The organism is Acidovorax sp. (assembly GCF_046339755.1).
Lineage (GTDB): Bacteria > Pseudomonadota > Gammaproteobacteria > Burkholderiales > Burkholderiaceae_C > Acidovorax.
Map to the genome: position 1 here is coordinate 1 of NZ_JBKDTZ010000135.1, position 49,700 is coordinate 49,700.

At 67.8% G+C, this 49,700-nt stretch carries 47 protein-coding genes and 1 pseudogene; 22 read left to right on the forward strand and 26 right to left on the reverse strand.

The genetic code is table 11. The features are described 5' to 3' along the window. The 4 genes and pseudogenes from ACK59X_RS10865 to ACK59X_RS10880 all read left to right on the forward strand — a co-directional run. Window positions 1–232 (forward strand): annotated as a pseudogene (locus ACK59X_RS10865) (MBL fold metallo-hydrolase); the annotation flags it as partial. 22 nt (window positions 233–254) lie between these two features. Then, window positions 255–1,943, forward strand: coding sequence for an FAD-dependent oxidoreductase (locus ACK59X_RS10870; protein ID WP_409957279.1), 1,689 nt, complete (start codon window positions 255–257; stop codon window positions 1,941–1,943). Window positions 1,944–1,959: 16 nt separating this feature from the next. Further along, window positions 1,960–2,211: a DUF2783 domain-containing protein gene (locus ACK59X_RS10875; protein ID WP_409957281.1), complete on the forward strand. Its 252-nt coding sequence runs from the start codon at window positions 1,960–1,962 to the stop codon at window positions 2,209–2,211. 113 nt (window positions 2,212–2,324) lie between these two features. Then, the gene (locus tag ACK59X_RS10880) at window positions 2,325–3,293 is read left to right on the forward strand and encodes a Bug family tripartite tricarboxylate transporter substrate binding protein (protein WP_409957283.1); all 969 of its coding nucleotides are present in this window, start codon (window positions 2,325–2,327) and stop codon (window positions 3,291–3,293) included. A 9-nt stretch (window positions 3,294–3,302) separates the two neighbouring features. Here ACK59X_RS10880 and ACK59X_RS10885 read toward each other — a convergent pair whose 3' ends face one another. From ACK59X_RS10885 to ACK59X_RS10895, 3 genes are read right to left on the reverse strand one after another with little or no spacing between them, the layout of a single operon-like run. After that, the gene (locus tag ACK59X_RS10885) at window positions 3,303–3,860 is read right to left on the reverse strand and encodes a DUF2062 domain-containing protein (RefSeq protein ID WP_409957285.1); all 558 of its coding nucleotides are present in this window, start codon (window positions 3,858–3,860) and stop codon (window positions 3,303–3,305) included. A 13-nt stretch (window positions 3,861–3,873) separates the two neighbouring features. Next, window positions 3,874–4,038 carry a hypothetical protein gene (locus ACK59X_RS10890; RefSeq protein ID WP_409957287.1) on the reverse strand — a complete coding sequence of 55 codons (165 nt, stop codon included), beginning with the start codon at window positions 4,036–4,038 and terminating at the stop codon, window positions 3,874–3,876. A gap of 15 nt (window positions 4,039–4,053) precedes the next feature. Next, window positions 4,054–5,040 carry a TerC family protein gene (locus ACK59X_RS10895; RefSeq protein WP_409957289.1) on the reverse strand — a complete coding sequence of 329 codons (987 nt, stop codon included), beginning with the start codon at window positions 5,038–5,040 and terminating at the stop codon, window positions 4,054–4,056. Between the two features lie 259 nt (window positions 5,041–5,299). Between ACK59X_RS10895 and ACK59X_RS10900 the strand changes: the two genes are divergently transcribed. Further along, complete coding sequence (locus ACK59X_RS10900; RefSeq protein ID WP_409957291.1) at window positions 5,300–6,205, forward strand: LysR family transcriptional regulator; 906 nt, start codon at window positions 5,300–5,302, stop codon at window positions 6,203–6,205. Window positions 6,206–6,210: 5 nt separating this feature from the next. On the opposite strand, the gene ACK59X_RS10905 is transcribed toward ACK59X_RS10900, so the two are convergent. The 14 genes from ACK59X_RS10905 to ACK59X_RS10970 form a co-directional block, all read right to left on the reverse strand. Beyond that, on the reverse strand, window positions 6,211–7,374 hold the full coding sequence (locus tag ACK59X_RS10905; RefSeq protein WP_409957293.1) for an ABC transporter substrate-binding protein: 1,164 nt from the start codon (window positions 7,372–7,374) through the stop codon (window positions 6,211–6,213). A gap of 120 nt (window positions 7,375–7,494) precedes the next feature. Next, a complete protein-coding gene (locus ACK59X_RS10910) occupies window positions 7,495–8,244 on the reverse strand; it encodes an ABC transporter ATP-binding protein (RefSeq protein WP_409957295.1) in 750 nt (249 codons plus the stop codon). After that, window positions 8,241–10,151 (reverse strand): ABC transporter permease subunit, encoded by a 1,911-nt coding sequence (locus tag ACK59X_RS10915; protein WP_409957297.1) that lies wholly within the window; start codon window positions 10,149–10,151, stop codon window positions 8,241–8,243. Before ACK59X_RS10915 ends, ACK59X_RS10910 begins: the two co-directional genes overlap by 4 nt. Next, entirely contained in the window at window positions 10,148–11,176 is a 1,029-nt protein-coding gene (locus ACK59X_RS10920) for a branched-chain amino acid ABC transporter permease (protein WP_409957299.1), read from the reverse strand. Before ACK59X_RS10920 ends, ACK59X_RS10915 begins: the two co-directional genes overlap by 4 nt. A 111-nt stretch (window positions 11,177–11,287) precedes the next feature. Beyond that, window positions 11,288–12,445 (reverse strand): ABC transporter substrate-binding protein, encoded by a 1,158-nt coding sequence (locus ACK59X_RS10925; RefSeq protein ID WP_409957300.1) that lies wholly within the window; start codon window positions 12,443–12,445, stop codon window positions 11,288–11,290. A 116-nt stretch (window positions 12,446–12,561) separates the two neighbouring features. Further along, on the reverse strand, window positions 12,562–13,191 hold the full coding sequence (locus tag ACK59X_RS10930) for a TetR/AcrR family transcriptional regulator (RefSeq protein ID WP_409957301.1): 630 nt from the start codon (window positions 13,189–13,191) through the stop codon (window positions 12,562–12,564). Window positions 13,192–13,328: 137 nt separating this feature from the next. Continuing rightward, window positions 13,329–14,414 carry a 1,2-phenylacetyl-CoA epoxidase subunit PaaE gene (gene paaE / locus ACK59X_RS10935; protein ID WP_409957303.1) on the reverse strand — a complete coding sequence of 362 codons (1,086 nt, stop codon included), beginning with the start codon at window positions 14,412–14,414 and terminating at the stop codon, window positions 13,329–13,331. A gap of 25 nt (window positions 14,415–14,439) precedes the next feature. Further along, window positions 14,440–14,964 (reverse strand): 1,2-phenylacetyl-CoA epoxidase subunit PaaD, encoded by a 525-nt coding sequence (gene paaD / locus ACK59X_RS10940; protein ID WP_409957305.1) that lies wholly within the window; start codon window positions 14,962–14,964, stop codon window positions 14,440–14,442. 14 nt (window positions 14,965–14,978) lie between these two features. Then, on the reverse strand, window positions 14,979–15,755 hold the full coding sequence (paaC, locus tag ACK59X_RS10945; protein ID WP_409957307.1) for a 1,2-phenylacetyl-CoA epoxidase subunit PaaC: 777 nt from the start codon (window positions 15,753–15,755) through the stop codon (window positions 14,979–14,981). A gap of 11 nt (window positions 15,756–15,766) precedes the next feature. After that, window positions 15,767–16,096 (reverse strand): 1,2-phenylacetyl-CoA epoxidase subunit PaaB, encoded by a 330-nt coding sequence (gene paaB, locus ACK59X_RS10950; RefSeq protein ID WP_186457925.1) that lies wholly within the window; start codon window positions 16,094–16,096, stop codon window positions 15,767–15,769. Between the two features lie 25 nt (window positions 16,097–16,121). Further along, window positions 16,122–17,129, reverse strand: coding sequence for a 1,2-phenylacetyl-CoA epoxidase subunit PaaA (gene paaA, locus ACK59X_RS10955; RefSeq protein WP_409957309.1), 1,008 nt, complete (start codon window positions 17,127–17,129; stop codon window positions 16,122–16,124). Window positions 17,130–17,162: 33 nt separating this feature from the next. Continuing rightward, entirely contained in the window at window positions 17,163–18,470 is a 1,308-nt protein-coding gene (gene paaK / locus ACK59X_RS10960; RefSeq protein WP_409957311.1) for a phenylacetate--CoA ligase PaaK, read from the reverse strand. 27 nt (window positions 18,471–18,497) lie between these two features. Next, window positions 18,498–18,965 carry a hydroxyphenylacetyl-CoA thioesterase PaaI gene (gene paaI, locus ACK59X_RS10965; RefSeq protein WP_409957313.1) on the reverse strand — a complete coding sequence of 156 codons (468 nt, stop codon included), beginning with the start codon at window positions 18,963–18,965 and terminating at the stop codon, window positions 18,498–18,500. A gap of 13 nt (window positions 18,966–18,978) precedes the next feature. Continuing rightward, window positions 18,979–19,782, reverse strand: coding sequence for an enoyl-CoA hydratase-related protein (locus tag ACK59X_RS10970; protein ID WP_409957315.1), 804 nt, complete (start codon window positions 19,780–19,782; stop codon window positions 18,979–18,981). Window positions 19,783–19,925: 143 nt separating this feature from the next. Between ACK59X_RS10970 and paaN the strand changes: the two genes are divergently transcribed. Then, on the forward strand, window positions 19,926–21,599 hold the full coding sequence (gene paaN / locus ACK59X_RS10975) for a phenylacetic acid degradation protein PaaN (protein ID WP_409957316.1): 1,674 nt from the start codon (window positions 19,926–19,928) through the stop codon (window positions 21,597–21,599). Between the two features lie 6 nt (window positions 21,600–21,605). On the opposite strand, the gene ACK59X_RS10980 is transcribed toward paaN, so the two are convergent. Then, complete coding sequence (locus ACK59X_RS10980) at window positions 21,606–22,937, reverse strand: sulfatase (protein WP_409957318.1); 1,332 nt, start codon at window positions 22,935–22,937, stop codon at window positions 21,606–21,608. Between the two features lie 10 nt (window positions 22,938–22,947). Next, entirely contained in the window at window positions 22,948–23,901 is a 954-nt protein-coding gene (locus ACK59X_RS10985; RefSeq protein ID WP_409957319.1) for a tripartite tricarboxylate transporter substrate-binding protein, read from the reverse strand. A 100-nt stretch (window positions 23,902–24,001) separates the two neighbouring features. Here ACK59X_RS10985 and ACK59X_RS10990 point away from each other — a divergent pair, with 100 nt between their 5' ends. From ACK59X_RS10990 to hemE, 4 genes are all read left to right on the forward strand, one after another. Next, window positions 24,002–24,544: a MarR family winged helix-turn-helix transcriptional regulator gene (locus ACK59X_RS10990; protein ID WP_409957362.1), complete on the forward strand. Its 543-nt coding sequence runs from the start codon at window positions 24,002–24,004 to the stop codon at window positions 24,542–24,544. A 143-nt stretch (window positions 24,545–24,687) separates the two neighbouring features. Continuing rightward, the gene (locus ACK59X_RS10995; RefSeq protein ID WP_409957321.1) at window positions 24,688–26,268 is read left to right on the forward strand and encodes an MFS transporter; all 1,581 of its coding nucleotides are present in this window, start codon (window positions 24,688–24,690) and stop codon (window positions 26,266–26,268) included. 113 nt (window positions 26,269–26,381) lie between these two features. After that, window positions 26,382–27,134, forward strand: coding sequence for a class I SAM-dependent methyltransferase (locus ACK59X_RS11000; RefSeq protein ID WP_409957323.1), 753 nt, complete (start codon window positions 26,382–26,384; stop codon window positions 27,132–27,134). Between the two features lie 50 nt (window positions 27,135–27,184). Next, window positions 27,185–28,300: a uroporphyrinogen decarboxylase gene (gene hemE, locus ACK59X_RS11005; protein WP_409957324.1), complete on the forward strand. Its 1,116-nt coding sequence runs from the start codon at window positions 27,185–27,187 to the stop codon at window positions 28,298–28,300. A gap of 466 nt (window positions 28,301–28,766) precedes the next feature. Here the strand turns inward: hemE and ACK59X_RS11010 are convergent, their stop codons facing one another. Next, complete coding sequence (locus tag ACK59X_RS11010) at window positions 28,767–29,243, reverse strand: hypothetical protein (protein ID WP_409957326.1); 477 nt, start codon at window positions 29,241–29,243, stop codon at window positions 28,767–28,769. A 572-nt stretch (window positions 29,244–29,815) separates the two neighbouring features. Here ACK59X_RS11010 and priA point away from each other — a divergent pair. The 11 genes from priA (at window position 29,816) to gspD (ending at window position 42,981) form a co-directional block, all read left to right on the forward strand. Then, a complete protein-coding gene (gene priA, locus ACK59X_RS11015; protein ID WP_409957363.1) occupies window positions 29,816–31,930 on the forward strand; it encodes a primosomal protein N' in 2,115 nt (704 codons plus the stop codon). A gap of 497 nt (window positions 31,931–32,427) precedes the next feature. Then, the gene (locus ACK59X_RS11020; RefSeq protein ID WP_409957328.1) at window positions 32,428–34,026 is read left to right on the forward strand and encodes a GspE/PulE family protein; all 1,599 of its coding nucleotides are present in this window, start codon (window positions 32,428–32,430) and stop codon (window positions 34,024–34,026) included. Continuing rightward, on the forward strand, window positions 34,023–35,231 hold the full coding sequence (locus ACK59X_RS11025) for a type II secretion system F family protein (RefSeq protein ID WP_409957330.1): 1,209 nt from the start codon (window positions 34,023–34,025) through the stop codon (window positions 35,229–35,231). Before ACK59X_RS11020 ends, ACK59X_RS11025 begins: the two co-directional genes overlap by 4 nt. A gap of 32 nt (window positions 35,232–35,263) precedes the next feature. After that, entirely contained in the window at window positions 35,264–35,722 is a 459-nt protein-coding gene (gene gspG / locus ACK59X_RS11030; RefSeq protein ID WP_409957332.1) for a type II secretion system major pseudopilin GspG, read from the forward strand. A 38-nt stretch (window positions 35,723–35,760) separates the two neighbouring features. Continuing rightward, on the forward strand, window positions 35,761–36,237 hold the full coding sequence (locus tag ACK59X_RS11035; RefSeq protein WP_409957333.1) for a prepilin-type N-terminal cleavage/methylation domain-containing protein: 477 nt from the start codon (window positions 35,761–35,763) through the stop codon (window positions 36,235–36,237). Further along, a complete protein-coding gene (locus ACK59X_RS11040) occupies window positions 36,215–36,745 on the forward strand; it encodes a prepilin-type N-terminal cleavage/methylation domain-containing protein (RefSeq protein WP_409957335.1) in 531 nt (176 codons plus the stop codon). Before ACK59X_RS11035 ends, ACK59X_RS11040 begins: the two co-directional genes overlap by 23 nt. Beyond that, a complete protein-coding gene (locus tag ACK59X_RS11045) occupies window positions 36,742–37,389 on the forward strand; it encodes a type II secretion system protein J (protein WP_409957337.1) in 648 nt (215 codons plus the stop codon). The genes ACK59X_RS11040 and ACK59X_RS11045 overlap by 4 nt, the downstream gene beginning before the upstream one ends. Then, window positions 37,386–38,414 (forward strand): hypothetical protein, encoded by a 1,029-nt coding sequence (locus ACK59X_RS11050; protein WP_409957339.1) that lies wholly within the window; start codon window positions 37,386–37,388, stop codon window positions 38,412–38,414. Before ACK59X_RS11045 ends, ACK59X_RS11050 begins: the two co-directional genes overlap by 4 nt. Before the next feature lie 79 nt (window positions 38,415–38,493). Further along, window positions 38,494–39,843, forward strand: a complete 1,350-nt coding sequence (locus ACK59X_RS11055) for a hypothetical protein (protein ID WP_409957341.1) — start codon at window positions 38,494–38,496, stop codon at window positions 39,841–39,843. After that, a complete protein-coding gene (locus ACK59X_RS11060; protein ID WP_409957343.1) occupies window positions 39,840–40,454 on the forward strand; it encodes a hypothetical protein in 615 nt (204 codons plus the stop codon). Before ACK59X_RS11055 ends, ACK59X_RS11060 begins: the two co-directional genes overlap by 4 nt. A 31-nt stretch (window positions 40,455–40,485) precedes the next feature. Continuing rightward, window positions 40,486–42,981 (forward strand): type II secretion system secretin GspD, encoded by a 2,496-nt coding sequence (gspD, locus tag ACK59X_RS11065; protein ID WP_409957345.1) that lies wholly within the window; start codon window positions 40,486–40,488, stop codon window positions 42,979–42,981. A 58-nt stretch (window positions 42,982–43,039) separates the two neighbouring features. Here the strand turns inward: gspD and ACK59X_RS11070 are convergent, their stop codons facing one another. The 6 genes from ACK59X_RS11070 to ACK59X_RS11095 all read right to left on the reverse strand — a co-directional run bounded on the left by ACK59X_RS11070 (window position 43,040) and on the right by ACK59X_RS11095 (window position 47,848). Then, window positions 43,040–43,993, reverse strand: a complete 954-nt coding sequence (locus ACK59X_RS11070; protein ID WP_409957347.1) for an AEC family transporter — start codon at window positions 43,991–43,993, stop codon at window positions 43,040–43,042. A 94-nt stretch (window positions 43,994–44,087) separates the two neighbouring features. Further along, a complete protein-coding gene (locus ACK59X_RS11075) occupies window positions 44,088–45,356 on the reverse strand; it encodes an ABC transporter substrate-binding protein (RefSeq protein WP_409957349.1) in 1,269 nt (422 codons plus the stop codon). A 105-nt stretch (window positions 45,357–45,461) separates the two neighbouring features. After that, complete coding sequence (locus ACK59X_RS11080; RefSeq protein ID WP_409957351.1) at window positions 45,462–45,821, reverse strand: hypothetical protein; 360 nt, start codon at window positions 45,819–45,821, stop codon at window positions 45,462–45,464. A 104-nt stretch (window positions 45,822–45,925) separates the two neighbouring features. Then, entirely contained in the window at window positions 45,926–46,327 is a 402-nt protein-coding gene (locus ACK59X_RS11085) for a roadblock/LC7 domain-containing protein (RefSeq protein ID WP_409957353.1), read from the reverse strand. Beyond that, on the reverse strand, window positions 46,324–46,878 hold the full coding sequence (locus ACK59X_RS11090) for a GTP-binding protein (protein ID WP_409957355.1): 555 nt from the start codon (window positions 46,876–46,878) through the stop codon (window positions 46,324–46,326). Before ACK59X_RS11090 ends, ACK59X_RS11085 begins: the two co-directional genes overlap by 4 nt. Window positions 46,879–47,041: 163 nt before the next feature. Continuing rightward, window positions 47,042–47,848: a hypothetical protein gene (locus tag ACK59X_RS11095; RefSeq protein WP_409957357.1), complete on the reverse strand. Its 807-nt coding sequence runs from the start codon at window positions 47,846–47,848 to the stop codon at window positions 47,042–47,044. 235 nt (window positions 47,849–48,083) lie between these two features. Here ACK59X_RS11095 and ACK59X_RS11100 point away from each other — a divergent pair. Beyond that, on the forward strand, window positions 48,084–49,700 hold a 1,617-nt coding region (locus ACK59X_RS11100; protein WP_409957359.1), incomplete at its 3' end, for a UvrD-helicase domain-containing protein.

Consider the following 49,700-nt stretch of genomic DNA (forward strand, 5'->3'; position numbering starts at 1 on the left):
CAGCGACCTGTACGAGAGCGTGAAGGAAAGCGCCGCCAAGGGCGAGGACCTGCGCAAGGTCTACGAGGCAACCTTTGCGAAGCTGCAACCCAAGTACGGGCACTGGGTGATCTTCAACCACTGCATGCCGTTCGACGTGACACGGGCCTACGACGAGGCCACGCAGTACCCGGACCCGCGCATCTGGACGGCCGAGCGCGATGTGCAGATGTGGAAAGCCCTGGAAGGCTGAGACCGGAGCGGAGGAGACAAGAATGACAACCGCCACGACGACAGCACCACCCGCCTTCGACGGTACCGGCGCCCAGGTGCAGGCCATCGAGTTTGCCTACCAGCGCTCTCCTGACCAGGATGCGGCCCACCCTGTGCAGCACCCCGTCGTGGTGGTGGGCGCGGGCCCCGTGGGCCTGTCGCTGGCCATCGACCTGGCCCAGCGCGGCCAGCGCGTGGTGGTGCTGGACAACGACTGCAAGCTTTCCACCGGCTCGCGTGCCATCTGCTTTGCCAAGCGCACCCTGGAGATCTGGGACCGCCTGGGCGTGGGCCAGCGCATGGTGGACAAAGGCGTGTCATGGAACGTGGGCAAGGTGTTCTTCCACGACGCCCCGCTGTACGAGTTCAACCTGCTGCCCGAAGAGGGGCACGAGCGCCCGGCCTTCATCAACCTGCAGCAGTACTACGCCGAGGCCTACCTGGTGGAGCGGGCGCTGCAATTGCCGAACATCGAGCTGCGCTGGCGCAACAAGGTGGCGGGCATTGCGCCCCGTGACGATGGCGCATTGCTGACCATCGAGACCCCTGAGGGCGAGTACCGGATTGACGCGCAGTGGGTCGCCGCCTGCGACGGCTCGCGCTCGCCCCTGCGCCAGATGATGGGGCTGGAGAGCAAGGGCCGCATCTTCCAGGACCGCTTTCTGATCGCCGACGTGAAGATGGCGGGCAGCACGGACTTTCCGACCGAGCGCTGGTTCTGGTTCGACCCGCCCTTCCACCCCAACCAGAGCGTGCTGCTGCACCGCCAGCCCGACAACGTCTGGCGCATCGACTTCCAGCTGGGCTGGAACGCCGACCCCGAGGAAGAAAAAAAGCCCGAGAACATCCTGCCGCGCGTGCGCGCGCTGCTGGGGCCGGATGCGCAGTTCGAGCTCGAATGGGCCAGCGTCTACACCTTTGCCTGCCTGCGCATGGACCGCTTCGTGCACGGCCGCGTGGTCTTCGCCGGCGACAGCGCGCATGGCGTCTCGCCCTTCGGCGCGCGCGGCGCCAACAGCGGCGTGCAGGACGCCGAGAACCTGGCCTGGAAGCTCGACTGGGTGCTGCGCGGCCGCGCCGGCCAGGAATTGCTGGCCACCTATGGCCCCGAGCGCGAGTATGCGGCCGACGAGAACATTGCCAACTCGACCCGCGCCACCGACTTCATCACGCCCAAGAGCGAGATCAGCCGCCTGTTCCGCGATGCCGCGCTGCAGCTGGCGCGCGAGCACCCGTTTGCGCGCCGCATCGTCAACAGCGGGCGCCTGGCGGTGCCGGCCACGCGGCATGGCTCGGCGCTCAACACACCCGACGCCGATGCCTTTGCCGGCACCCAGGTGCCCGGCGCCGTGCTGCTCGATGCACCGGTGCTACAGGGCGGCCAGGGCACCTGGCTGCTGCGCACGCTGGGGCCGGACTTTACGCTGCTGGTGTTCCGCCCCGCGCCGGCCTGGGCAGCGGCCCTGCCCCAAGTAAAGCTGCTGCAGGTGGGCAGCGACCTGGTCGACGCGCAGGGCCTGCTCACGCAGCGCCTGGACGCGCGGCCCGGCACGGCCTACCTGGTGCGGCCCGACCAGCATGTGTGCGCGCGCTGGCGCAGCCTGGATGAAACCGCCGTGCGCGCTGCGCTGGCGAAAGCAACCGCCGGCCGCCAGCCCGTAGTCGCCACCGCCAACCTCGCAACCGCCTGACGAAGGAGCCCTGAGCATGCTCGACACCCAGCCCCACCTGCAGGCCTGCGACGACTTCTACGAGTCCCTGATCGCCAGCCACAATGGTCTCACCCCGCCCGAGAGCCATGCGATGAACGCCCGCCTCATCCTGCTGCTGGCCAACCACATCGGCGACCAGGCCACGCTGCTGCAGGCACTGCAGTTTGCACGCGGCAGCCAGGCGCCCGCCGGCAACGCGGGCCTCGCGCCCGTGACGCCGGTCGCCCCGGTGCACGCCGCGGCCTGACACCCCAGCACCATTCTTGAACCATCCGCCGTGCAAGTCCCGCAAAGACGGGACCTGCGGCGCCGCTGTGCCTCTTTGCAACCCCGACACCCTCAAAACCGGAGACAAATCCCATGCTGCGCAAACACTTCCTCGCCACCCTTGCGGGCCTGGCCCTCACGCCCTTTGCCCTGAACGCGCACGCCCAGGACGCCAAACCGCTCGAATGGGTGGTCGGCTATGCGGCGGGTGGCGGCTCGGACATCGTGGCGCGCACCATCGCCGAATCCATGGGCGCGAGCCTGGGCCGCCCGGTCATCATCAACAACAAGCCCGGCGCGGGCACCAACATCGCGGCCGACTATGCAGCGCGCCACAAGGACTTCGGCAACCTGGTCTTCTCGGCCGACTTCGCCACGCTGGCGGCCAACCCCTTTCTGTTCAGCAAACTGAGCTACAACGCCGAGAAGGACTTCCAGCCCGTGGGCCTGCTGGTGCGCTTTCCGATGTTCCTGGTGGTCTCCAACAACGTGCCCGCCAAAAACCTCAAGGAGTTCACGGCCTGGGCCAAGGGCCAGGCGAACGGCGTGAACTGGGCATCGGCCGGCCCGGGCAGCCCGCACCACCTGGTGGGCGAGCTGTTCCGCGAGCAGAGCGGCCTGTCGCTCACCCATGTGCCCTACCGCGGCGCGGCGCCGGCCATCCAGGACGTGATCGGCGGCCAGGTGCCGGCGATGTGGATCGACAGCGCCACGGTCTACCCCTTCCTGGCCACGAACAAGGTGCGCGCCATCGGCGTGGCCAGCCCGCAGCGCGTGGCGACCATGCCCGATGTGCCCACCCTTCAGGAGCAGGGCTTGCAGGGATTCGAGGGATATGCCTGGCAGGGGCTGGTCGCCCCCACGGGCACCTCGACCGAGACCGTGGCCCAGTTCAGCAAGGCACTGCAGACGGCCCTGGCCGACACGCGCACCCGCGCACGGCTGCAGGCCCTGGGCGTGGAGCCCTTGCCCGGCACCCCGGCCCAGATGGGCAGCTATGCGAAGGCCGAGCGAGAAAAATGGGGCCGCGTGATCACCAAACTGGGCGTCAAGCTCGACTGATCCGCCTGCTTACGGCGTGCGCTGGGCCCGCGCACGCTGCAGGCGGCGCCCACGCTGCAGCACGGGGGCCAGCCACAGGGCCTGCACCGCCGCATAGCCCAGCGCCGCGAGCACCAGGCCCAGCACGGGCAGCCCGACCAACAGCGGCGTACCCAGCGCCTGCATCCACTCGGCCAGGGCCTGCACGCTCAAGGCGCCGGCCGGGCCATCGGCATTGAAGGGCGGCAGCGATTGCTCGCCCGGCAGCACCGCCGAGCCCACCTGGAAGGCCAGCACGTAGAGCGGCACGGTGGTCAGGGGGTTGGTGTAGAAAGTGGTGACCGCACCGGCCACCACATTGCCGCGCAGCCAGGCGCAAGCGCCGACCGCCCCCACCAGTTGCAGCGGGCCGGGACTCAGCCCGCAGAACAGGCCCGCCGCCACGCCGCGTGCCAGCGGTTCGCGCTGGAAGCGGAACAGCGCATGCCGCTCCATCCAGGGCACGGCGCCGGCCAGCGCCGTGCGGCCCAGCAGGTCGCGCACGCTGGGCTCCAGGTGGCGCAGCTTGCGGCGCAGGGTGTTCAGCATCTGCACCCGCCGCTTACCAGGTGAAGGCAGCTGCGGTGGCCACGCCCCACAGCGTGGCCAGGGCCGTGAGCAGGCCCACGTCGCGCCGCTCGTTGCCCAGGCACCAGGCCAGCAGGGCCGTGCCGCCCAGGGCCACGAGCATGGTGAGCATCACCGACTCGATCAATCCCAGTTCCATGGAAATGTCCTTTCATCAGGGCTTGGGGGGCAGGGGCGTGGCTTCCTGCCCATGTGCCTTGCCCGCCGAGCTGCGCAGGGACAGGATGATGGAGCCTGCGATCAGGCCCGCAGTGACCAGAAGGGCATAGCCGATCGGGATCTTCACCAGGTCGATGAGCAGCATCTTGCTGCCGATGAACACCAGCACCAGGGCCAGGCCATAGGCCAGCAGGTGGAAGCGGTCGGCCAGGTCGGCCAGCAGGAAGTACAGCGCACGCAGGCCCAGGATGGCGAAGATATTGGCCGTGAGCACGATGAACGGGTCGCTGGTGATCGCGAAGATGGCCGGGATGCTGTCCACCGCGAAGATGATGTCCGTGGTGCCGATCAGGATCAGGACCACGAACAGCGGCGTGTAATGCTTGACGCCGTTGATGGTGGTGGTCAGCTTCTCGCCGTCGAACACGTCGGCGATGCGGATGCGCTTGCGCAAAAAGCGCAGCACCGGGTTGGTAGCGATGTCGGGCTCTTGGCCGGCGGCGAACCACATCTTGGCACCGGTGAACACCAGGAAGGCGCCGAACACGTAGAGCAGCCAGTGGAACGAGGCCAGCAGCCAGGCGCCTGCCAGGATCAGCAGGGTGCGCAGCACGATGGCGCCGATGATGCCGATGATGAGCGCGCGCTTCTGGTGCTGGGCCGGTACCGCGAAGTAGCTGAACAGCATCAGGAACACGAAGATGTTGTCGATGGACAGGCTTTTCTCCACCAGGTAGCCGGTGATGAACTGCATCGACACGGTGTTGGCCACCTCGCGGCCCTGGCTGCCGTCCAGGTACCACCACAGGCCGGCCACGAACACAAAGGCCAGGCTGAACCACAGGGCGCTCCACTTCAGGGCCTCTTTGGTCGTGACCTTGTGCGCGCCCTGGCGCTCCATGACCAAGAGGTCGATGCCGATGGCAACGACCACGAAGACGGCAAAGCCCGCCCACATCCACCAGGTTCCAATGGTTTCCATGATGTTGTTCTCCTTCTTCGCGCAGCGGCGTCAGCGCCGCGAACGCGGCAGGGGTGGCAGGCCCGGGATCGGGGTGGTGGGGGCAATGCGGACGGCGGTGGGGTGCATGAGGGGACTCCTGAGAAATTCAAGGCAAGCCCGCACTGTAGGGATGTCCTTTCATCTTTAAAACCTGCCTTTTCGATACCATTCATCTGGTTTTTACGAACCAAAAACCTTTTTACGGATACCCCTTCTCACCGTTGGGACAACCCAGACCATGAGCCAGAGCTTCAACTACCGCCACCTCTACTACTTCTGGGTGGTCGCCAAGGAGGGCGGCATCGCGCGCGCCGCCGAGCGGCTGGACATGGCCGTGCAGACCATCAGCGCGCAGGTGCGCCTGCTCGAGCAGGCACTGGGCACCAGCCTGCTGCGCACCGAGGGGCGCAGCCTGGTGCTCACCGAGGCCGGCGTGGCGGCATTGCACGAGGCCGACCAGATCTTTGCCCTGGGCGAGCAGCTGACCCACCGCGTGCGCGAGGCCGCCAGCGGCAAGACGCTGCGGCTGAACCTGGGCATCTCGGACGGCATCGCCAAATTGGCCATGCACCGGCTGCTCACGCCCGTGCTCGACGAGCCGCACCTGCGCCTGCTGTGCCATGAAGGGGAGTTCCAGCCGCTGCTGGGCGAGCTCGCGCTGCACAAGCTCGACGCGGTGCTGGCCGACCGCGCCGCACCGCCCAACCCGGCCCTCAAGACCACCAGCCAGCTGCTGGGCACGAGTGCCGTGGCCTGGTACGCCCCGCCCGTGTGGGGCGAGGCCGCGGCGCAGCAGTTTCCGCAGAGCCTGGCCGTGGTGCCCGTGCTGCTGCCCACCGAGCATGCGGCCATGCGCGCGCGCATCGACCACTGGCTGGAGCGCGAACGCATCCGCCCGCGCATCGCGGGCGAGTTCGAGGACAGTGCCCTGCTCAGCACCTTTGCCGCCACGGGCATGGGCGTGATGCCGGCGCCGGAGTCGGTGGGCGGGCACCTTGCGCGCACGCACGGCCTGGTGCACGTGGGCACCACACCCGACGTGCAGGAGCAGTTCCACCTGATCTACAACGCGCGCAAGGTCATGCACCCGCTGCTCACGCGGCTGCTGGAATCCTCCGAGGGCGGCGCGCTGCTGAACTCCTGAGAAGCCTACTTCGTGAAACGGCCGTCGCGGCCCATCATCAGCAGGTCGACGAACTTGCCCGAGCTGTGCTGGCCGGGCCCCAGCTCCACCGGGTAGCCGCCCAGGTTCACGCTCTTCATCGACTCCATGGCCTGCACCAGGCCGGCGCGCGTGGGCTTGGCGCCGGCGCGCTGCAGCGCCTCGACCAGGAAGCGGGCGGAGATGAAGCCCTCCATCTGGCTGAAGGTGTACTCGGTGATGCCCTTGGCCTTGGCCAGGGTCTGGAACTCGCGCGAGATCGGCATGCTCTGGTTCCAGGGCGAAGGGACCACCTGCGAGACCACCACGCCGCGTGCGCGCTCGCCCAGCGCCTTGACGAGCTGGGCGTTGCTGATCACCGAGAGCATGTAGAAGGTGGAGCGGTGGCCCGCGTTGAGGTAGGCATCGACGAAATCCACGCTGGGCTTGCCGGCGCTGATCACGATGATGGCCTGCGGCGACTCCTTGGCAACGGCGGCGACCGCATCGGCCATCTTCGAGCCATCGACCTCCAGCGGGGCCTTGGCCACCAGGTTCACCTTGTGGACCTGCACGGACTTCTCGACCGAGGCCAGGCCGCCCGTGCCGAAGGGGTTGTTCAAGTAGACCGCGGCGATGCGCGAGATGCCTACCGAGGCCAGTTGCTTGACCGTGGCGTCAAGCTCTGCCGCGTAGCCGGCCTTGATGTTGAACACGTAGCGGCTGCCGGGCTGGCGCAGGCCGTCCGAGCCGGTGAAGGGCGCGATGAAGGGCACGCCGCGCTCCTCGGCGATGGGCAGCGCGGCCAGCGCGGGCGGGGTGCCGGCGTACTGGAACAGCGCGAGCACCTTGTCCTCGTCGATCAGCTTCTTCGTGTTCTCGGCGGCCTTCTTGGGGTCGTAGGCATCGTCGATGGCGACCACGCGGATCTTGCGCCCGCGCACACCGCCCGCGGCGTTGACGTGGTCGAAGTACAGGGCCGCGCCCTGGCGCACCTCGGTGGTGAGCGCAGCCAGTGGGCCGCTCAGTTGGCAGGACTGGCCGATCACGATCTCACTGTCGGTCACGCCTGCGCTGTCCTGCGCGAAGGCCGGGCCGCCGGCCAGGCCCAGGGCCGCGCCCCAGCGCAGGAAATCCCTGCGCAAAAAACGGGGTGGAACGCCTGCATCCATGTCTTGTCTCCTGTCGTCTTTATGCTTTTTCACAACGCAAAAACCCTTCCGGTGCCTGCGACGGCTGTGGAAGGGTGGAGAGGAGATCGCCGCTGCGTTACACGGCGGTCCTCGGGTGTGTCAGTGGGCCTCGGCCGCTGCGTGCGCAGCCCCTCCCATGCCCAGGTAGGTGTCGATGATGCGGCGGTCGTTGAGCAGGTCCTGCGCGGCCCCGGTCAGCGCCACGGCGCCCATCTCGAGCACATAGGCCCGGTCGGCCACGCGCAGCGCGGCGCGCGCGTTCTGCTCCACCAGCAGCACCGACACGCCGTGCTGGCGCAGCGAGGAGACGACCTGCAGCACCTCGCGCACGATCAGCGGCGCCAGGCCCAACGAAGGCTCGTCGAGCATCAACAGGCGCGGACGCGCCATCAGCGCGCGGCCGATGGCCAGCATCTGGCGCTCGCCGCCCGAGAGCGTGGAGGCCAGTTGCGCGCGGCGCTCGCGCAGGCGCGGAAAGATGCCGAAGACCTCTTCCATGCGCTGGGCCTGGTCGCGCTGGCCCTTGCGCCAGCGCGAGAAGCCGCCGAGCAGCAGGTTGTCTTCCACCGACATCTCGCCGAAGAGTTCGCGCTTTTCGGGCACCAGGGCCACACCGCGCGCCACCATGGCGTCCCCGCTGGGACGGGCGATGCGCGCGCCGGCCAGGGTGATGGAACCGGTGGCAGGCAAGAGGCCCATGGCCGCGCACAGCAGCGTGGTCTTGCCGGCGCCGTTGGGGCCGATCACGGTGACGATCTCCCCCTCGTTCACGTCGAGGCGGACCTGGTGCACGGCCTCCACGGGGCCGTAGGACACGGACAGGTCCTGCAGTTGCAGCAAGGCGGTCATGCGGTGGCTCCTTCGGGTGCAGCGGCAGGCAGGTCGTCGTCGGCGCCGCCCAGGTAGGCGTCGAGCACGCGCTGGTTGCTCTGCACCTGTGCGGGTGTGCCCTCGGCGATCACGGTGCCGAACTCCAGCACGGTGATGCGGTCGGCCAGGTTCATCACGAATTCCATGTCGTGCTCCACCACCAGGATGCCCAGGCCCTCGGCGCGCAGCTGGCGCAGCAGGTCGGCCAGGGCCTTCTTTTCCAGGTGGCGCAGGCCGGCGGCCGGCTCGTCGAGCAGCAGGATGGCCGGCTGGCCGGCCAGGGCGCGCGCGATCTCGACGATGCGCTGCTGGCCCAGGGCCAGCGAGGCAGCGGGGGTGTCGGCATGCGCGCCCAGGCCGCAGCGCTCGATCTGGCGGCGGGCTTCGGCCAGCAGGGCGGCTTCTTCGGCGCGGTCCAGGCGCAGCATGGAGGCGATCCAGCCGCGGTGGGCGCGCTGGTGCGCGCCCAGGGCGACGTTCTCGACCACGCTGCGCTGGCCCAAGAGGCGCACATGCTGGAAGGTGCGCGCCATGCCCAGCCTGGCAAAGGCGCGCGAGGGGCGGCGCAGCATGGCCTGGTCCATCAGGCGCACCTCGCCCTCGGTCGCATCGTCCACGCCCGAGATCATGTTGAAGAAGGTGCTCTTGCCCGCGCCGTTGGGGCCGATCAGGGCATGCACCTCGCCGGCCTTCACGTCCATGGAGACGTTGTTGTTGGCGACCAGGCCGCCGAAGCGCTTGGTCACATTGCGCGCCTGCAGCAGCACGGTGCCTGCCGCCGGCAGCGTGCGCTGGACGAGCGGCGCCGCCTCGCGCACGGCGCGCGGCGCCTCGCGGCGCAGCCAGCGCTCGCCCAGGCGCTGCAGCGTGGGCCACAGGCCGTCGGCAAAGCGCTGCAGCACGAAGACCATGAGCAGGCCGAAGACGATGACCTCGAAGTTGCCGCTGGTGCCCAGCAGCGAGGGCAGTACGTCCTGCAGCTTCTCCTTGAGCAAGGCGATCAGCGTGGCGCCCAGCACCGCGCCCCAGAGGTGGCCGGCACCGCCGACCACGGCCATGAACAGGTACTCGATGCCGATGTTGAGGTTGAAAGGCGTGGGGCTGACGAAGCGCTGCAGGTGCGCATACAGCCAACCCGAAATGGCGGCGAGCAGGGCCGCCAGCACGAAGAGCTTGATGCGGTAGTGCGCCGTGTCCACGCCCATGGACTCGGCCATCACCCGCCCACCCTTGAGCGCGCGGATGGCGCGGCCCTCGCGCGAATCGAGCAGGTTGTGCAGCAGCCACAGGGCCACCAGCAGCACGGCCCATATGAGCACGCCGATGGCGCGCGGCGAGGCCAGCGAGAAGCCCGCCACGACCAGCGGCGGAATGCCGGTGATGCCGGTCTGCCCGCCCAGGAACTCCATGTTGCCGAACAGGTAGTACAGCGACAGGCCCCAGGCGATGGTGCACAGCGGCAGGTAGTGGCCCGAGAGCTTGAGCGTGACCGAGCCCAGGCCCCAGGCCACGGCGAAGGTGATCAGAAGGCCCAGCACCAGGCCCACCCAGGGCATGCCCGCCATGCCCACCACGCCCGAGAGTGCCTGCACCGAGGCCGGTGCGGTGCAGATCCAGGCCGTGGCATAGGCGCCGACGCCCACGAAGGCGGCCTGGCCGAAGGAGGTCATGCCGCCCACGCCGGTGAGCATGACCAGGCCGGCCGCGACGATGGCGTACAGGCCGATGTAGCTGAGCGTGACCACGGTGAAGTCGGGCAGCCAGCCCCAGCACAGGGCCAGCAGCGCGACGGCGGCCAGCGTGAGCTGGGTGCGCGTGGCGATACCGCGCGAAGCAGTGGCTACCGGTGCGCCGGCGGCCAGGTCGGTTTTGTAGGGCGCGCTCATTCCTCATCCTCCACATGGCGGCTGTTGAGCGAACGCCACCACAGCACGGGGACGATCAGGGTGAACACGAGAACCTCCTTGTAGGCACTGGCCCAGAACGATGCGAAGGCCTCCAGCTGGCCCACGATGAGCGCGCCGAGCAGCGCCATGGGGTAGCTGCCCAGGCCGCCGACGATGGCCGCGACGAAGCCCTTGAGGCCGATCAGGAACCCCGTGTCGTAGTACACGGTGGTGAGCGGGGCGATCAAGAGGCCCGAGACTGCGCCGATCAGCGCGGCCAGGGCAAAGCTCACGTCGCCCGAGAGTTCGGTGGGAATGCCCATGAGGCGCGCACCTACGCGGTTGAGGGCCGTGGCGCGCAGCGCCTTGCCCACCATGGAGCGGCCGAAGAACAAAAACAGCAGCATCACCAGCGCCAGCGTGACGCCCAGCACCACGAGCGACTGGCCCGAGATGGGGATGCCGCCAAGGTCGAAGCGCGCCTCCGAGAACGGCGGCGTGCGCTGTCCCTCGGCACCGAAGAACAACAGGCCCAGGCCCACGAGCACGCCATGCAGCGCCACCGAGACGATGAGCAGCATCAGCACCGTGGCATCGGCGAGCGGGCGGTAGGCCAGGCGGTACAGCAACGGCCCCATGGGCGTGATCAGGATCAGCGTGGTGAGCGCCTGCATGCCCAGCGAAGTGGGGCGTAGGCCGATGATCAGCCCCGCGGCAATGAGCGGCAGCACCAGGCACCAGACCACGGTGGCGGGCCAGTTCACGGGGCTGCCGCGCTGGTAGCGCACTGCTTCCACCGCCAGCACCACGACGGCCATGCCCAGCAGCAGCCACAGCGTGCCGGGAATGCGCCCGCCCTGCATCATGGCCATGGTCAGCGCCCCGAAGGCCACGAACTCGCCCTGGGGGATGAAGATCACCCGGGTCACGGAAAAAACCAGCACCAGCGCCAGCGCCATCAGTCCATAGATGGCGCCATTGACAATGCCGTCCTGCCCCAAGAGCAGGGCGATCTGCATATCCATATTCAGCTTTCTGTCTATTGAAGGCAGGCATGCCGCAGGGCTGCGCAGGCAGCGGGCGCTTCATACGCCCGCCGCCCCCGCACCTGCGGCATCAGACCTCGCTGCGCTCGGTCAGGGCTGGTACTTCCAGGTGCCGTTTTCGATCTTGACCATCACGCGTGCGCGCTGGTCCAGGCCCAGGTGGTCGTTCTCGGACATGTTGAAGATGCCGTGGGCGCCGGGCACTTCCTTGATCTGCTCGAGCGCATCGCGCAGGGCCGTGCGGAATTCCACGGTGCCGGGCTTGGCCTTCTTCAGGGCCACGGGCACGGCGGCGGCCATCAGCACGCCCGAATCCCAGCCATGGGCGCCGAAGGTGGAGACGCTGTCCTTGCCGTTGGCGGCTTCATAGGCCGTGACGTAGGCCATGGCGGATTTCTTCACGGGGTGCGAGGCGGGCAGCTGCGCGGCCACGAGCACCGGACCGGATGGCAGGAAGGTGCCTTCCACATCCTTGCCGCCCACGCGCAGGAAGTCGGCATTGGCCACGCCGTGGGTCTGGTAGACCTTGCCCGTGAAACCGCGCTCCTTGAGCGCCTTCTGCGGCAGCGCGGCCGGTGTGCCGGAGCCGGCGATCAGCACCGCGTCGGGCTTGGCCGAGATCATCTTCAGCGTCTGGCCGGTCACCGAGGTGTCGGTGCGCGCGTAGCGCTCGTTGGCGACGATCTGGATCTTCTTGATGGCGGCGGCCTTGGTGAACTCCTGGTACCAGCCTTCGCCGTACGCGTCCGAGAAGCCGATGAAGGCCACGCTCTTGACGCCCGCATTGGCCATGTGGTCCACGATGGCCAGGGACATCATGATGTCGTTCTGCGGGGTCTTGAAGACCCACTTCTTCTTGGCGTCCATGGGCTCGACGATGCGCGCCGAGGCGGCCATGGAGATCATGGGCGTCTGGGCTTCGGCCACCACGTCGATCATGGCCAGCGAGTTGGGCGTGGTGCTCGATCCCAGGATGATGTCGACCTTGCTTTCGCTGATGAGCTTGCGCGTGTTGCTCACGGCGGTGGTCGTGTCCGAGGCGTCGTCGAGCACGATGTAGTTGACCTTCTGGCCGCCGATGGTGCGCGGCATCAGGGCCACGGTGTTCTTCTCGGGAATGCCGAGCGAGGCGGCCGGGCCGGTGGCCGAGACCGTGACGCCGACGGTGATGTCGGCCAGGGCGGCGCCGCAGGCCATGGCGGCGGCAACGGCCACCAGCGCGAGGGGGGCAAAACGGGATTTCTTCATGCGGTTGTCTCCTGTGGAAAAGAAAGGATGGTGGTGCCAGCGCTGAGGAACCATTCAGCGCTGGTCCGGCTCTTGTCGGCCGGTATCGGGTATGCGGTAAAGCTGCGCCGCCATTGTCATGGACGCGCAGGCCTTTGGGCCAGTTCAATGGGCATTTGCACGGCAGGAAATCCACCAAAGAACAGATCCGCAACGATCGGAGCCATGGTCTCGTAGTCGAGTTCCCCGTCGGGCCGGAGCCAGGTGAACATCCAGTTGATCATGCCGAACAGCAGCATGGTCAGGGCCTTGGTCAGGCCGGCCGCATCGGTGTCGGGGCGCAGTTGCGCCAGTGCCTGGGCGAACACGGCCACCACGGCGCGCTCCTTGCCCAGAATGCGTTCGCTGTCTTCGGGCTGCAGGAAGCGCACGTCCTCGGTCAGCACCCGGTGGGCGTGCTGGGCCTCGGCGTATTCCTCGACGAAGCGGTGGATCAGCTCGCGCAGCCGGGCCTCGGGTGCGAGCTGCTGGCCCTCGACCTCCTCCACCAGCGCCTGCAGGCGCGAGACATGGCCATCGGCAATGTGCACGAGCAGGTTGTATTTGTCGCGAAAGTAGTGGTAGAGCGTGGGCTTGGACAGGCCGCAGGCCTCGGCCACCTCGTTCATCGACGTCGCGGGATAGCCCCGGCGCGCGAACAGTTCGGCGGCATGGCGCAGGATCATCTCGCGCTGGTCGTCGTAGCCGGGGGATCGTCCTCGGGCCATGGATGGAATTCCTTTGTTGCATGCAGAAGTGAAGGGCCGCCATCTTGCCGCATGCCGGCGCGCCGAAGGCACACACGCGCTGCTTTTCCCACGGAACAGAATGCCGTGTACAGCGGTGGATGCCTGGGTCGCTTGCATCAGCGCTCGTCGAAGGACAGCACCACGTGCTCGGACAGCGGCCGGCACTGGCAGGTGAGCACGAAGCCGGCGGCCACCTCGCTCTTGTCGAGCGCGAAGTTGCGCTCCATGCGCACCTCGCCCTCCACGCACTTGGCGCGGCAGGTGCCGCACACGCCCGAGGTGCACGAGAACGGCACCTCCAGCCCGGCGGCCGAGGCGGCATCGAGGATGCTGGCCTGCTCGCCCGAGAACGGGAACTCGCGCCGCAGGCCATCGCGCACGATGGCGATGCGGGAGGCCTTGGCGTCGCCCGGCAGCGCCTCGTGCACCACTGCGCCCACCTGCCCGCCGGCCGGCAAGGCCACGCCGAAGCGCTCCACGTGGATGCGCTCGGCCGGCACGCCGCCTGCCAGCAGCGCGGCCTCGGCCTCGTCGTTCATCTGGAAGGGGCCGCAGATGAAGGCCTCGTCGATCTTCTGCGCGGGGATCAGCGCACCCAGGAATTCGGCCAGCTTCTCGCGGTTGACGAAGCCCATGTTCAGCGGTGCGTCGGTCTGCTCGGCCGAGAACACGTGGTGCAGCACCAGGCGCGTGAGGTAGCGGTTCTTGAGGTCTTCGATCTCCTCCTTGAACATGGTGGACTGCAGCGTGCGGTTGCCGTAGATCAGCGTGAAGCGGCTACCGGGCTCGCGCGCGAGCACCGTCTTCATGATGGACAGGATGGGCGTGATGCCGCTGCCGCCCGCGATGCCCAGGTAGTGGCGCTGCGCCTGGGGCTTGATGGGCACGAAGAAGCGGCCCTGCGGCGCCATGACCTGCAGGGTATCGCCCACCCGAAGCTGCGCATTGATCCAGTTGGAGAACACACCGCCGTTGACCTTGCGCACACCCACGCGCAGCTCGGCGTCGTCCACGCCGGCGCAGATGGAGTACGAGCGGCGCAGGTCCTGGCCGCCGATGTCGGTGCGCAGGGTGAGGTACTGGCCCTGGGTGAAGCCGAAGACCTCGCGCAGCTCGGGTGGCACGTCGAAGGAGACGATCACGGCCTCGGCCGTATCGGGCTCGATGGCGCGCACGCGCAGGGGATGGAAGATGACGCTCATGTCGGTGTCTTGTGGTGGGCGGCCGTCACAGCGGCTTGAAATGTTCGAACGGCTCGCGGCAGGCCATGCAGCGGTACAGCGCCTTGCAGGCCGTGGAGCCGAAGGCCGAGAGCCGCTCGGTCTGCAGGCTGCCGCAGCGCGGGCAGGCCAGGGCCGGTGCGGCCGCAGCGCGCGGCATGAAGCGCAGCGGCACCTCGGTGCCCGGCGGCAGCGGGCCGGGCGGCGCGATGCCGTAGGCCAGCAGGCGGGCACGGCCGCGCTCGGTGATCCACTCGGTAGTCCAGGCCGGGGCGCGCTGCAAGGTGGCGTGGGCCGGGCCCAGGCCGGCGGCCTCGATGGCGGCGAGCACGTCGTGCTCGATGGCCTCGGTGGCCGGGCAGCCCGAATAGGTGGGGGTAAGCACGATCTCCAGGCCATCGCCCGCCAGGCGCACGTCGCGCACGATACCCAGGTCGCACACGGAGACCGCGGGCACCTCGGGGTCGGGCACGCCGTCGAGCACCGCCCACGCGCGGGCGATGCGCGCGTCGGCAGTTTCAGCGGGAGCCATGGCCTCGGCCATCATCACCACACCCCACCTGGGAAGCTGCGATGCAGGTACTGCATCTCGGTCAGGATGAAGCCCATGTGCTCGCTGTGCACGCCCTGCTTGCCGGTACTGAGGAAGGCAGACTCCTTGGGCGTGGCCAGGCTGGCCGCAGCCAGGATCTGCGCCATCTCGCCGCTCCAGGCGTCCTGGAGGTCGGCCCAGCGCGGGCCCAGGCCGGTGGCGTGGGCGGCTTCGTCCACCGCATCGGCGGCGAACAGCTCGGGCGTGTAGCGCCACAGGGCCTTCAAGGCCGCTTCGGTGCGGCGGCGCGATTCGGCCGTGCCGTCACCCAGGCGCACCACCCAGTCGGCCGCGTGCTGCTGGTGGTAGCGCGCTTCCTTGACGGCCTTGCCCGCGATGGCGGCCAGCTCCGTGTCGCTGGAGCTGAGCAGGCGTTCCCACAGCTGCTTGAGCAGGGTGGCCACCATGGCGTTGCGCACCATGGTGAAGGCGAAGTCGCCGCGCGGCAGCTCCACCAGGGTCACATTGCGGTAGTCGCGCTCATCGCGCAGAAAGGCCAATTGGTCCTCGTCGTGGCCGCGGCCTTCGAGCTGGCCGGCCCGGGTGAGCACGGCGCGCGCCTGGCCCACGAGGTCGAGCGCCATGTTGGACAGGGCGATGTCTTCTTCGAGAACGGGGCCGTGGCCGCACCATTCACCCAGGCGCTGGGCCAGGATGAGGCAGGTGTCGCCGATGCGCAGCAGGTATTGCACGGCCGGGTCGTGGCTGGTATGGATGCTGGTGGCTTGCATGGCGGCGGCGCTCACATGTGGTCCACGGACTCGGGCAGCACGTAGAAGGTGGGGTGGCGGTAGACCTTGTCCTGCGCGGGGTCGAAGTACATGGACTTTTCGCCCGGGTCGCTGGCCACGATCTGGTCGGAGCGCACGACCCAGACGCTGGTGCCTTCCTGGCGGCGGGTGTAGACGTCGCGCGCCAGCTGGATGGCCATGCGCGGATCGGCCGCGTGCAGGCTGCCGCAGTGCTTGTGGTCCAGGCCGGCCTTGCTGCGCACGAAGACTTCCCACAGCGGCCATTCGGTGGCCATGGCGGGATCGGCGGCGGGGGTGGAGGGAGAGGATGGGGTCGTCATGGGGAAATCTCGGATCTCAAGGAAATCAGGCGGCGGCGCGCACCGGGGCGTGCTTGGCGGCATGGGCCAGGGCGGCTTCGCGCACCCAGGCGCCTTCTTCCCAGGCCTTGACGCGGGCGCCCAGGCGCTCTTCGTTGCAGGGGCCGTCGCCACCGATCACGCGCCAGAACTCGGCCCAGTCGATGGCACCGTAGTCGTGCGCCTGGCGCTCCTCGTTCCACTTCAAATCAGGGTCGGGCAGGGTCACGCCGAGCACGCGGGCCTGCTCGACCGTGGCGTCGATGAACTTCTGGCGCAGCGTGTCGTTGGAGACGCGCTTGATGCCCCAGCGCATGGACTGCGCGGAATTGGGCGACTGGTCGTCGGGCGGGCCGAACATCATGATGGAAGGCCACCACCAGCGGTTGACCGCGTCCTGCACCATGGCGCGCTGGGCGTCGGTGCCCTGCTGCATCATGGTGAGCAGTGCGTCGTAGCCCTGGCGCTGGTGGAAGCTCTCTTCGCGGCAGATGCGCACCATGGCGCGCGCGTAGGGCGCGTACGAGCAGCGGCAGATCGGCACCTGGTTCATGATGGCCGCGCCATCGACCAGCCAGCCGATGGTGCCCATGTCGGCCCAGGTCAGCGTGGGGTAGTTGAAGATGGAGCTGTACTTGGCGCGCCCGGTGTGCAGGGCATCCAGCATCTGGTCGCGCGAGGTGCCCAGCGTCTCGGCCGCGGCATACAGGTACAGGCCGTGGCCGCCCTCGTCCTGCACCTTGGCCAGCAGGATGGCCTTGCGCTTGAGCGTGGGCGCGCGCGTGATCCAGTTGCCCTCGGGCAGCATGCCGACGATCTCCGAGTGCGCGTGCTGGCTGATCTGGCGCAGCAAGGTCTTGCGGTAGTGCTCGGGCATCCAGTCCTTCGCGTCGATGAATTCGCCCGCGTCGATGCGCGCGTCGAAGGCCTCCTGGCGCTGCATCTCCTCTGCGCTGCGCAGGGCCTTGCCGTCGCCGGCTTCCTTGCCCATGGTGTCCATGGCCTGGGTGTACATGGTTTACTTCCTTTCGTGCGGGTGTGCGCGGCTTCAGCGCGCGCGCTGGTCGATCACGCGGCGGGCCTTGCCCACCAGCGTGCGTTCGATGGAGTCGGTGGCCAGCACTTCGACCTGGCAGGTGATGCCCACCAGGGTCTTGATGCGGTGCTGCACCCAGCCGGTGAGTTCGTGGCGCTCGCCGTCGGCCACGCCGGGCTGCAGCTCGCAGCGCACGGTCACCTGGTCGAGGTTGCCGTCGCGCGCCACCAGGATCTGGTACTGGCCCGAGAGCTTCTGGTTCTGCAGCACGATCTCTTCGATCTGCGTGGGGAACACGTTGACGCCGCGAATGATGAGCATGTCGTCCGAGCGGCCCACGATCTTGCCCATGCGGCGGAAGGCGCGCGAGGTGGGCGGCAGCAGGCGCGTGAGGTCGCGCGTGCGGTAGCGGATGATGGGCAGCGCCTCCTTGCTCAGCGAGGTGAAGACGAGCTCGCCCTCTTCGCCGTCGGGCAGGACCTCGCCCGTCTCGGGGTCGATGATCTCGGGGTAGAAATGGTCTTCCCAGACCACCGGGCCGTCCTTGCTCTCGATGCACTCGCTGGCCACGCCCGGGCCCATCACTTCGGACAGGCCATAGATGTCCACCGCGTCGATGCCGGCCTTGGTCTCGATCTCGCGGCGCATGGCCTCGGTCCAGGGCTCGGCCCCGAAGATGCCGACCTGGAGCGAGCTCTCGCGCGGGTCCATTCCCTGGCGCACGAACTCCTCGTTGATGACCTGCATGTACGACGGCGTCACCATGATGATGCTGGGCCCGAAGTCGCGGATCAGCTGCACCTGCTTTTCGGTCTGGCCGCCGGACATGGGAATCACCGTGCAACCCGCGCGCTCGGCACCGTAGTGCGCGCCCAGGCCGCCCGTGAACAGGCCGTAGCCGTAGGCCACGTGGATCAGATCGCCCGCGCGGCCGCCGGCCGCGCGGATGGAGCGCGCCACCAGGTCGGCCCAGGTGTCGATGTCCTTGAGGCTGTAGCCCACCACCGTGGGCTTGCCCGTGGTGCCCGAGGAGGCGTGGATGCGCGCCACCTTTTCGCGCGGCACGGCGAACATGCCGAAAGGGTAGTTCTCGCGCAGGTCCTTCTTGACCGTGAAGGGGAACTTCGAGAGGTCGGACAGCTGTTTCAGGTCTCCCGGATGTACGCCCTTGGCGTCGAAGGCCTTCTTGTAATGCGGCACGTTGTCGTAGGCGTGCTGCAGCGTCCAGCGCAGGCGCTGCAGCTGCAGGGCCTGGACCTCGTCGCGGCTGGCGGTTTCGATGGGCTCCAGGTCGCCTGGGGCGGGGTGGCGCACGGCCATGGATGTCTCCTGTAATGGTGTGTGGGGTCAGCGGCCGGCGTCATCGGCAAGCGGCACGGTGTGCTTGCCCTTCATGCAGTACGAGCGACCGCGGAACACGGCGATGGCCTCGCCGCGCTGGTTGTGCACGTTCACGTCGTACACGCCGGTGCGGCCGGCGAGCGAGACCTCGGTGGCCACGGCGGTGAGGCGGTCGCCCTCGCGCGCAGGCGCCAGGAAGTCGATGGACAGGCCGGAGGCCACGGTCATGTCGTTGCGCGCATTGCACGAGAAGGCGAACGCCGAATCGGCCAGCGTGGTGATGAAGCCGCCGTGGCAGATGTCGAAGCCGTTGAGCATGTCGGCGCGCACGGTCATCTCGAGCGTGGCCTGCCCTGGTGCGATGGCGGTGATGGCGATGCCCAGGCCCTGCGTGGCGCGGTCGTTGGCGAGCATGCCGGTGCGCACGTGCTCGGCGATGGCCTGGGGGTCCATGGAAGCGATGGTGGAGTCCATTGGGATGCGGGGTTCAGCGGTCTTTGAAGACGGGGGCGCGCTTGCCGATGAAGGCCTCGACCCCCTCGCGGTAGTCGGCGGAGGCGCCCAGCGTGCGCTGCAAAGTCGCCTCCTGCGCCAGGGCCTGGCCGTAGTCCATCTGCGCGGCGGCGTCCATGGCGTTGCGCGTGGCGACCAGGGCCTTGACGGGCATGGCGGCCAGGCGCTGGGCCAGGGCCTGGGCTTCGTCCTGCAGGGCTGCGTCGTCCACGCAGCGCCAGATGAGGCCCAGGCGCTCGGCGTCGGCTGCGGGCAGCTTGTCGCCCAGCAGCGCCAGGCCCAGGGCCTGGGCGCGGCCCACCAGGCGCGGCAGCAGCCAGGTGCCGCCGGTGTCGGGCACGAGGCCGATCTTGGTGAAGGCCTGGATGAAGCTGGCCGAGCGCGCGGCCAGCACCAGGTCGCACGAGAGCGCCAGGTTGGCACCCGCGCCTGCGGCGACGCCATTGACGGCGGCCAGCACCGGGATGGGCATGCTGCGGATGCGCAGGCACAGGGGGCCGTAGAGCTTGTCGATCACGCCGCCCAGGTCCTTGGTTGCGGCGCCGGGCGTGAGGTCGGGCGCCACGGCCGGGTCGGCCAGGTCCTGGCCGGCGCAGAAGGCCCGGCCCGTGCCTGTGAGTACCACGCAGCGCACGTCGGCGTTGGCGGCGGCGGCTTCGAGCGCGGCCAGCAGCTGGGCATGCAACTCGGCCGTGAAGCTGTTGAGCGCTGCGGGCCGGTTGAGCGCCAGCGTTTGCACGGCGCCCGACTGCGTCACAAGGACCAGGGGTTCAGACATGGATGCTCCTGCCTATCGAGGTGGGGAAAACCTGTTTTGATTGATCGCAAACATTATTGACCGACCGTTCGGTAGAGAATAAACTTTCCCGAATCCTGATGCAAGTCAAACCCATCAGGGCAAACCCTAGCGGAGACAAATTGATGACCCTGTTCGCAACCCACCGTGCCCTCCTGGAGGGAGCCCTCGACGCCCTGGCCACCCGTGGCCACTGGACGCCCTTCCCCGAATCGCCCTCGCCCAAGGTCTATGGCGAGACCGGACAGGCCGACGGCCAGGCGGCCGTGAATGCCCTCTTGGGCAAGGACTTTGCCCTGCAGCAGCCCGGCGAGCAGGGCCGGCTGGCGACCGAGCGCTCGCCCTATGGCGTGGCGCTGGATGTGCGCTACCCCGACTGCGATGTGCAGGCCCTGGTGGAAGCCGCCCAGGCGGCCGAGCCCGCCTGGCAGGCGCTGGGCGCACAGGGCCGCGTGGGCGTGCTGCTGGAGGCGCTCATGCGCATCCACCGCCGCAGCCACGAGATCGCGCACGCCGTGATGCTGACGACCGGCCAGGGCCCGATGATGGCGTTCCAGGCCGGCGGCCCGCACGCACAGGACCGCGCGCTCGAAGCCATCGCCTACGCCTGGAAAGCCATGGCCGACATGCCCGGTGAAGCGCTGTGGGACAAGCCCCAGGGCAAGAACCCCGCGCTGGTGATGCGCAAGCACTACGAGATCGTGGGCCGCGGCATCGCGCTGGTGGTGGGCTGCGCCACCTTCCCCACCTGGAACACCTACCCCGGCCTGTTCGCCGCGCTGGCCACGGGCAACCCGGTCATCGTCAAACCCCACCCCAACGCCGTGCTGCCGGCCGCGATCTCGGTGAACATCCTGCGCGAGGTGCTGGCCGAGCAGGGGCTGGACCCGAACACCGTGACCCTGGCGCTGAGCCCCCGGCCCGAAAGCACGCAGGCCCTGGCCACGCACAGCGCGGTGGCCAGCATCGATTTCACGGGGAGCAACCAGTTCGGCCGCTGGCTCATCGACAACGCCCGCCAGGCGCGCGTGTATGCCGAGATGGCCGGCGTGAACACGGTGATCATCGAATCCACCGACCAGTACGCGGCGCTGATGCGCAACCTGGCGTTCACGCTGTCGCTGTACAGCGGCCAGATGTGCACCACCACGCAGAACATCCTGGTGCCGCGCGACGGCATTGCCACCGACGAAGGGCACAAGAGCTTCGAGCAGGTGGGCGCGGACCTCGCCGCCGCGGTGACCGAGCTGGCCTCGAACCCGCGCGTGGCCACCTCGGTGCTGGGCGCCGTGGGCTCGCCCGAGACCGTGGCGCGCATGCAGCAGGCCGCGGGCAAGGGCCGCCTGGTGCTGGCCTCGCGCGCCCTGCCCCACCCCGAGTTCGCCAACGCGCAGATCCACACGCCTGTGATCGTGGCGCTGGAGCAGGCCGACAGCGCCATCTATGGCGAGGAATGCTTCGGCCCCGTGTCCTACCTGGTGGCGACCGATTCGGCCGCCGCCAGCCTGCAGGTGGCCGAGGCCACGCTGCGCGCGCACGGCGCGCTGACGCTGGGCGTGTATTCCACCGACCGCGCCTACATCGACGCCGCCATCACCCTGGGCCGGCGCACGCGCGTGGCCTTGTCGATCAACCTCACACAGGGCGTGTTCGTGAACCAGTCGGCCTCGTTCTCGGACTACCACGCCACGGGCGGCAACCCGGCCGCCAATGCCAGCTACACCAACCTGGCCTTCGTGGCCGACCGCTTCGTGATCGTGCAGCGGCGCGAGCACGTGGCCGCGCCGGCTGCACAGTAGAGCGGACTATCGCTGTGGCATGTCCTTGATTGAATAACCAAGGCTTACCGTGGCGTCTTCGGGGATGGCCGGCATGGTGGCGTTCCACGCCTCCCATGCCGCGCGCATGGACGCCAGGCGCTCCGGGTCCACCTGGGCGCGGTTGGCGCGTTCGCGCTCGTCGTCGGCCAGATTGAAAAGGTAGTCGTTGCCGTCCACGCGCAGGTACTTCCACTCGCCCAGGCGCATGGCGCGCTGGCCGCGGTGGTTCATGCGCCAGAACAGGGGGCGCTCGCACTCCCACTCCGCATTGCGCAGCAGCGGCATCAGCGAGACGCCGTCCAGCTGGTAGTCCACATCAGCCTGCACACCCGCCGCGTCGAGCATCGTGGCGGACCAGTCCATGGTCATGCAACTGTGCGCGCTTTCGCCGCCCGGGGCGATCACCGCGGGCCAGTGGGCGATCCACGGCACGCGGATGCCGCCCTCGGTCAGGTCCATCTTGCCGCCCACCAGGGGCCAGTTGTCCGAGAAGCGCTCGCCGCCGTTGTCGCTGGTGAAGACCACCAGCGTGTCGCGGTCCACGCCGTGGCGGGCAAGCGCCTCCATGATGCGGCCGATGCCTTCGTCCATGTGGTGGATCATGCGGCGGTAGGTCTCGATGTTGCCGCCGTGCAGATGGAATAGGTTGTTCTTCACCTCCTCGGCCAGGGCCGCATCGTCGCGCGTCTCCCAGGGCCAGTGGGGAGCCGTGTAGTGCAGGCTCAGGAAGAAGGGCGTGCCGGCCTGGGCGCCGGGGGCCATGCGCTCCACGAAGTCGAGCGCATGCTCGGTGATCAGGTCGGTGAGGTAGCCGTCCTCCTGCTTTTCGGCCTCTCCCAGGTACAGGTCGTGGTGGCCGGCGGAACTGCAGTGCGTGAAGTAGTCCACCCCGCCCGACATGGGGCCGAAAAACTCCTCGTAGCCCGACTGCAGCGGCCCGAAGGCCGGCGGGTAGCCCAGGTGCCATTTGCCCATGAGCGCCGTGCGGTAGCCGCCGGCGCGCAGCAGCGAGGGCAGCGTGGGGTGCGAGGGCGGCAAGCCCAGCGTGCTGCTGCCCCGGCTCTTGCTGTTGATGGGTTCTTCGGCCGCGCCGCGCAGGCGGTACTGGTAGCGCGCCGTCATCAGCCCGAAGCGGGTGGGCGAGCACACGGGCGAGTTCGAATAGCCCTGGGTGAGCTTGAGGCCCTGCGCGGCCAGGCCGTCGAGCACAGGCGAGACCGGGCCGAAGGCGGCCTCGCGCCCGCCGTAGCAGCCCAGGTCGGCGTAGCCCAGGTCGTCGGCGACGATGAAGATGATGTTGGGGCGTGGATGGCTCATCGAAGGCACCTCAGGGTTTGAAGCCCGAACGCTGCACCACGGGCGCCCACTGGGCACGGTAGGCCTTGAGCATGGCCTCGGTCTGGGCCATGGTGGCGGCCACGGGCTCCATCTTGGCGGCCTCGAACTTGCGGCGGGTGTCGGGATCCTTCATCACTTCGTGGATCAGGCCGGCCAGGCGCTCGGCCTGGGCCTTGGGCATGCTCATGGGCGCGAAGAAGGTGTTCCAGCCCGTGGCGGCCAGGTCCAGGCCGCCTTCCTTGAAGGTGGGGATCTTGGCATCGAGCGGGCTGCGCCTGGCGCCGGACACGGCGAGGATGCGGATCTTGCCCGCCTCGTGCTGGGGCAGCAGGGTGTCGAAGGTGTCGAAGGCCACGGGCACCTGGCCGACGATCAGGTCGTTGAGCAGCTGGGCCGAGCCGCGGTAGCCGACCACCTCGGCGTTGACCTTGGCGGCATCGCCGACCATGAGGCCGAAAAAGTGCGGCAGGCTGCCCGTGGCGGGCACGCCGAAGTTGGCCTTGTCGAGGTTGGCGCGCAGCCAGGCGATCAGGTGGGGCAGTTCGCGCACCGGCACAGCGGCGGAGACGGCCACGCCGAACTCGTAGCTGTTGACGTGGCTCACGGGGCGGAAGTCGCGCTCTGCGTCATAGCCGGCGTCGGGGAACACCAGCGGCGCGACCAGCATCACGGCCGGGTTGGCCAGCAGCAGCGCGGGCTGGTTGGCCGGGGCGCTCTTGACGGCCTGGGCCGAGAGGCGGCCGCCGGCGCCGGTGCGGTTTTCCACGATCACGGGCGAGCCTAGCTTGGCCTGCAGCTTGTCGGCCACGATGCGGGCCACGCGGTCGCTGGAGCCGCCGGGCGCATAGCCGACGATGATGCGCAGCGGCGCCTCCTGGGCCTGGGCCAGCGTGGCCGAGAGCGCCAGCACGGCGGTGATCACGGTGGCGAGGGGTTTCCACATGGCGATGCTCCCGAATGGATGAAGGAATGAATGGATATCGATAGAAGGAATGGCGCACTGTAGAAGGGCCACAATCGATTGATCTAAACAATCCTTGCCCGTGTTTACCCTGATGCCCGCACCCGACGATGACCCGCTGCGGCTGGCCGACCCCGAGGCCGCCCGGCACCTGCTGATGTACCGGCTCAACCGCCTGCTGGCCGTGGCCGGCAGCCTGGTGGTGCGGCTGTGCGAGGGCGGCTACGGCATCACCCGGCGCGAATGGGGCCTGCTGATGTGGCTGGCCGAGCGCCCCGGCATGCCACCGGCCGAGCTGGCCGAGCGCCTGGGGCTGGACCGGGCGCGCACCTCGCGCGCAGTCACCTCGCTGCTGGGCAAGAAGCTCATCACGCGCGAGGCCATGCCCGGGGACCGGCGCCAGGTGCAGCTCATGCTCACCCCGGCTGGCCAAGTGGTGCACGACGCCCTGTTCCCGCAGATCAAGGCGCTCAACCAGGCCCTGCTGACCGGGCTGGATGCCCAGGCGCTCGACACGCTGGACGCCAGCCTGGCCCACATGCAGCGCCAGGCCGAGGCGCTGGTGGCCACCCGCACCGACGTGCCGCGCACTTACCGGCTGCGCGGCGGGCGCCACCCGGAGTAGCAGCCACCCCACACGCCATTGGCCGCCGTACAGGAAAAACGGACTTTGGCGTACCGCAAGCTGGCCGGTGCCGCTATCCTGTGGCGGCAGGGCGCTGTGCGCGCCCTTTCTTCCCATCGACACGATACGCCCCCACGCCACCCATGTCCTCCGCCAACTCGCTCTGGAGCCCTTTGCGCCAACCTGCATTCCGGGGCCTGTGGATCTGCGGCGGGGTGTTCTTCATCGGCAGCGGCATGCAGACCATGGCGGCCGCCTGGCTGATGGTGGAGCTGTCGGGTTCGTCCTTCCTCGCCGCCCTGGTGCAGACGGCCGTGTTCATGCCCATGTTTTTGCTGGCGCTGCCGGCCGGTGTGCTGGCCGACACCACGGACCGGCGCCGGCTCATCTCCGGGGCGTTGATCGCGCAGATCGCCGCCTGCAGCCTGCTCGCGCTGCTGGTGCTGCTTGGCAAGGGCGGGCCGGCCTCGGTGCTGTTCCTGGTGTTCGTGTGCGGCTGCTGCACGGCGGTGCTCACGCCGGCCTGGAATTCCTCGGTCATCGACCCGGTGCCGCGCGACGAGTGGCCGCAGGCCATCACCGCGGTGAGCATCGCCTACAACGCCGCGCGCGCCGTGGGCCCCACCTTGGCCGGTCTGGTGTTCGCGCAACTCGGGGCGGGCTGGGTGTTCGCCATCGCGGCGGTCACCACCCTGGTGATGTGGGAGTCCATCCGCCGCTGGCCGCCGCGCCCGCATGCGCCCACCCGGCTGCCGGCTGAGCGCCTGTGGGGCGGCACCCTGAGCGGGCTGCGCTTTGCCTGGCATTCGCCCATGATCCTGGCGCAGCTGGTGCGGGTGACGGCCTTCAGCGCCGCCGGCTCGGCCCTGTGGGCGCTGCTGCCGGTGATCGCCCAGCGCCAGCTGGGCGCGGGGGCCCAGGGTTTCGGCCTGCTCATGGGCTGCCTGGGCACGGGCGCCGTGGCCGTGGGCCTGGTCATCGGCAAGCTGCGCGCGCGCTTCGGGCTGGAAGTCATCGTCAACGTGGCCTGCGAGGTGTTCGCGGGCGCCATGCTGGTGGCCGCGTTCTCGCGCAACGCCATCGTGGTCTACCTGGCGATGATGCTTGGCGGCGCGGCCTGGATGTCGGCCATGTCCACCTTCAACACCGCCACGCAGGCCAGCGCGCCGCCCTGGGTGCGCTCGCGCGCGGTGGCCATGCACATGGTGACCGCGCTGGGCGCTTTCGCCATGGGTTCGGCCATCTGGGGTGCGGCCTCGGACATCGTGGGACTGGCGCCTACCCTGGTGGCCGCAGCTGCCTGCATGGGGGTCGGCCTGCTGCTCGCGCGCCCCATGCCGCTGCGCATGGGTGCCCTGCATGAGGTGACCCAGGCCACGCCCTGGGACGAGCTGTTCATCGAGGCCGAGCCCCTGCCCGAGGCCGGCCCGGTGGCCGTGGAGGTGAGCTACCGCATCGCAGAAGGCTCGGATACCGCCTTCCTGGACACCATCAGCCGCATGAAGGCGCCGCGCCGGCGCGATGGCGCGACCTTCTGGCGCGTGTACAAGGACCTGGGCGACCCCACACGCTATGTGGAGCGCTTCATCGTCGAGTCCTGGGCCGACTACCTGCACCAGCGCGCGCGTGCCACCATGGCCGACCAGGCGCTGGAGACCGAGGTGCGCGCCTTCCTGGCGCCCGGCGAGGTGGTGCGCATGTCGCATTACATTGCGGAGCGCTGACCGCATACGGATGCCGGCGCCGGCAGGATGCGCCGGTCGGGGACAATGCCCGGCAACCCGGCAGGTAGCCCCTGGCCGCTTTTTTTCCAACCTTCTCTGTGAATCACCTTGCCATGAACCTCTACGATGCCCTGCCCAAGGAGTCCCTGAACACCGTCGGACTCCATGAGGACCTGGAACAGTTCAAACAGGTCGGCCGCATTGTCAAGGAGCAGTTGCTCGCCCATTGCGCACTCGCACCCGAGAGCGCGGTGCTGGACATCGGCAGCGGCATCGGCCGCATTGCCATTGCCCTGACCGAGGTGCTGTCCAGCCATGGGCTGTACCGCGGGTTCGACATCACCCCCGATGCCATCGCCTGGTGCGAGCACGAGATCACGTCCCGCCATCCGCAGTTCCAGTTCGCGCTGTCGGACGTGTTCAACAGCTCCTACAACCCCGATGGGCAACTGAAGCCTGAAAGCTATGCGTTCCCCTACGAAGAGGGTGTTTTCGACGTGGCCATCGCCACCTCGGTGTTCACCCACCTGCCCTACCGGGAAATGCGCAACTATGTGAAAGAGATGCACCGCGTGCTCAAGCCGGGCGGCAAGGCGCTGGCCACCTTCTTCCTGCTGGATGCCAGCGCGCGCGCGCACATTGCAAGGGGCCAATCGACGCTGAACTTCGTCCACGCCCTGGAGGGATGCCAGGTCATCGACCCGGCGATCCCCGAAAAGGCCGTGGCCTTCGACCATGCCGAGATGCTGGCTATCCTGCAGCAACAGGGCTTGCACGTAGACCGCCTGCAGCTGGGAGGCTGGTCCGGCCGGGCCATCGAGGGGCCAGACTTCTACCAGGACCTGTTCATCCTGACCAAGGCCTGAGCAGCAAGCCCCTCCGCATGGGCCCGCCGCAGCCCTGCGACAATCGGGGCATGAGCTTCGCCCCCCTCTCCAACGACACCTTCCTGCGCGCCTGCCGCCGCCAGGCCACCGACTACACGCCCCTGTGGCTGATGCGCCAGGCGGGCCGCTACCTGCCCGAATACAAGGCCACGCGCGCACAGGCCGGCAGCTTCATGGGCCTGGCCACCAATGTGGACTATGCGACCGAGGTCACGCTGCAGCCCCTGGAACGGTTTCCGCTGGACGCGGCCATCCTGTTTTCCGACATCCTCACCGTGCCCGACGCCATGGGCCTGGGCCTGTCGTTCGCCGAGGGCGAGGGCCCGCGCTTTGCCAGGGTCGTCCGCGATGAAGCTGCGGTGGCCGAACTGGCCGTGCCCGACATGGACAAGCTGCGCTACGTGTTCGACGCCGTGGCCAGCATCCGCAAGGCATTGAATGGCCGGGTGCCGCTGATCGGCTTTTCGGGCAGCCCCTGGACGCTGGCCTGCTACATGGTCGAAGGCAAGGGCAGCGACGACTACCGCCTGGTCAAGAGCCTCATGTATGCGCGCCCGGACCTGATGCACCGCATCCTGACGACCAATGCCGACGCCGTGGCCGCCTACCTGAACGCCCAGATCGATGCGGGCGCCCAGGCGGTGATGGTTTTCGACAGCTGGGGCGGCGTGCTGGCGGACGGCGCCTTCCAGGAATTCAGCCTGGCCTACACGGCCCGGGTGCTGGCGCAGCTCAAGCGCACCGGCGTGGATGGCAGCGATGTGCCGCGCCTGGTCTTCACCAAGGGCGGTGCCCTGTGGCTGGAAGACATGAAGCCGCTGGACTGCGAGGTGCTGGGCCTGGACTGGACGGCCAACCTGGGCCGTGCCCGCGCCCTCGTGGGCGGTGCGGCCGGCGGCCCGGGCAAGGCCCTGCAAGGCAACATCGACCCGAATGTGCTGTTTGCACCGCCCGAGCAGATCGCCACCCAAGCGCGCCGGGTGCTGGACAGCTTTGGCACGCCGCACACCGACCACAGCACCACCGGGCCCACGCACATCTTCAACCTGGGCCATGGCATCAGCCAGTTCACCCCGCCCGAGCATGTGGCGGCGCTGGTGGAAACCGTGCACAGCCATTCGCGTGCGCTTCGCCAGAAGGGCTGACCAAGAACGTGTTTACGATTTTTTCGAGGCCGCGAAAGGATCGTAAACACGTTCTAAGACCCGGGGCGCTGAAAATCGCCTGGGTTGTGCACACAAACGGTGCATCGTTAAAAAATCCAAAAGAGCCGTCTTCGCGACGGCTCTTTTTTTGCGCGAACGCGCAAGTGCTTGATTCATATGGCCATCCCGCAGTTGCCCTTTTGCTGGGCAACACACCCAAAAGCACGAATTGGCGGGGCCCGGCGGCCGGCATGGTGTGGATATCAACAAAGTTATCCACAGAAATTCTGGGTTTGTGAAAAATCCGTGACAAATCAACCACTTGCAGCCTGAACTACAGAAAATGCTGGATGTCGTCCTACGCCACGGGATCGAAACGGCGGCAACGCGCCCCTTGACGAACCAGGCCCACTGCACTTATGCACACAAAACGTCGCGCGCCGCAGCAAATAGACCTCCTCCATTCCTAGCACGAGAAAGTGCTCCGAAATCCTTCAGATGATTGATTCATATAGATTTTTTGGCATTGCTCTTTTGGCAGGCATTGTGTCGGGCCCCAGTATCCATGCGGCCTGCGGCACTCTCGCGACAGGATGTCAACAAAGTTATCCACATAAATTGTGGGATAGCAGGGGAAACCCGGATCACCATGGTTGCTGCTGATCATCCAGGCACCCGCCCGGTGGGGCGCACCGCGCATCGCCCAAAAGGCCTGCATGTGCTCGCCTGGAAACATGAACCAGGGGTCGACGGGCGCGAAGAAGGCATTTGCCGGGCCGGGAATAGCCTGGGTTGTGCACACCGGCACGGCATCCATGAAAAATTCAATCGCGCAAAGCCTGCTGCCGAACTTTTTCCGCTCCAATCTGCAAGTGGTTGATTTGTATAGGCATTCGAAGCTTGCACTTTTGGCGGGCAACCTAGCGGAAGCACGGTTTTTCAAGGCTTGGCGGGCCGCAAGCAAGGGATATCAACAAAGTTATCCACAGAATTCGTGGACTTCCCAAGAAAACCTTGACGAATCAAGCACTTGCAGCCCACATCGCAGAAATCAGTGCAAATCGCCTCGCGCAAGCTGGCACAAAAGGCGCGGGCAATGTCCTCTTGACGAACGCTGCCAACTCCACTTATGCACACAAACCGTGATGCGGCGCAGCAAAAAAACCGCTCGGACAGCTAGCACAAAAATCCCGCCCGAAAATCGTCAGATGGTTGATTCATATGGATTTTTTGCGCCTGCTGGATTTACAGGCACTCTGTCCAGGCCCAGCATCCATGCGGCCTGCACGGCGGTGAGGACAGGATGTCAACAAAGTTATCCACAAAAATGTGGGATGACTTGGAAAACGCAGCCCCATCAGCCACTTAGCGCCAAAACCACCACGGCACATGAAGTAAGGCTCGCAACCGGCGCCACAGGCCGCCGCGGCCAGCCCGGCACGGCGCCGCGCTGGAGGATTCGCGTACGATCCCCGCTCGCCCCAGTCGCCGCGCCTCCCTGATCGCCTGACCTTGCTGCCAGCCCCCTCCACCATTGTCCAAGTTGCCCTGCAGACGCCATCGCACAGCGGCGTGGGGGATCTGCTGAGCTACACGAGCGCCGAGCCCCTGCCCCCCGGAACGCTGGTGCGCGTGCCCTTGGGCACGCGCGAAGTGCTGGGGGTGGTCTGGGACCCCGACGAAGCCACCGGCGAGCTGCCCGAAGGCGCCACCATGCGGGCCATTGCCGGGGTGCTGGCCGGTGTGGCCCCGCTCGATGCGCCCTGGCGCCGCCTGGTGAGTTTCGCCGCCCGCTACTACCAGCGGGCCCGGGGCGAGGTGGCGCTGGCCGCCCTGCCGCCCCAGCTGCGCGACCTGGGCCCGGAACAGCTGGCCCGGCGCCTGCGCCGCCCGGCCGCGCCCGCTGGCGACACCGGGCAGGCCATTGCCACCGTCGCGCTGACGCCCGAGCAGGAGCACGCGCGCGCGCAGATCGCCGCCGAAAAAGGCCCGTTCGTGCTGTTCGGCAGCACGGGCAGCGGCAAGACCGAGGTCTACCTGCGCTGCGTCCAGGAGGTGCTGGACGCCGACCCGAACGCCCAGGCCCTGGTGATGGTGCCCGAGATCAACCTCACGCCGCAGCTCGAAGAGCGCTTCATCCACCGTTTTGGCCCGCGGGCCGTCGTATCGCTGCACAGCGGCATGACCAACCCGCAGCGCCTCAAGAGCTGGCTGGCGGCCCACAGCGGCGCCGCGCGCATCGTGCTGGGCACGCGCATGGCGGTGTTCGCCAGCCTGCCGGGCCTGCGCATGATCGTGGTGGACGAAGAGCACGACCCCAGCTACAAGCAGCAGGAGGGCGCCCGCTACTCGGCGCGCGATCTGGCCGTGTGGCGCGGGCGCGAGCAGGGCGCCAAGGTGCTGCTGGGCTCGGCCACCCCGTCGCTGGAGAGCTGGCACGCCAGCCGCCCCCCCACCCCGGAGGACCCCGAGGGCGGCCGCTACCTGCGCCTGCACATGCCCAGCCGCATCGGCGCCGGGCAATTGCCGCGCGTGCGGCGGGTGGACATGAACCAGCAGCCCAAGCGCGCGGTGTTCACCGCCCCGCTGCTGGCCGCCATCACCGAGCGAGTGCAGCGCGGCGAGCAGTGCATGGTGCTGCTCAACCGCCGCGGCTACGCCCCGGTGCTGCACTGCGCCGACTGCGGCTGGAAGAGCGACTGCCCCCATTGCAGCGCCCACCAGGTGTTCCACAAGACCGACCGCACCCTGCGCTGCCACCACTGCGGCTACACCGTGCGCGTGCCGCGCCATTGCCCGACCTGCGGCAGCCCCGACATCCTGTCCATGGGCCGAGGCACGGAGCAACTGGAAGAGCAGTTGGCCGACCTGCTGTCGGAGGTGCTGCGGCCCGATGGCGCGCCTGCGCGCATCGCGCGCATCGACGCGGACACCACCAAGGCCAAGGGCGCGCTCGAAGCCCAACTGGCCCAGGTGCACTCGGGCGAGGTGGATGTGCTGGTGGGCACGCAGATGATCGCCAAGGGCCACGACTTTCGCCGCATCACCCTGGTGGCGGCCGTGCAGCCCGACGGCGCGCTGTTCTCCAGCGACTTCCGCGCGGCCGAACGGCTGTTCGCCCTGCTGATGCAGGCCGGGGGGCGGGCCGGGCGCGACGCGGCCTACGTGACGGCCCAGGGTGGCGCCCCCTGCGAGATGTGGGTACAGACTTACCACCCGCAGCACGCGGTGTTCGAGGCGCTGCGCCGCCACGACTACCCGGCCTTCGCGGCCCAGCAACTGACCGAGCGCCAGGAGGCGGGCATGCCCCCCTTCGCCTACCAGGCCCTGGTGCGGGCGGACGCGCGCACCCAGGAGGTGGCCCAGGGCTTCCTCACCGCCGCCAGTGCTGCCGCCCGGGAGCACGGCCTGCCAGGGCTCCCCCGTGTGACCCTGTACCCGCCCGTGCCGCTCGCCATCCAGCGGGTGGCGAATGTGGAGCGCGCCCAGATGCTGCTGGAGAGCGGCAGCCGTGCCGCGCTGCAGCGCTTTCTGGCGGCATGGCATCCCGTTCTGCATGCCGAACGCAGCGATCCCGCCCACAGGGGCCTGATCCGCTGGCTGGTGGATGTGGACCCTCTGGCGATCTAGGGCGTGTCATCACTCATTTCACCCCCGCGAAAGCCTGCGGCGCGGTGCAGTGCAAGGCGGCCCTGAGTGCCGTGTAGCACGGCTACACAAGCAAAGGGCAACGCCGCAATGCGCCGCGCTGCAGGCTTTCCCTTCGGGCTGGCCACGGCATGCGGCGTCTGCTTTGTCGCACGGCTTGCCAATAGCCCGCTATTGGCTGCACCGCGCTTCGCGCATCCATCCGCATGCCGGGGCCAGCGCGGGGGTGAAATGAATGATGACACGCCCTAGCCCCATTAACACGCACTGATCTTTGTTACGCGAGCCCGCACAAGCCCACCCATGCAGGGGGTGCCCCGGGAAATGCGAACAAACTACAATGCCGGGTGGTGCCAGAACACCCCCGGCCTGAGGCTGCAGGGGTTGATCAGCGCCCAACCTGCAGGCCATGGGCCGCCGGCAATCCCCTTTTTACACCCCGAGCCCCCCGTGCCGAACCGGCCATTCCCACAGCAACTATGAGCAGTCTCCCCATCGGCACCGATGACGCCGGCAACCAGGAAGCCGAGCTTCTGGCCCAGTTCGCGCGCAACCTCAAGGTGCCGCTGCTCAACACCATGACGCATGCGCTGCAGGACGTGTCGCCCATCGAGGGCCTGTCGCCGGCGTTTCTGCGCAGCAACTCGCTGCTGCCTTTTTCGGTGACCGACGAGGCGGTGCACATCGCCTCCAGCGTGCCCGTGCAGCTGGCCGCGCTCGATGCCCTGAAGCAATTCTTCACCGTGCCTACACGCCTGCACCTGGCGCCGCGCATGTGGATCCATTCGGGCCTGGACCAGGTCTACCGCCCCGAGAACGCCAACCTGGCCGCCTTCGACGACGAGAACGCCTCGGGCTCCGAGAACCCGGACGACGACCTCGAAACCCTCAAGGCCCTGGCCGAGGATGCGCCCGTGGTGCGCCTGGTGCAGTCGCTGCTGCTGCGCGCGGTGGACAGCCGCGCTTCCGACCTGCACCTGGAGGTCAGCCAGCAGAAGTTCCGCGTGCGCTACCGCATCGACGGCGTGCTGTTCGACGCCGAATCGCCGCCGCGGCGCATGTACATGGCGTCCATCTCGCACCTGAAGCTGCGCGCCAAGATGAACATCGCCGAGCGCCGCCTGCCGCAGGACGGCCGCATGAAGATGGAAGTGGGCGGCCGCCAGATCGACATGCGCGTCTCCACCGTGCCCACGGTGTACGGCGAGAGCATGGTCATCCGCCTTTTGGACCAGGGCCCCGGCATGATGGGCATGGACTCGCTCGGCCTGAACGCCGAGGCACTGGCCATGCTGGAGGCGGCCATCGTGCAGCCGCACGGCATGATCCTCGTGACCGTCCCCACCGGCAGCGGCAAGACCAGCACGCTGTACGCCTCGCTGGGCCAGGTGAACCTGCCGGGCAACAAGATCATCACGGTGGAAGACCCGGTCGAATACCAGATCGACGGCATCAACCAGATCCAGGTCAAGTCGCAGATCGACCTGACCTTTGCGAGCGCCCTGCGCTCCATCGTGCGGCAGGACCCGGACATCATCATGGTCGGTGAAATCCGCGACCGCGAGACGGCCGAGATCTCCATCCAGTCCGCCCTCACGGGCCACCTGGTGTTCTCGACCCTGCACACCAACGATTCGTTCGGCGCGCCGCACCGGCTCATGGAGATGGGGGTGGAGAGCTACCTCATCGCCTCCTCGGTGGTGCTGATCGTGGCGCAGCGCCTGGTGCGCGTGATCTGCCCGCACTGCAAGGACAGCACCACGCCGACCTCGGCCGACCTGCTGTTCCTGGCCGAAGAAGGCGTCGAGGCCCACCAGGTGACCGAGCTGTTCCACGGCAAGGGCTGCCACCACTGCGGCCAGTCGGGCTACATCGGCCGCACGGGCATCTATGAAATGCTGCCCATGACCACGGCGATCAAGGAAGCCATCATCCAGAAGATGCCGGCCGAAGGCGTGCGCCGCAAGGCCATCGAGCAGGGTGTGCGCACCATGCGGGCCGACGGCATCAGCAAGGTGCTGGCCGGCATCACCACCCTCGAAGAGCTGGCGCGCGTGACCCGCCAGGAAATGACGTGAGGCCGCGTCCCGGTGCGGCGGGTGGGAAGGGCCTCGGCCAGGCCACCCTGGTCGAAGCCGCCACCCCGCTGCCCGCCGATCCGGCCCTGCAGCCGCCGCTGGCAAGCGACCAGAAGCCCGCGTCGTCTTCCGGCATCAACTGGACCGCCTCGCTTGGCGGCGGCAGCAAGCGCGTGGGCATCAAGCATGTGCTGGCCATGACGGAGCAGCTGCTCACCCTGCTCGATGCCGGCCTGCCGCTGGACCGGGCGCTGCACATCTGCCAGAGCAGCATCGAGCAGCCGTTCTTCCGGGGTGTGATGCAGGCCGTGGTGGTGGATGTGGAAAAGGGCAACTCGCTGGGCGATGCCTTCATGCGCCACCCCTCGGTGTTCCCGCGCCTGTACGTGAACATGGTGCGCGCGGGCGAGGAAGGCGGCGTGCTGCCCGTGGTGATGCAGCGGCTGGTGGAGTTCTACACGCGCAGCATCGAGTTCCGCTCGTTCCTGGTCACCTCGTCGATCTACCCGGTGCTGCTGTTCTTCTTCGGCGTGAGCGCGCTGCTCGGGCTCACGGTGTTCGTGCTGCCCAAGTTCGGCCAGATCTTCACCGACATGCACCAGGAGCTGCCCACGGCCGCGGCCGTGCTGATCGGCACCGGCGAGTTCCTCAAGACCTATGGCCTGTACATCCTGGGGGTGCTCGCCCTCGCCCTCACCGGCTTCGTGATGGCGCTGCGCGACGAGAAATGGCGCGAGCGCTGGCAACTGCTGCTGCTGCGCGTGCCCGTGCTCGGCCCCCTGTTGCTCAAGATCCAGCTGGCCCATGTGTGCCGCACCTGGGGAACTCTATTGGCCAGCGGGGTTCCGATACTCACCGGCATGCGCATCGTGCGCGAGCTGACCGAGCACATCCCCTTGCGAAAGGCGCTCGACCGGCTGGTGCGCGCCGTGCAGGAAGGCAAGGGCGTGTCGGGGCCGGTGCGCGCCGACCCGTTCTTTCCCCGCCTGCTGGGCCAGTTGGCCGCGGTGGGGGAGGAGTCGGGCGCGCTCGACGCCATGCTCGTGAAGGTGGCCGACCAGTATGAAAAGGATATCCAGAAGGCCACCCGCAACCTGGTGGCCCTGTTCGAGCCCATGATGATCCTGCTGATGGGCGGGCTGATCGGCACCATCGTGGTGTCGATGCTGACCGCCATCTTCTCGATCAACGACATGCCCCTGTGAATGAACAAGTGACGCAAGTAGTAGGTTTTTCAATGCATATGCCTTTCAAGTTCCCCCCGCGCACGAGCGCACTGCGCCGCACCCGCGGCTTCACGCTGATCGAGCTGCTGATCGTCATGGTCATCCTGGGCCTTCTGGCCTCGCTGGTCGGCCCACGCCTGTTCGGTCAGCTCGATGCCTCCAAGGTCAAGGCCGCACGCACGCAGATCGAGATGGTGGGCGCCGCCATGGACACCTACCGCCTGGACATGTCGCGCTACCCGAGCACCGAACAGGGTATCGCCGCCCTGTCGGACAAGCCCGCCGACGCGGCAGAAGCCGCCCGTTGGCGCGGCCCCTACCTCAAGAAGAAGGTGGACAAGGACCCCTGGGGCAACAGCTATGTCTACCGCTCGCCCGGCGAAAAGAGCGACTACGAGCTCCTGTCCCTGGGAGCCGACGGCAAGGAAGGCGGCAGCGGGGACGACGCCGACATCCGCAGCTGGGAATAAATCCCTGTCTGGGATTCCGTGCGGTTGCTTGATCACGCATGAAGAAAACCGCCGGGTTCACGCTGCTCGAACTGCTCTTGGTGCTGGTGCTGGTAGGCATCGGCACGGGCCTGGCCATGGTGTCGGTGGACCAGTTGGCCGGCCGCGCCGAGGAGCGCCGCTGGCTCGACCGCACGCAGCAGGAGCTCAAGCGCCTGCGCAACCGGGCCGTGCTTGGCGGCTCGCCCGTGCAAGCCACGGTGTACTTTGATGCGGGGCGCATTGCCTCGGGCGGGGGCAATGTGCTGGAGCTGCCCGAGAGCTACCGCTTCATCGCGACCGATGCCTCCCGCCCACGCCCTGCAGCCGCGCGTGCCGACGAAGGCGACACCCTGGCGCTGACCTTCTACCCCGACGGCACCATGCAGGAAGCCGCCTTCCTGGTGCGCACGCCTTCGGGCGTGCAGCAGCAGTTCCGCCTGGCCCGCATCAGCGGCCGCATCGAGAGAAAAGATGCCGCACCGACGGAACCGTAGCACGCGGCTGCCGGCCCGGCCACGCCCACCCTTCCAGCACGGCTTTACCCTGCTGGAGGTGCTGGTGGCCATGGTGCTGATCGGCTTTGGCCTGGCGATCGCGTTCACCGCGATCTCGGGCACAGCACGCCTGGACGACAAGATCAACGGCCACACGGCCGCCATGGCGCTGGCACAGGCCAAGCTCGACGAGGCGCTGGCCAGCCCCACCTTCGCGGTGGCGGATGACGCCGTGGACCAGGGCTATGCCGGCACCGATTTCGGCTACCGCATCCACCTGCGCCCGCTCGAGGCGCTGACCCGGGCGCAGCAGGAGCGCATCCCCGCGTTCCGGCAAAAGCTCGAAGAGGTGGAGGTCGAAGTCTTCTGGGGCCCCAAGGGCAACCAGCAGGTCTACCGCCTGAGCAGCTACCGCATGGCACAGCCCCCGCCGGGCGAGCGCACGGCAGGCGGCGCGGCGGCGCCGACCTCGTCGACACCGCAGAACCCCGTGCGGCCCGCGCCATGAGGAGCCAGCGACGCTTTTCCGCCCCGGGCATCCAGGCCGGCTTCACGCTGCTGGAGCTGATGGTGGCGCTCGCCATCTCGGCCGTGGTGGCCGTGATCGGCGCCTCGGCCATGTCCACGGCGCTCGACTTCTATGGCCGCAACGGCGACCGCGCGCGCTCGCGCGAGGAGGTGCGCGGTGCCGAGCGCATCCTGCGCCATGAATGGACCACGCGCGGCATCGCCGTCAAGGGCAGCGCCACCACACTGGAGTTCGACACCCTGCACCCGGTGATGGGCACGCCCGGTGCGGCCCCGGCCATCGCGCGTGTGGAGTACGCCTGCGAAACCGCAGAAGGCAGCAGCACCATGACGCTGGTGCACCGCGTGAGGACGCTGCCACCCGCCACCGCCGCCAACACCACCGCCCGGCCGCCAACCCCGACCTTGCTCGACACCCAGGTGCTGGCCTCGGGCCTGCGCATGTGTGCCTTCTCGTACCTGACCCGCCTGCCCAACCGCGAGGGCAAGCCCATCCCCACCTGGCTGGCCAAGTGGGAGCAGCTGCGCCAGCCACCGGACCTGCTGCGCATGGGCCTGTCGGGCGTGCGCGACGACATGCCGGCCCTGGTGTACAAGGCCCGCAGCGAGGCGGGCGCACCATGAACCGCCGCAACCCGTCGCTGCGCCGCCCCCTGCGTGGCCCAGGCCAGGAGCATGGCTACATCCTGCTGTTTGCGCTGGGCCTGATGGCCGTGGTGACCACGGTGGTGCTGGGCGTCTCGGTCTCGCTGCGCCTGGATGCACAGCTGCTGACACGCGAGAAGGACGCGCTGCAGGAAAGCTACATGCTGCAGTCCGCCGCCACCTATACCGCCCTGCAGCTGGGCATTGCCTCGGCCGTGGCCGGTGCCAACCCGCCGTTGCCCGAAGAAGTGCGCCGCAACTGGCCGCTGTGGCGCCTGCCGGAGCCTGGCGAACCGCCAGCCGCCGCGCCCAACACCGCACCTTCGGCCCGGGGCACGGCTGCGGCGGCCGCCGCCGGCTCCACGCCCACGGCGCGTTATGAAGCCACGCTGGGCCGCCAGCCGTTCACCGCCGAGCTGCAGGACGCCAGCGGCCTGCCCGATGCCAACGACCTGACCGCCCAGGAATGGGAGCGTCTGTATGCCTTGCTGGGCACCGCCCCCGAACGCGCGCGAGAGCTGGCGCTTCTGACCATGGAGTTCAAGAACCGGGTGATGGACACGCGCGGAACGGCCGGATTTTCAAGCATGCGAGAATTGACGGATTGGAACGAGATACCGCGCACCCTGGTGCGGGGTGGCACCACCCAGGTTCCCGTGGGCTTGCAGGACCTGCTGGTGGTCGGCACCAAGAACCGCAAGGTGCGGCTGGACACCACGCCCATTGTGCTGCTGCGGGCCCTGGGCAATCTCACGGACGAGCAGCTGCAGCGGCTGGCAGCCATGCGCCGCTCGGGCACGCCCATCACGGCGGCGCTGGCCCAGCAATGGACTGCCGGCACGGGGCTGATTGCGGCCGACATGACGGGCCCGCCCACGGCCGTCACAGCGCGCTTGCGCCTGGGCGGGGCCCGGTCCACCGGTGCCGCGCTGGTGGCGACCCTGGTTCAGCAGGGTGGAAAGTTCAGCGTGGTGGACTCCATGATCGATGTAAGCGCCCGCTGACCACTGCCAACCCTGTGACCGAACGAACACCCGAAGGCTGCCTGAAAAGAAGCTCCCGACCCGATTGAAACCTCCACCGATGCGCAATTTTTCTCCTTCAGCCAGCTGGCGGCACCAGCTGGTGCTCTCCCTCTCACCGCACAGCCTGTGCATCCTGCATTTCTACCGCGGGCTGCTGGGCTGGAAGCGGGCGCACGAGCACGTGGTGCCCCTGCCCGAGGGAGAGGGCTTCACGTCGCAACTGCAGCAGCAGCTGGCCGACAGCGTGACGCGCTGGAAGATTCCGGCCGGCACGCGCGCGCACTGGGTTCTGGCCGGCGACATCCTGGGCATCGTTCCGCCCAATACCCAGGGGGCGGGCGCGCCGCCCTCGCTGCCCTTTCCGGCCAGCGACACGCGCACGCAGGTGGACGGCTTCGGCGGGGCCGAGGGCGCCTCGCTGATGTGGATGCACAAGGACTGGGTGACCGAGATCGAGCGCATCAGCAGCGCCTGCCGCCTGGCACTGGTGGAGCTGTATGCGCGTGCGCAGCTGTTCCAGCGCATCGCGGCCAAACAACCGGCCTCGCTGCGCGCCGTGGTCGAGGCCGATGCCACAGACCAGTACCTGCACGTGTACGCCGCCAACGGCACCATTCTGCGCACGCGCGTGCTCGAAGCACACGATGGCAACGAGCACCTGGCGCAGACCCTGCAGGTGGAGCTGGCCGCGCTGGGCGCGCCCGCCGACGCGGCCCCCGGCCACCCGGTGCAGCTGAGCACGCCCAGGGGCTATGCGGCCGAACCCCGAACCTGGGCCGGCTACCAGCACCATGTGCTGCCTGCGGCGTCCCATGCCGACCTGCTCGAAAAACTCTGGCGCTCGGACCAGGGTGGCATCGTCGTGCGCCACACGCACAACGACATGGTGCAGGCGCTCAAGGTGCTGAGCCTCGGGCTGGGTGCCGTGGGCATGGCGGGCCTGGCGCTGATGGTCTGGCACGATGGCCGGCTGGTGCGCCAGATCGAGGAGGGCCGCGAGCGCGTTCGCAAGGACCTGCCCAAGGTGGAAGCCGCCAAGCTGCTCAAGGCCCGCACCCTGCGCATGGCCGATGCGGTGCAGGCCGTGAACACGGCGCGCGAGGCGCCTTCCGCGCTGGGCCCGTTCTCGCAATTGGTTGCGTATTTCCCGCCGCCGCCCGCCACCTTGCAGTACTTCAGCTCCGACAATGGCGTCGTCGCGCTGGCAGGCCAGGGCAACGAGGGCAGCGTGAAATGGCTGCAGGAGCGGCCGCTGGCCGGCTTTGGCGCCTGGACCGACTTCCCCGTGCCCGAATACCTGGCCGCCAGCACCCCGCAGATCCACCTGCAGGCGCGCAAGGAAGCGCCCCAACCCATTGCCGCACCCGCCCCAGCCCAGCCACCCGCATCGGGGGCATCCCAACCATGATGAAGCGTGATCTCAAGCGGGTGCATGCCGCCCATGGCATCAAGTACTTTGCCTTTCCCGTCATCGTGCTGCTGCTGATTGCCGCCCTGGTGGACCAGCGCCTGACGGGCTACCTGGAGCACCGCGAGCAGGCCAGCGACCTGCAGACGCTGCTGGAAAGCAACCAGAACACCCTCGACCTCGACAAGAAGGTGCAGGCCAACAGCGAGCAACTGGGCGGCAGCTACACGCCCATCCAGGAGCAGCTGTTCGTGGCGAACGACATCACCGAGTCCGTCAATGCCATGCAGCAGCAGGTGACCAAGCTGCTGCAGGGGCTGTATTTCGACAACATCGACCTGTCGGAATTCTCGGATGCCCCCAAGGGCAGCGTCTCGCGCATGTCGCTCACGGCGCGCTTCAACGGCGTGCCCCAGCAGCTGCCGCGCCTGCAGATCGCCCTGGCGCAATCGCCCAAGCTGCTGGTGATGGACAGGGTCGAGATCAAGGTGGTGGACGACACCCAGCGCGGCGGGCAGCAATTGCACATCGTGGCCCGCTTTTCCGGCCTGCACATGAAGCCGCTGCCCGAAGCCGCCGCCCCGGCCGCGCCTGCGGCCCCCCGCAAGTAAAACGAACACGGCTGAATTTCAGAAGACTGCAATGAAAAAATCCATTCCTCCCATGCTGCGCAAACTGACCGCTGTGAGTGTTGCGCTCTTGCCCACGCTGACGGCAACGCACCTGGTGATGGCCCAGCAGCCACCGATCAACCCCTTCACCGGCCAGCCCATGCCCGTGGTGCCCGGCGGCGGCGGCACCCCCGTGCCCGGCGGCTTCAGCATGCCCGGCATCACCGTGCAGCCGTCCCAGGCAGCGGGCACCGGGGCTGCGCCGGCCGCAGCGCCTGCGGCACCGCCCACGGCACCCGCAGCCGCACCAACGGCAGCGCCCGCCGTGCCCGCCCCGATGGCCACCATGCCCACCCCCGGCGCAGCGCCAGCAACTGCGGCCACCGCCCCCGCCAGCGGCAACCCCGGAGTGGTGCTGTCCAACACGCCCAACCCGGGCGTGACGCTCAAGTTCGACAACGCCGACATCTACGAGGTGATCCAGGTGGTGCTCGGCGAAGTGCTCAAGCTCGACTACGTGATCGACCCCACCGTGCAGGGCCGCGTCACGCTCAAGAGCACCGGCGCCATCAGCATGGCCGACATCTACAGCACGCTGGAGACGGCGCTTGCCGCGAGCAACATCTCCATCGTGCGCCAGGGCAAGCTGTACAAGGTGCTGCGCGACGCCAACGCGGTGCGCGACGCCGGCCTGGGCCCGGGCGTGGGCGCGGCCTCGTCGGTGATGCAGATCATCCCGGTGCAGTTCGTGCAGGCCAACCAGCTGGCCAACACGCTGCGCGGTTTTGTCGGCGCGCAGGCGGCCATTACCAACGACCCCTCCAACCGCTACCTGATCGTGGTGGACAAGGCCGCCAACGTCGAGAAGATCGTCGAGATGGTCAAGACCCTGGATGCGGACTACGTGAGCCAGGTGCAGATCCGCCTGTTCCCGCTGGCGCACAGCGAGGCAGCCGACGTGGTCAAGGAGCTCGACGCGATCTTCAAGACCTCGGGCATCTTCAACCGCCCCGGCACCGATGCCAACAAGACCTACTTCCTGCCCGTGGCGCGCATGAACGCCGTGATGGTGGCCGCCGCCAACCCGGCGCTGCTGCAATCGGCCGAGCAGTGGATCAAGACCCTGGACGCCGAGCCGCGCAATGGGCTGGGTTCCTTCGTGCACGTGTACCCGGTGTCCAATGGCAATGCGGCCAATCTGGCGAGCCTGGTGACGCAGATTTTCGGGGGGTCGGCACCGACGCAGAACAATGCGAATACCGGGGCCTCGGCGCTGCCATCGGCTTCGGGGACGGCGTTTGGCTCAACGGGTGGCGCCACGGGCGGCAGCGCCGGGCTGACAGGTGCCGCCACAGGCACCAACAACCAGAACAACAGCTCTGCCGCACGCACCATCGAAAGGGGCAACACACCTTCCCAAGGCGCGACAGGCACCGCTCCGGGCCTGGGCGGATCGGTGCAGGTAATTGCCGACACCGAAACCAATACGCTGATCGTGCGCGCCTCGCCACAGGACTACCAGCAGGTGCGCAAGGTGCTGGAGCGGCTGGATTCATCGCCTCGCCAGGTGATGGTGCAGGTGATGGTGGCGGAAGTGACTTTGACCGATGCACTGCAATACGGTGTGGAATGGTGGGTCAAGTCTGCGCTGAGTTCGGGCGGCAAGAGCTGGCCAGCTTTTGTCGGACTGGATGGCGCCATCAAAACGACTGGCGTTACTACGGCAGTTGCTGGAGCTACGCCCACTGTGACAGGGACGTCTTCAGGACTCAATTACGCGGTATTCGGCGGATCAGGACAAGTGATCGGGCTGCTAAATGTGCTGGGCCGTGATACCAATGTGAACATCCTTTCGACACCCCATGTGCTTGCCAGCGATGGCAAGGTGGCAAAAATCGAAGTGGGCAGCGAAGTTCCTGTGGTCACTCAGACAGTGGCAACCCCGACCAACAGCCTTATCAGCAGTAACCAGTTCTCCACGTCCAACTCGGTTCAATACCGCCCGACAGGCATCTTGCTGGAAGTCAAACCCAGCATCACCTCGACCGGCCGCATCACTCTGAGCATTTCCCAAGAGGTCAGCAACTTGGGAGATCTTGTCAAGGCAGGTGGTGTGGACTATCCCAGCTTCCAAAAGCGCAAAATCACCACGGATGCCACCATCGAAGACGGCAAAACCATCATGCTGGCCGGTCTGATTGAAAATCGGACCGAAAATGGCATCGTCGGCATCCCCGTACTCAAGGACATACCCATCGTGGGGGGCTTGTTCGGCACCAACAGCAAGACCAAGAACAAGACCGAATTGCTCATCAGCATCACGCCCTACATCGTCAACAACCGAGAGGAAGCCGATCGACTGGCGGGAAGCTTCCAGGACAGCATGCAAAAGTTGCGTGCGATGATGCAAGATAAGGACACGACCGTTCCGCCCAATCTGGGCCGCGATGCCCCCGTACGCAGCCAACAAAAACCTGCTGCTCTGAAAGCACCGCAGATCCAGAACAGCGAAGCCTTCGTCAACTGATCTCGCTGACACAGCAACACAACAGCCCACTTCGGTGGGCTGTTTGCTTTGCACAGGCTCAAGTCAGCAAGGCCACCGCTCCAGAAAAACTCAGAAACGCCAGCGCCGTCGACACCAGAATGATGCGCGCCACGCGCCCGTTGTTGGCGCCAAAGCGCTCGGCCAGCAGCGAGACATTGCTGGCGCTGGGCAGGGCCGCGACCAGCACCAGCACCGTGAGCGCAAATGGCGTGAGCGGCACGCCGGCGGCCATGGCCGCCGTGCCTGCTGCCCAGACCAGCACCGGGTGCACCAGCAGCTTGGCCAGGGCCACGGGCACATACTCGCCCGCGGGCACCTGCTCGTGCTGGTTCATCTGCGAGCGCGCCAGCACAGCACCGATGGTGAACAGCGCCACGGGCGACGCCGCATCGGCCAGCATGGCCACCGTGCGGTCCATCGGACCGGGGAGCTGAAAGCTCAGCGCCGAGGCCAGCGCGCCGAGCGCGATGGACCAGGGCATGGGGTTGGTGGCCATGCCCTTGAAGGCATTGCGCAGCGCCACACCCACGCCGTGCGTGCCGGCGCCGTCCATGCGCGACAGGGCAATGCACAGCGAGCTGGTGACCAGCATGTCCACCGCGATGGTGACGATGGCCGGGCCTGCGGTCTGGGCGCCCAGCAGCGCCACGAGCAGCGGCACGCCCATGAAACCGGTATTGGGAAACGCGGCCACCAAGGCGCCGAAGGCCGCGTCGTTCCAGCCGATGCGCCCGCGGCGCGTGAGGGCAACGGTGGCCGCCACCATGATGAGCGCGCACAGCACATAGACGCCGGCCACGGCCGGGTCGAGCAGTTGTGCAATGGGCGTGCTGGCGCCAAAGCGGTACAGCATGCAGGGCAGCGCAAAGTACAGCACGAAGGCGTTGAGCCCCGGAATGGCCGGCTGCGGCAGGATGCCGCGCCGGGCGGCCAGGTAGCCGCACAGTACGAGCGCAAAGAAGGGGAAGGTGACGAGCAGGACGGAGAGCACGGGGATATTGTCGGGCGGCCCGGGCCTTGCCGGGCCGCAGCGTCAGCGCAGAGTCAGACGGGGGCCCTCGCCTGCGGCGAGGCCAGGCCCAGGGTCATTGCTTGCGCTGGATGATGAGATTGCGCTTGGCATCCTCGGGGTAGGCAAAGGTGATGGCGCCGTTCTTCACCGCGCCGATGACGAGCATGTTGCGCGTGATGGCGTCCTTGTCGGTGGCGCTGAACGGTTTGTCGTAGGTAGCCACCACGCCGTAGTAGGTCTTCATCTTGCCCTCCAGCGACTCCTTGAGCGCCGGGCCGTTGAGGTTGCCATCGCGGATGCCCAGGAAGGCATACATCAGCAAATAGGTCGCATCGTAGGCATTGGCCGCCGCCATGGGCACGGCCAGCTTGCGCTGGAACTTGCGCGTGTAGCTCGACAAAAAGGAGGCGCGGCGCTCGTTGCTGGGCTCGGCGATGAAGGTCTGCACCATGAGCGCGCCCTCCGCCGCATCGCGCGCACCGTCGAGGAAGAACGGGAACGACAAGGTCCACGGCCCGACCTGCGGCACCTTCCAGCCCAGGGTCTTCTTGCCGTTGGCGATGACGGCATTCTCCTGCCCGACGGTGTAGCTGAAGACCACGTTGGCACCGGCACTGCGCGCGGCCGTCAGCTCGGCGGTGAGGTCCTTCACCCCGAGGTCGAACCGCGCCACGTGCACGGGTTTGAGGTTCTTGGCGGCGAGCGCGGCCACCACGTCGTTGTAGCCGCCTTCGCCGTAGCCGGTCTTGTCGGCGAAGATGGCCACCTTGTCCCAGCCGCGCTTGACGATGTCTTCCACCATGAAGGGGGCCTGCAGGGCATCGCGCCCCTGCACGCGGAAGATGTAGCTCTCGGCCGGCGGGTACTTGGCCGTGACGGCCGTGCCCGAGGAGCAGGGCACGATGAGCGGTGATTTGGCGTCCTGGAACAGGTCGATGGCCTTCATGGCCACCCCGGTGTTGCAAAAGCCGATGGTGGCGACGACCTTCTCGGCCAGCAGTTCCTGCGAGACCTTGCGCCCCTGGTCGGGGTTGGCGGCGTCGTCCTTGACTACCAGTTCCAGCGGCCGGCCCAGGTAGCCGCCGCCGGCATTGATCTCGTCCACCGCCATGCGGATGCCGTTGAGCATGGGCACGCCGAAGTCGGCCGAGGCGCCGGTGAACGGCCCGACCACGCCGATGCGTACGGGCGCGGTGCTGCCGATCTGTGCCCGCGCGGGCAAGGCGGCCAGTGCGGTCGCAACCAGTGCGCCAACGAGAAGAAACGCGCCGTTCCACCAAGCACGTTGCTGCAAGGTGGCGGCGGCGCTGGCGCGCGGTGGCGCGAGGCTCTTGATCGGCATGGCACGGCCTTTCGGGCTTGTCTCGTTGGTCCGTGCAGTATCAAAGTGCCCACAGACCAGGGACAGCGGGGTTTCCCGCAGGAAGGCGCGTGCCAGCGCGCGCCGTCAGAATTCGATCAGCTTTTCGACATCCTGCACCTTGCGGCGGGCCAGGGCCAGGTTGGCGCGCGCCTTGTCGAGCACCACGTAGATGAAGATGCCTTCCTTGGACGCCATGGGACGGATGATGTGGTACTGCTTGCCCAGCGTGATCAGGATGTCGTCGATGGTGTCCTGCAGGCCCAGCGCCTGCATGGTCTTGTTCTTGGCTCGCACCACCTCGGTGTTGCCGGAGGCGGCCAGTTCCATGTCCACCCCCGTGCCGATGCTGCCCAGCAGCATGCCGCTGCCGCTGTCGACGATGGCGGCGCACAGTGCGCCTTCCACGGCCTGCAGTTGGTTCAGGGATTCATTGAGAGTCGCCATTTTTGGGGGTTCCTAGGGGTTCTATTCGCACTGGCTGGAAGGGTGAGTGGGCGCAGGCTGCCAATGAAACGCCCGCGCCCGGAAATCGGTCGCAAGAGCGTTCGTCAGGCCCGGGACATCTCTTGCATCACTTCGCCCGCAGCCCACAGGGCGCGGCCCAGCAAGGCATCACTGCCCAGCACCAGGCACAGGATGCAGGGTACCGGCGCATCGATGGACTGGAAGACCACGGTGCTGCCCTCGGCCTCGAAGGTCAGGCGCTTGCACTGCGGGCTCTGGATCTCGCGGCCCACGGCACGGGCCATGGCCATGAGCGAACTGGCCATGGCCGAGAGGCGGCCCGCCTGCAGCTCGCTGCGGTTGCGCAGGCAGGCGATCTCGAAACCGTCGGGCGTGGCCAGCAGCGCCAGCTGCAGGCCGGAGATGGGGGCGGCATGGGTTTCAAGGGCACGCAAGGCCGTCTGCGCCAGCGCTTCGGAAATCAGGGAGGAACTTCTGCTGTTCATGGGGATTCGCTGCGAAGGGACAACATCGACACCAGCACGCTCAGGGCCTGGAGCACATCGGCGCGCTTTCTCACATCGACCTGGAGCACGGGCACCACGCCATGGCCTGCGGCCTGCAGCCCGTCCGCAAAGGCCTGGGTGGCGGCAGCCGAGGCGGGGCGGGCGCTCAGCACCAGGGCCAGGGGCGGGTTCTGGGCCGCGGCGGCCTCGGCAAGCAGCGCCCCGGCTGCCTGCACGGCATGGGCTTCATTCACGTCGACCATCACGAACACGCCCACCGAGGCGGACACCACCCACTGGCGCAGGAAGTCGAAGCGGTCCTGCCCGGGGCAACCGCAGACCTGCACGAACTCGCCATCGCCGAGGTCGATCTGGCCGAACTCGGCGCCCACGGTGGTGAACTCCTTGGCATGGGACTGGCGGTCCATGTTGGGCACGTCGGTGGCCACCATGTCATCGCCGCACAGCGCCCGGATGGCCGTGGTCTTGCCCACGCCCATGGGGCCCATGAAGGCGATGCGTGGCATCGGGGAGGTGCTGGAATAGGACATCAGTTCTCCATGGTGCTATATGCCACCGTAGCCTCTGCAACTGGCGCAGCCCAGGCCAGTGTCTCCGCGCAAGGGCCGCCCCGCCGCGCTGGGGACGTCCCCCTCCCGACTCGCGCAGCGAGGAGAGAGAGGGGTGAAGGCGCGAAGCGACTCAGGGGGTGCTTCACGGCCTGCTGGCCCCGCTGATCCAGTGGGAGAGGCGGCGCACCAGGCCCTTGCTCACGGGAGCCGGGCCATGCGGAGTGGAAGCAGCTGGCGATGGGCCCACGGGCTGCGCAGGTGCGATCACCTGCAGCACCTTGCGGCGCGCCAGTTCCTTGAGCAGCTCGGCCAGTTCCGCCGGCGCCAGGCCGCTGTGGGTGTGCAGCTGCTGCGCGGTCACGGGCTGGCGCGCAAGCAGGGCCAGCGCGCTGATGCATCCGGAGCTGTCGAACGGCGGGCCCAGGAACACCCAGGCCCCCAGCCGGTAGCGGCTGCCCTGGGCTGCGGCCATGGCGGCTGTGCCAGCGGCCGCAGGGGGTGTGGGCTGGATGGTGCTGTGGGCAAATGCACGCGACGGCGTCGATACGGGGACCACGGGAGGAATGTCCTCAGGTTGCGCCGCCACGCCGACCACGGCTGGCGCGGCGGGCCGGCGTGCCTTCCAGTCCAGCAGGAAGACGGCGGCGCGGTCCAGGATGTCGATCAGGTCGGCCACGGTGTAGTCCTGCGGCAGGCGCCCCACCCAGGCGTCGGCAAAGCGCGCGGCAGCCTGCTCGCGCCCGATCCAGATCACGCAAGGCGGCAAGGGCTGCAGGCGCACCAGGTTCGAAGACACGTCGAGCATGGCCACCTGGGCTTGCTCCAGAGGCGATTCGCGCCAGGCAAAGACGGATTTGCGGGCCGCAACACCGAACAGCTCGGAAAACCGGGCGCGCAATGCGGGGGCCAGCAAGCCGGTCGCCAGATCCCCCTTCAGATTGGTCTTCACGCAAAATACTCCGCAGTGCAGGGTGTAACCGGTCAGTTTAAGTGAGCACTCCATTCGCAACCAGTACAAAACCGTATCAGTCAGGTTTTGTGACAGTAGTTGACCTTTCTGTTGCCAATTGTTCACATCAAGCCCCGAGATGTGCCCACGGTATGATCTGCCATCCCCGTGCTCCAAACCACGCCGCGCGCCTTCGGCGCATGCGCGTCACCCCTCCCTGGTCGCTGCCTCCCCCATGTCTTTCGGTCTCAACCTCGCCCAGCTCCAGGCTGTTCACTACACTGACGGGCCCTGCCTCGTGCTGGCCGGTGCCGGTTCGGGCAAGACGCGGGTGATCACGCAGAAGATCGCGCACATGATCGAGCGCGGGATGGAGCCCAAGCGCATTGCGGCCATCACCTTCACGAACAAGGCAGCCGCCGAGATGCGCGAGCGTGCCAAGGGCCTGATCGGCAAGCGCGCCAAGGATGTGCTGATCTGCACCTTCCACGCACTGGGGGTGCGCATGGTGCGCGAGGACGGCGCGGTGCTGGGCCTCAAACCCCAGTTCAGCATCCTCGATGCGGACGACGTGACCAGCATCCTCAAGGACGCGGCCGGCGGCACGGTGGACATGGCCACGGCGCGCCAGTGGCAGTGGACCATCAGCGCCTGGAAGAACAAGGGCCTGACTTCCGAGCAGGCGCTGGCCGAGGCGGCGGACGACAACGAGCGCAGCATTGCGGTGCTGATGACGCGCTACGAAGAGCGCCTGGCGGCCTACCAGAGCGTGGACTTCGACGACCTGATCGGCATGCCGCTGCGCCTGCTGCGCGACTTCCCCGAAGTGCGCGCCAAGTGGCAGGCGCTGCTCGGCCATGTGCTGGTGGACGAGTACCAGGACACCAATGCCACGCAGTACGAGCTGCTGAAGCTGCTGGTGGGCGAGCGCGCGCACTTCACGGCCGTGGGTGACGATGACCAGTCCATTTACGGCTGGCGCGGCGCCACGCTCGACAACCTGCGCAAGCTGCCGCTGGATTTCCCGGCGCTCAAGGTCATCAAGCTGGAGCAGAACTACCGCTCGACCAGTGCCATCCTGCGCGCTGCCAACAATGTGATCGGGCCCAACCCCAAGCTCTTTCCCAAGACGCTGTTCAGCGAGCTGGGCGAGGGCGAGCCGGTGCGCGTGATCGACGCCGACAGCGAGGAGCACGAGGCCGAACGCGCCGTGGCCCGCATCCTGAGCCTGCGCGCCGCGGCCAACCCGCCGCCTGACTGGAAGCAGTTCGCCATCCTGTACCGCGCCAACCACCAGGCCAAACCCTTCGAGAAGGCGCTGCGCCGGGTGAACATTCCCTACAAGGTCTCGGGCGGCACGAGCTTCTTCGACCGCGCGGAGATCAAGGACCTGTGCGCCTGGTTCCGGCTGTGGATCAACAACGACGACGATCCGGCCTTCCTGCGCTGCATCACCAGCCCCAAGCGGGGCATCGGCCACACCACGCTGGGCGCCCTGGGTGCATTTGCCACGCAGCACAAGCAAAGCATGTTCGCGGCGCTGTTCAACAACATGCTGCCGGCGGCGGTGCCCAAGCGCGCGCTGGAAAGCCTGCACGAGTTCGGCCGCTACATCAACGACCTGGAATACCGCGCCCGGCACACCCATGGCGCCGAGGCCTCGCGCACCTTCCTGGGCGAATGGCTCAAGGAGATCGGCTACGAGCAGCACCTGTACGACGGCGAGGACAGCGAGACGGTGGCGGCTGCGCGCTGGACCAATGTGCTCGAATTCTGCGACTGGATGGCCCAGCGCGCGGGCGGGCAGATCGACGACAGTTCGGGCACGCCCATCGCGGCCGAAACCAAGAGT

Bases quoted from the DNA above. Each gene is read 5' to 3' on its own strand.
- ACK59X_RS10880 (WP_409957283.1), top strand. From the start codon at position 2,325: ATGCTGCGCAAACACTTCCTCGCCACCCTTGCGGGCCTGGCCCTCACG.
- ACK59X_RS11035 (WP_409957333.1), top strand. From the start codon at position 35,761: ATGAAGAAAACCGCCGGGTTCACGCTGCTCGAACTGCTCTTGGTGCTG.
- ACK59X_RS11045 (WP_409957337.1), top strand. From the start codon at position 36,742: ATGAGGAGCCAGCGACGCTTTTCCGCCCCGGGCATCCAGGCCGGCTTC.
- ACK59X_RS10930 (WP_409957301.1), bottom strand. From the start codon at position 13,191: ATGGCCCGAGGACGATCCCCCGGCTACGACGACCAGCGCGAGATGATC.
- hemE (WP_409957324.1), top strand. From the start codon at position 27,185: ATGAGCTTCGCCCCCCTCTCCAACGACACCTTCCTGCGCGCCTGCCGC.
- ACK59X_RS11055 (WP_409957341.1), top strand. From the start codon at position 38,494: ATGCGCAATTTTTCTCCTTCAGCCAGCTGGCGGCACCAGCTGGTGCTC.
- ACK59X_RS10970 (WP_409957315.1), bottom strand. From the start codon at position 19,782: ATGTCTGAACCCCTGGTCCTTGTGACGCAGTCGGGCGCCGTGCAAACG.
- ACK59X_RS11090 (WP_409957355.1), bottom strand. From the start codon at position 46,878: ATGTCCTATTCCAGCACCTCCCCGATGCCACGCATCGCCTTCATGGGC.
- ACK59X_RS10920 (WP_409957299.1), bottom strand. From the start codon at position 11,176: ATGGATATGCAGATCGCCCTGCTCTTGGGGCAGGACGGCATTGTCAAT.
- ACK59X_RS11085 (WP_409957353.1), bottom strand. From the start codon at position 46,327: ATGAACAGCAGAAGTTCCTCCCTGATTTCCGAAGCGCTGGCGCAGACG.
- ACK59X_RS10895 (WP_409957289.1), bottom strand. From the start codon at position 5,040: ATGGAAACCATTGGAACCTGGTGGATGTGGGCGGGCTTTGCCGTCTTC.
- ACK59X_RS11050 (WP_409957339.1), top strand. From the start codon at position 37,386: ATGAACCGCCGCAACCCGTCGCTGCGCCGCCCCCTGCGTGGCCCAGGC.
- ACK59X_RS10890 (WP_409957287.1), bottom strand. From the start codon at position 4,038: ATGGAACTGGGATTGATCGAGTCGGTGATGCTCACCATGCTCGTGGCC.
- ACK59X_RS10915 (WP_409957297.1), bottom strand. From the start codon at position 10,151: ATGAGCGCGCCCTACAAAACCGACCTGGCCGCCGGCGCACCGGTAGCC.
- paaI (WP_409957313.1), bottom strand. From the start codon at position 18,965: ATGGACTCCACCATCGCTTCCATGGACCCCCAGGCCATCGCCGAGCAC.
- ACK59X_RS11020 (WP_409957328.1), top strand. From the start codon at position 32,428: ATGAGCAGTCTCCCCATCGGCACCGATGACGCCGGCAACCAGGAAGCC.
- ACK59X_RS10910 (WP_409957295.1), bottom strand. From the start codon at position 8,244: ATGACCGCCTTGCTGCAACTGCAGGACCTGTCCGTGTCCTACGGCCCC.
- ACK59X_RS10995 (WP_409957321.1), top strand. From the start codon at position 24,688: ATGTCCTCCGCCAACTCGCTCTGGAGCCCTTTGCGCCAACCTGCATTC.
- ACK59X_RS11080 (WP_409957351.1), bottom strand. From the start codon at position 45,821: ATGGCGACTCTCAATGAATCCCTGAACCAACTGCAGGCCGTGGAAGGC.
- ACK59X_RS10980 (WP_409957318.1), bottom strand. From the start codon at position 22,937: ATGAGCCATCCACGCCCCAACATCATCTTCATCGTCGCCGACGACCTG.
- paaN (WP_409957316.1), top strand. From the start codon at position 19,926: ATGACCCTGTTCGCAACCCACCGTGCCCTCCTGGAGGGAGCCCTCGAC.
- ACK59X_RS10885 (WP_409957285.1), bottom strand. From the start codon at position 3,860: ATGCTGAACACCCTGCGCCGCAAGCTGCGCCACCTGGAGCCCAGCGTG.
- gspD (WP_409957345.1), top strand. From the start codon at position 40,486: ATGAAAAAATCCATTCCTCCCATGCTGCGCAAACTGACCGCTGTGAGT.
- ACK59X_RS10925 (WP_409957300.1), bottom strand. From the start codon at position 12,445: ATGAAGAAATCCCGTTTTGCCCCCCTCGCGCTGGTGGCCGTTGCCGCC.
- ACK59X_RS11075 (WP_409957349.1), bottom strand. From the start codon at position 45,356: ATGCCGATCAAGAGCCTCGCGCCACCGCGCGCCAGCGCCGCCGCCACC.
- ACK59X_RS11040 (WP_409957335.1), top strand. From the start codon at position 36,215: ATGCCGCACCGACGGAACCGTAGCACGCGGCTGCCGGCCCGGCCACGC.
- ACK59X_RS11060 (WP_409957343.1), top strand. From the start codon at position 39,840: ATGATGAAGCGTGATCTCAAGCGGGTGCATGCCGCCCATGGCATCAAG.
- ACK59X_RS10905 (WP_409957293.1), bottom strand. From the start codon at position 7,374: ATGGATGCAGGCGTTCCACCCCGTTTTTTGCGCAGGGATTTCCTGCGC.
- paaK (WP_409957311.1), bottom strand. From the start codon at position 18,470: ATGGCCGTGCGCCACCCCGCCCCAGGCGACCTGGAGCCCATCGAAACC.
- ACK59X_RS10900 (WP_409957291.1), top strand. From the start codon at position 5,300: ATGAGCCAGAGCTTCAACTACCGCCACCTCTACTACTTCTGGGTGGTC.
- paaD (WP_409957305.1), bottom strand. From the start codon at position 14,964: ATGGCTCCCGCTGAAACTGCCGACGCGCGCATCGCCCGCGCGTGGGCG.
- paaA (WP_409957309.1), bottom strand. From the start codon at position 17,129: ATGTACACCCAGGCCATGGACACCATGGGCAAGGAAGCCGGCGACGGC.
- paaC (WP_409957307.1), bottom strand. From the start codon at position 15,755: ATGCAAGCCACCAGCATCCATACCAGCCACGACCCGGCCGTGCAATAC.
- gspG (WP_409957332.1), top strand. From the start codon at position 35,264: ATGCATATGCCTTTCAAGTTCCCCCCGCGCACGAGCGCACTGCGCCGC.
- ACK59X_RS11000 (WP_409957323.1), top strand. From the start codon at position 26,382: ATGAACCTCTACGATGCCCTGCCCAAGGAGTCCCTGAACACCGTCGGA.
- paaE (WP_409957303.1), bottom strand. From the start codon at position 14,414: ATGAGCGTCATCTTCCATCCCCTGCGCGTGCGCGCCATCGAGCCCGAT.
- ACK59X_RS10985 (WP_409957319.1), bottom strand. From the start codon at position 23,901: ATGTGGAAACCCCTCGCCACCGTGATCACCGCCGTGCTGGCGCTCTCG.
- ACK59X_RS10875 (WP_409957281.1), top strand. From the start codon at position 1,960: ATGCTCGACACCCAGCCCCACCTGCAGGCCTGCGACGACTTCTACGAG.
- paaB (WP_186457925.1), bottom strand. From the start codon at position 16,096: ATGACGACCCCATCCTCTCCCTCCACCCCCGCCGCCGATCCCGCCATG.
- ACK59X_RS10870 (WP_409957279.1), top strand. From the start codon at position 255: ATGACAACCGCCACGACGACAGCACCACCCGCCTTCGACGGTACCGGC.